Annotated in this window: 53 protein-coding genes (1 of these 53 only partly in view); 27 read left to right on the top strand and 26 right to left on the bottom strand. The window is 65.5% G+C overall.

From position 1 onward, the window contains the following. Positions 1–304 carry the start of a sugar phosphate isomerase/epimerase family protein gene (locus CH289_RS26155; protein ID WP_094728877.1) on the bottom strand. Its footprint begins 593 nt before the window's first position, so the window shows 304 of its 897 coding nt (coding positions 1–304); it begins with the start codon at positions 302–304; its stop codon lies off the left edge, out of view. Beyond that, on the bottom strand, positions 301–1,308 hold the full coding sequence (locus CH289_RS26150; protein ID WP_094728875.1) for a Gfo/Idh/MocA family protein: 1,008 nt from the start codon (positions 1,306–1,308) through the stop codon (positions 301–303). The genes CH289_RS26155 and CH289_RS26150 overlap by 4 nt, the downstream gene beginning before the upstream one ends. A 104-nt stretch (positions 1,309–1,412) precedes the next feature. Here CH289_RS26150 and CH289_RS26145 point away from each other — a divergent pair, with 104 nt between their 5' ends. Continuing rightward, on the top strand, positions 1,413–2,435 hold the full coding sequence (locus CH289_RS26145; protein WP_033190630.1) for a LacI family DNA-binding transcriptional regulator: 1,023 nt from the start codon (positions 1,413–1,415) through the stop codon (positions 2,433–2,435). 18 nt (positions 2,436–2,453) lie between these two features. Here CH289_RS26145 and CH289_RS26140 read toward each other — a convergent pair whose 3' ends face one another. After that, positions 2,454–3,482, bottom strand: a complete 1,029-nt coding sequence (locus tag CH289_RS26140; protein WP_020112186.1) for a Gfo/Idh/MocA family protein — start codon at positions 3,480–3,482, stop codon at positions 2,454–2,456. Between the two features lie 60 nt (positions 3,483–3,542). Here CH289_RS26140 and CH289_RS26135 point away from each other — a divergent pair, with 60 nt between their 5' ends. From CH289_RS26135 to CH289_RS26120, 4 genes are all read left to right on the top strand, one after another. Beyond that, positions 3,543–4,520 carry a Gfo/Idh/MocA family oxidoreductase gene (locus CH289_RS26135; RefSeq protein ID WP_094728873.1) on the top strand — a complete coding sequence of 326 codons (978 nt, stop codon included), beginning with the start codon at positions 3,543–3,545 and terminating at the stop codon, positions 4,518–4,520. Between the two features lie 14 nt (positions 4,521–4,534). After that, positions 4,535–5,362: an aldo/keto reductase gene (locus CH289_RS26130; protein WP_094728871.1), complete on the top strand. Its 828-nt coding sequence runs from the start codon at positions 4,535–4,537 to the stop codon at positions 5,360–5,362. Between the two features lie 32 nt (positions 5,363–5,394). Next, positions 5,395–6,774 carry an MFS transporter gene (locus tag CH289_RS26125; RefSeq protein ID WP_094728869.1) on the top strand — a complete coding sequence of 460 codons (1,380 nt, stop codon included), beginning with the start codon at positions 5,395–5,397 and terminating at the stop codon, positions 6,772–6,774. Positions 6,775–6,884: 110 nt separating this feature from the next. Then, positions 6,885–7,196: a hypothetical protein gene (locus CH289_RS26120; RefSeq protein WP_020112183.1), complete on the top strand. Its 312-nt coding sequence runs from the start codon at positions 6,885–6,887 to the stop codon at positions 7,194–7,196. A gap of 133 nt (positions 7,197–7,329) precedes the next feature. On the opposite strand, the gene CH289_RS26115 is transcribed toward CH289_RS26120, so the two are convergent. Genes CH289_RS26115 through sdhC form a run of 4 tightly spaced genes read right to left on the bottom strand, consistent with a single transcriptional unit; the run spans position 7,330 to position 10,744 of the window. Further along, positions 7,330–8,109 (bottom strand): succinate dehydrogenase iron-sulfur subunit, encoded by a 780-nt coding sequence (locus tag CH289_RS26115; RefSeq protein WP_019666216.1) that lies wholly within the window; start codon positions 8,107–8,109, stop codon positions 7,330–7,332. 1 nt (position 8,110) lies between these two features. Then, positions 8,111–9,862, bottom strand: coding sequence for a succinate dehydrogenase flavoprotein subunit (gene sdhA / locus CH289_RS26110; protein ID WP_019666215.1), 1,752 nt, complete (start codon positions 9,860–9,862; stop codon positions 8,111–8,113). Between the two features lie 16 nt (positions 9,863–9,878). Beyond that, positions 9,879–10,334 carry a succinate dehydrogenase hydrophobic membrane anchor subunit gene (locus CH289_RS26105; protein ID WP_019666214.1) on the bottom strand — a complete coding sequence of 152 codons (456 nt, stop codon included), beginning with the start codon at positions 10,332–10,334 and terminating at the stop codon, positions 9,879–9,881. Beyond that, positions 10,334–10,744 (bottom strand): succinate dehydrogenase, cytochrome b556 subunit, encoded by a 411-nt coding sequence (gene sdhC, locus CH289_RS26100; RefSeq protein ID WP_094620628.1) that lies wholly within the window; start codon positions 10,742–10,744, stop codon positions 10,334–10,336. The genes CH289_RS26105 and sdhC overlap by 1 nt, the downstream gene beginning before the upstream one ends. A gap of 268 nt (positions 10,745–11,012) precedes the next feature. Here sdhC and CH289_RS26095 point away from each other — a divergent pair, with 268 nt between their 5' ends. The 3 genes from CH289_RS26095 to CH289_RS26085 all read left to right on the top strand — a co-directional run bounded on the left by CH289_RS26095 (position 11,013) and on the right by CH289_RS26085 (position 13,893). Beyond that, on the top strand, positions 11,013–11,426 hold the full coding sequence (locus CH289_RS26095; RefSeq protein ID WP_026347967.1) for a cytidine deaminase: 414 nt from the start codon (positions 11,013–11,015) through the stop codon (positions 11,424–11,426). Further along, entirely contained in the window at positions 11,419–12,699 is a 1,281-nt protein-coding gene (locus CH289_RS26090) for a thymidine phosphorylase (RefSeq protein WP_020112181.1), read from the top strand. The genes CH289_RS26095 and CH289_RS26090 overlap by 8 nt, the downstream gene beginning before the upstream one ends. Positions 12,700–12,768: 69 nt before the next feature. Continuing rightward, positions 12,769–13,893, top strand: a complete 1,125-nt coding sequence (locus CH289_RS26085) for an adenosine deaminase (RefSeq protein WP_033190492.1) — start codon at positions 12,769–12,771, stop codon at positions 13,891–13,893. Positions 13,894–13,913: 20 nt separating this feature from the next. Here the strand turns inward: CH289_RS26085 and CH289_RS26080 are convergent, their stop codons facing one another. From CH289_RS26080 to CH289_RS26060, 5 genes are read right to left on the bottom strand one after another with little or no spacing between them, the layout of a single operon-like run. Continuing rightward, the gene (locus CH289_RS26080) at positions 13,914–15,176 is read right to left on the bottom strand and encodes a hypothetical protein (RefSeq protein WP_020112179.1); all 1,263 of its coding nucleotides are present in this window, start codon (positions 15,174–15,176) and stop codon (positions 13,914–13,916) included. 15 nt (positions 15,177–15,191) lie between these two features. After that, positions 15,192–15,494, bottom strand: a complete 303-nt coding sequence (locus CH289_RS26075) for a YbaB/EbfC family nucleoid-associated protein (RefSeq protein ID WP_230594146.1) — start codon at positions 15,492–15,494, stop codon at positions 15,192–15,194. Further along, positions 15,491–15,832 carry a hypothetical protein gene (locus CH289_RS26070; RefSeq protein ID WP_020112177.1) on the bottom strand — a complete coding sequence of 114 codons (342 nt, stop codon included), beginning with the start codon at positions 15,830–15,832 and terminating at the stop codon, positions 15,491–15,493. Before CH289_RS26070 ends, CH289_RS26075 begins: the two co-directional genes overlap by 4 nt. Beyond that, positions 15,829–16,995 (bottom strand): C40 family peptidase, encoded by a 1,167-nt coding sequence (locus CH289_RS26065; protein WP_094728866.1) that lies wholly within the window; start codon positions 16,993–16,995, stop codon positions 15,829–15,831. The genes CH289_RS26070 and CH289_RS26065 overlap by 4 nt, the downstream gene beginning before the upstream one ends. After that, positions 16,992–17,291 (bottom strand): type VII secretion target, encoded by a 300-nt coding sequence (locus CH289_RS26060; RefSeq protein ID WP_026347965.1) that lies wholly within the window; start codon positions 17,289–17,291, stop codon positions 16,992–16,994. Before CH289_RS26060 ends, CH289_RS26065 begins: the two co-directional genes overlap by 4 nt. Before the next feature lie 106 nt (positions 17,292–17,397). Here CH289_RS26060 and upp point away from each other — a divergent pair, with 106 nt between their 5' ends. After that, the gene (upp, locus tag CH289_RS26055) at positions 17,398–18,021 is read left to right on the top strand and encodes a uracil phosphoribosyltransferase (RefSeq protein WP_026347964.1); all 624 of its coding nucleotides are present in this window, start codon (positions 17,398–17,400) and stop codon (positions 18,019–18,021) included. Between the two features lie 59 nt (positions 18,022–18,080). Next, positions 18,081–18,944 (top strand): DUF2797 domain-containing protein, encoded by an 864-nt coding sequence (locus CH289_RS26045; RefSeq protein WP_256977559.1) that lies wholly within the window; start codon positions 18,081–18,083, stop codon positions 18,942–18,944. 1 nt (position 18,945) lies between these two features. On the opposite strand, the gene CH289_RS26040 is transcribed toward CH289_RS26045, so the two are convergent. After that, positions 18,946–20,547, bottom strand: coding sequence for a phospho-sugar mutase (locus CH289_RS26040; protein ID WP_094728862.1), 1,602 nt, complete (start codon positions 20,545–20,547; stop codon positions 18,946–18,948). Then, entirely contained in the window at positions 20,544–21,377 is an 834-nt protein-coding gene (locus CH289_RS26035; RefSeq protein WP_033190495.1) for a purine-nucleoside phosphorylase, read from the bottom strand. Before CH289_RS26035 ends, CH289_RS26040 begins: the two co-directional genes overlap by 4 nt. A 74-nt stretch (positions 21,378–21,451) precedes the next feature. Between CH289_RS26035 and CH289_RS26030 the strand changes: the two genes are divergently transcribed. From CH289_RS26030 to CH289_RS26020, 3 genes are read left to right on the top strand one after another with little or no spacing between them, the layout of a single operon-like run. Then, the gene (locus CH289_RS26030; RefSeq protein WP_094728860.1) at positions 21,452–22,159 is read left to right on the top strand and encodes an enoyl-CoA hydratase/isomerase family protein; all 708 of its coding nucleotides are present in this window, start codon (positions 21,452–21,454) and stop codon (positions 22,157–22,159) included. Positions 22,160–22,174: 15 nt separating this feature from the next. Next, a complete protein-coding gene (locus CH289_RS26025) occupies positions 22,175–23,344 on the top strand; it encodes a M20 family metallopeptidase (protein ID WP_094728858.1) in 1,170 nt (389 codons plus the stop codon). Beyond that, the gene (locus CH289_RS26020) at positions 23,341–24,519 is read left to right on the top strand and encodes a M20 family metallopeptidase (protein ID WP_037142804.1); all 1,179 of its coding nucleotides are present in this window, start codon (positions 23,341–23,343) and stop codon (positions 24,517–24,519) included. Before CH289_RS26025 ends, CH289_RS26020 begins: the two co-directional genes overlap by 4 nt. Before the next feature lie 6 nt (positions 24,520–24,525). Here the strand turns inward: CH289_RS26020 and CH289_RS26015 are convergent, their stop codons facing one another. Then, positions 24,526–24,987 (bottom strand): gamma-glutamylcyclotransferase, encoded by a 462-nt coding sequence (locus CH289_RS26015; RefSeq protein ID WP_026347963.1) that lies wholly within the window; start codon positions 24,985–24,987, stop codon positions 24,526–24,528. A 170-nt stretch (positions 24,988–25,157) separates the two neighbouring features. Between CH289_RS26015 and CH289_RS26010 the strand changes: the two genes are divergently transcribed. Together CH289_RS26010 and CH289_RS26005 are read left to right on the top strand one after the other, a co-directional pair. Then, positions 25,158–26,564, top strand: a complete 1,407-nt coding sequence (locus CH289_RS26010) for an NAD(P)H-quinone dehydrogenase (RefSeq protein ID WP_020112169.1) — start codon at positions 25,158–25,160, stop codon at positions 26,562–26,564. 139 nt (positions 26,565–26,703) lie between these two features. After that, positions 26,704–27,885, top strand: a complete 1,182-nt coding sequence (locus tag CH289_RS26005; protein ID WP_094728856.1) for an aminotransferase-like domain-containing protein — start codon at positions 26,704–26,706, stop codon at positions 27,883–27,885. On the opposite strand, the gene glpK is transcribed toward CH289_RS26005, so the two are convergent. After that, positions 27,870–29,375: a glycerol kinase GlpK gene (gene glpK, locus CH289_RS26000; RefSeq protein WP_020112167.1), complete on the bottom strand. Its 1,506-nt coding sequence runs from the start codon at positions 29,373–29,375 to the stop codon at positions 27,870–27,872. The genes CH289_RS26005 and glpK overlap by 16 nt on opposite strands. 110 nt (positions 29,376–29,485) lie before the next feature. Between glpK and glpD the strand changes: the two genes are divergently transcribed. Then, positions 29,486–31,222, top strand: coding sequence for a glycerol-3-phosphate dehydrogenase (glpD, locus tag CH289_RS25995; protein WP_027498881.1), 1,737 nt, complete (start codon positions 29,486–29,488; stop codon positions 31,220–31,222). Positions 31,223–31,356: 134 nt separating this feature from the next. Here the strand turns inward: glpD and CH289_RS25990 are convergent, their stop codons facing one another. Beyond that, the gene (locus tag CH289_RS25990) at positions 31,357–32,139 is read right to left on the bottom strand and encodes a DNA-formamidopyrimidine glycosylase family protein (RefSeq protein ID WP_037142798.1); all 783 of its coding nucleotides are present in this window, start codon (positions 32,137–32,139) and stop codon (positions 31,357–31,359) included. Position 32,140: 1 nt separating this feature from the next. Next, positions 32,141–36,682 (bottom strand): ATP-dependent helicase, encoded by a 4,542-nt coding sequence (locus CH289_RS25985; RefSeq protein WP_094728854.1) that lies wholly within the window; start codon positions 36,680–36,682, stop codon positions 32,141–32,143. 74 nt (positions 36,683–36,756) lie between these two features. Between CH289_RS25985 and CH289_RS25980 the strand changes: the two genes are divergently transcribed. From CH289_RS25980 to CH289_RS25970, 3 genes are all read left to right on the top strand, one after another. Next, positions 36,757–37,008 (top strand): hypothetical protein, encoded by a 252-nt coding sequence (locus tag CH289_RS25980; RefSeq protein WP_019666186.1) that lies wholly within the window; start codon positions 36,757–36,759, stop codon positions 37,006–37,008. A gap of 220 nt (positions 37,009–37,228) precedes the next feature. Beyond that, positions 37,229–37,744, top strand: coding sequence for a hypothetical protein (locus CH289_RS25975; RefSeq protein ID WP_371828941.1), 516 nt, complete (start codon positions 37,229–37,231; stop codon positions 37,742–37,744). 63 nt (positions 37,745–37,807) lie between these two features. Beyond that, positions 37,808–39,403 (top strand): flotillin family protein, encoded by a 1,596-nt coding sequence (locus tag CH289_RS25970; RefSeq protein ID WP_037181553.1) that lies wholly within the window; start codon positions 37,808–37,810, stop codon positions 39,401–39,403. Between the two features lie 75 nt (positions 39,404–39,478). Here the strand turns inward: CH289_RS25970 and CH289_RS25965 are convergent, their stop codons facing one another. Next, positions 39,479–40,114 carry a hypothetical protein gene (locus CH289_RS25965; protein ID WP_094728852.1) on the bottom strand — a complete coding sequence of 212 codons (636 nt, stop codon included), beginning with the start codon at positions 40,112–40,114 and terminating at the stop codon, positions 39,479–39,481. A gap of 160 nt (positions 40,115–40,274) precedes the next feature. Here CH289_RS25965 and CH289_RS25960 point away from each other — a divergent pair, with 160 nt between their 5' ends. Then, positions 40,275–40,772 carry a DnaJ family domain-containing protein gene (locus CH289_RS25960; RefSeq protein ID WP_020112159.1) on the top strand — a complete coding sequence of 166 codons (498 nt, stop codon included), beginning with the start codon at positions 40,275–40,277 and terminating at the stop codon, positions 40,770–40,772. On the opposite strand, the gene CH289_RS25955 is transcribed toward CH289_RS25960, so the two are convergent. Together CH289_RS25955 and CH289_RS25950 are read right to left on the bottom strand one after the other, a co-directional pair. Further along, entirely contained in the window at positions 40,708–42,249 is a 1,542-nt protein-coding gene (locus CH289_RS25955; protein WP_020112158.1) for an NAD-dependent epimerase/dehydratase family protein, read from the bottom strand. The two genes, CH289_RS25960 and CH289_RS25955, sit on opposite strands and share 65 nt — an antisense overlap. Next, the gene (locus CH289_RS25950) at positions 42,246–43,475 is read right to left on the bottom strand and encodes an aminotransferase class I/II-fold pyridoxal phosphate-dependent enzyme (protein ID WP_179276877.1); all 1,230 of its coding nucleotides are present in this window, start codon (positions 43,473–43,475) and stop codon (positions 42,246–42,248) included. The genes CH289_RS25955 and CH289_RS25950 overlap by 4 nt, the downstream gene beginning before the upstream one ends. Positions 43,476–43,765: 290 nt before the next feature. On the opposite strand from CH289_RS25950, the gene CH289_RS25945 reads away from it, so the two are divergent. After that, the gene (locus tag CH289_RS25945) at positions 43,766–44,899 is read left to right on the top strand and encodes an acyl-CoA dehydrogenase family protein (RefSeq protein WP_037142780.1); all 1,134 of its coding nucleotides are present in this window, start codon (positions 43,766–43,768) and stop codon (positions 44,897–44,899) included. Between the two features lie 36 nt (positions 44,900–44,935). On the opposite strand, the gene CH289_RS25940 is transcribed toward CH289_RS25945, so the two are convergent. Next, positions 44,936–45,535: a hypothetical protein gene (locus CH289_RS25940; protein WP_019666178.1), complete on the bottom strand. Its 600-nt coding sequence runs from the start codon at positions 45,533–45,535 to the stop codon at positions 44,936–44,938. A gap of 111 nt (positions 45,536–45,646) precedes the next feature. Here CH289_RS25940 and CH289_RS25935 point away from each other — a divergent pair, with 111 nt between their 5' ends. Both CH289_RS25935 and CH289_RS25930 read left to right on the top strand, forming a co-directional pair. Then, the gene (locus tag CH289_RS25935; RefSeq protein WP_019666177.1) at positions 45,647–46,849 is read left to right on the top strand and encodes an NAD(P)H-binding protein; all 1,203 of its coding nucleotides are present in this window, start codon (positions 45,647–45,649) and stop codon (positions 46,847–46,849) included. Further along, a complete protein-coding gene (locus CH289_RS25930) occupies positions 46,849–47,559 on the top strand; it encodes a CPBP family intramembrane glutamic endopeptidase (RefSeq protein ID WP_019666176.1) in 711 nt (236 codons plus the stop codon). The genes CH289_RS25935 and CH289_RS25930 overlap by 1 nt, the downstream gene beginning before the upstream one ends. Here the strand turns inward: CH289_RS25930 and CH289_RS25925 are convergent. Beyond that, entirely contained in the window at positions 47,539–48,594 is a 1,056-nt protein-coding gene (locus CH289_RS25925) for an acyl-CoA dehydrogenase family protein (RefSeq protein WP_020112156.1), read from the bottom strand. The two genes, CH289_RS25930 and CH289_RS25925, sit on opposite strands and share 21 nt — an antisense overlap. A gap of 76 nt (positions 48,595–48,670) precedes the next feature. Between CH289_RS25925 and CH289_RS25920 the strand changes: the two genes are divergently transcribed. Both CH289_RS25920 and CH289_RS25915 read left to right on the top strand, forming a co-directional pair. Next, entirely contained in the window at positions 48,671–49,108 is a 438-nt protein-coding gene (locus CH289_RS25920) for an Lrp/AsnC family transcriptional regulator (RefSeq protein WP_019666174.1), read from the top strand. Beyond that, positions 49,105–50,193 (top strand): lysylphosphatidylglycerol synthase transmembrane domain-containing protein, encoded by a 1,089-nt coding sequence (locus CH289_RS25915; RefSeq protein ID WP_019666173.1) that lies wholly within the window; start codon positions 49,105–49,107, stop codon positions 50,191–50,193. Before CH289_RS25920 ends, CH289_RS25915 begins: the two co-directional genes overlap by 4 nt. On the opposite strand, the gene CH289_RS25910 is transcribed toward CH289_RS25915, so the two are convergent. After that, on the bottom strand, positions 50,142–52,847 hold the full coding sequence (locus tag CH289_RS25910; RefSeq protein ID WP_026347960.1) for a molybdopterin-dependent oxidoreductase: 2,706 nt from the start codon (positions 52,845–52,847) through the stop codon (positions 50,142–50,144). The two genes, CH289_RS25915 and CH289_RS25910, sit on opposite strands and share 52 nt — an antisense overlap. After that, complete coding sequence (locus CH289_RS25905) at positions 52,841–53,656, bottom strand: FAD binding domain-containing protein (protein WP_094728848.1); 816 nt, start codon at positions 53,654–53,656, stop codon at positions 52,841–52,843. Before CH289_RS25905 ends, CH289_RS25910 begins: the two co-directional genes overlap by 7 nt. A 208-nt stretch (positions 53,657–53,864) precedes the next feature. On the opposite strand from CH289_RS25905, the gene CH289_RS25900 reads away from it, so the two are divergent. Continuing rightward, positions 53,865–55,415: a PucR family transcriptional regulator gene (locus tag CH289_RS25900; protein ID WP_249277029.1), complete on the top strand. Its 1,551-nt coding sequence runs from the start codon at positions 53,865–53,867 to the stop codon at positions 55,413–55,415. 10 nt (positions 55,416–55,425) lie between these two features. After that, positions 55,426–56,055 carry a DUF2461 domain-containing protein gene (locus tag CH289_RS25895; protein ID WP_019666168.1) on the top strand — a complete coding sequence of 210 codons (630 nt, stop codon included), beginning with the start codon at positions 55,426–55,428 and terminating at the stop codon, positions 56,053–56,055. A gap of 10 nt (positions 56,056–56,065) precedes the next feature. Here the strand turns inward: CH289_RS25895 and pucL are convergent, their stop codons facing one another. After that, positions 56,066–56,986: a factor-independent urate hydroxylase gene (pucL, locus tag CH289_RS25890; RefSeq protein WP_094728846.1), complete on the bottom strand. Its 921-nt coding sequence runs from the start codon at positions 56,984–56,986 to the stop codon at positions 56,066–56,068.

Here is a 56,986-nt window from a genome sequence, read left to right as displayed (position 1 = left end):
AGGCGACGAACGCGTCGAGCAGGGGGGCGATGCCGGGCACCGGGTCGTGGTGGGCGTGATGCAGCAGCACGGGTGCGAAACCGCCGACGGATTTCAGGTCGTACTTGTCCAGGGTTGCGGCCAGCTCGTCGGGATCGGCGGGCAGGAACCCTTCGGGTCCGACCTCGGTGGCGGTCAATCCGGCGTCGCGCATCTCGGTCAGGACGCGCTGGGAGTCGATCTGGTATCCCCAGCCGGGAACTTCGCAGACGCCCCAGGAGATGGGCGCGCCGGCGATTCGGATGTCGGTGTGTGTCGTTGTCACAGTCGTACCTCGTCGATTCGCACCGGTCGGTGCTGTTGCAGGGACAGGGTGGCCGCCTCGGCGATGTAGGCCACTTCGAGCGCATCGCGTGCGGTGCAGGGGGATTCGATGCGTCCGGAGATCACGTCGACGAACGCGCCGAGCTCGGCCTGGTATGCCGAGGTGAAGCGGTCCATGAAGAACGAGTGAGGCGTCCCACCTGGGAACGTCGCACCGGATTCGAGGTTGCGCACCGGAACCTGCTGGTCCCAGCCGGCGACGACGGCGTCGTTCGATCCGTGCACCTCTAGGCGGCAGTCGTATCCGCGCGCGTTGTAGCGGGTGTTCGAGACGACGCCGATCGTTCCGTTCTCGAACGTGAGCGTCGTCGTAGCGGTATCGACGTCGCCGTACTCGGTGAACTTCGGGTCGCCCTGGTTGGACCCGGCCGCGTACACCTCGGTGACCTCTTGGCCGACGATCCACCGGACGATGTCGAAGTCGTGGACGCTGCAGTCACGGAAGATGCCCCCCGAGACCGCGACATAGTCGAGCGGCGGGGGCGCAGGATCGAGAGTGGTCGAGCGGACGGTGTGCAGCCATCCGAGATCGCCCGACGCAACAGCGTTCTTGGCCGCGGCGAACGCCGGTGCGAACCGGCGGTTGTAGCCGATCTGCACCTGGACGCCCGACGACTCGATGCCCTGGACGACGGCAAGGCTCTCGCCGGGGGTGGCGGCGATCGGCTTCTCGCAGAACACGGGGATGCCGGCGTCGACGCACGCGAGTACGAGCGAAGCATGTGCCGGAGTTGCCGCAGCGACGACAACTCCGTCGACTCCGGACTTCAACAATGCCTCAGCGCTGTCGACCGAGGTGGCGCCGAACTTCGAGGCGACTGCCTCCGTGACGGCGGGGCGCTCGTCGGTGACGACGAGTCCGTCGACCCCGGCGAGCGTGCTCAGTGTGTCGGTGTGAAATGCGCCGATCCGGCCAAGGCCGATGACGCCGACGGTTACGCCCATCTGTGGTGGTCTTTCTGCAGGAGAAATGTAGACCTCGAGTGTGACTCAGATCGAGGCGTAGGATCAACCGTCGGAACGCATCAAAAACGCCTCAGAGGATGGTCGTGACGCATCGCTACAAGGTCAGTGAGATCGCCCAGCAAGCCGGGCTCAGTCGCGCCACCGTCGACCGCGTACTTCACGAGCGGCCGGGGGTGCGCAGTGCTACCAGAGCGGAAGTGCAGCAAGCGATTTCCGACCTGGACAAACAGCGGTCACAGCTTCGTCTGAACGGCAGGAAGTTTCTGTTCGACGTCGTCATGCAGACACCCGCGCGCTTCTCGGCGGAATTCAGGGCGGCGCTGGAGGCGGAACTGCCGATGCTCTCGCCCGCCGTGGTTCGGTGCCGGTTCCACTTCCGGGAGACCGAATCGGTGACCGAGATGGTGGACACGCTGGGCCGGTTCACCGCGCGCGGATCGCACGGTGTCATCGTCAAGGCGCCGGACGACCCCGAGGTGGTGGAGGCGGTCGACCGGCTCGTGGCACTCGGTATTCCCGTCGTGACGTACGTGACCGACGTGCCGAGCAGCGCGCGGCTCGGCTACGTCGGCATCGACAATCGGGCGGCGGGATCCACCGCGGCCTACCTGGTCGACTCCTGGCTGGGCGACGCGCAGTCCTCGGTACTGATCTTGTTGACCAGCAACATCTTCAGGAACGAGGGGGAGAGGGAGATCGGGTTCCGCAGCACGTTGCGGGCGTTGGACTCCGGCAGACGCGTCGTCGAGATATCCGACAGTGAGGGGCTCGACTCGACGGTGGAGGAACGGGTCTCGGACGCGCTCGCGGAGTACCCGGACATCGAGGCCGTGTACTCCATCGGCGGCGGCAACACCGGCGCGGTCCGGGCGTTCGAACGGGCGGGCAGGAGGTGCCGGGTGTTCGTCGCACACGACCTCGACGGCGACAACCGGCCGCTGCTGCGCTCCGGAGCCTTGTCGGCCGTGCTGCACCACGACCTGCGCGCCGACGCCAGGACGGCCTGCCGCCTGCTGATGCAGGCCGCAGGTGCCGTCGACGGCGTCGCGGCCGAGCCGTCTCCGATCCAGATCGTGACGAGGTTCAACACCCCGGCTGTGCGCTGAGGGCTCCGGCGCGCGTCGTTACCGGGCGAACGGGCCGTCGGTGATGCCCAGCTGTCCGCGAATCGAGTCGATGATCGCCAACGTCTGCACGGCGTCCTCGATCGTGTGCACCGACGATTCGAGGCGTCCTTCGCCGATCGCGCGGGCAGCATCGACGGCTGCGTAGTGGAGACCGTCCACCTGCACGCCCTTGTCCTCGCGGTACTCGAGGGTCTCGCCGTCGCGGAGGGTCACGGTGAAGGATCCCGGCATGAAGAACGGGCCCTCGACCGTCAGCGTTCCGTCGCGGCCACAGATCGTCGCCGACGTCGGGGTGTTGCTCAGGATCGTGGTGTTCATGACCGAATGGTTGCCGCCGGTGTGGGTCAGCACGGCGGAGACCTGGCCGTTCAGTTCGTCGTTCGCGGGCTGGCCGACGGCGGTGATGGACTCGGGCGCACCCAGGATCGTGTGGATGAACGATGCGTCGTAGGTGCCGAGGTCCAGCAACGGGCCGCCTGCCAGTGCCGGGTCGTAGATGCGGTGGTCGGTGGTGAAGTACTCGCCGTGGTCCACCAGGACCGTCCGGATCGGGCCGAGCACGCCGCTGTCGACGATCTGCCGGAGTACGTCGAACTTCGGCAGGAACTTCGTCCACATGGCTTCGCCTACGAACACGCCTGCTTCGGCGGCGGCTGCACCGATCTCGGCGGCGCGAGTTGCATCGACGGCAAGTGGCTTCTCGACGAGCACGTGCTTGCCTGCGGCTATCGACGCCAGCGCGTTCGTGTGGTGTTCGGTGTGCGGCGTCGCGATGTAGACGACGTCGATGTCCGGATCGGCGAGCAGAGCGTCGTAGCTTCCGTAGGACTTCGGCAGGGAGTGGCGCCCGGCGAATTCCGCTGCGCGATCTTCGCTTCGGGAGGCCACGGCCACGACCTGCTGAGTCGAGTTCTTCGCCAGCGATTCGGCGAAGCGGTCCGCGATCCAGCCCGGACCGAGAATGCCCCAACGCAGTACCGGTGCCTCGTTCGGATTCGGCACGGTGGAGACGGGTAGCGAAGTCATCGGCAAACCTGTTCTGTCGAAGGGTAGTTTGTTAGGACATCAGGATGTAATACTCAGCACATGACTGTACGCGTTGGAATCATCGGAGTCGGCGTCATGGGTGCCGATCACGCTCGCAAGATCAACGGATCGATCTCGGGTGCGGAGGTGTCGGCAGTCGCCGATTTCGACACCGACCGGGCCAAGACCGTCGCCGCAGAGCTGAAGGCCGCAGACGTGGCGGCCGACGGCTTCGAGCTCATCGCCAGCGACTCGGTCGACGCGATCGTCGTGGCGTCGCACGACTCCACCCACGCCGAGCTCGTGCACGCCGCGCTCGCAGCGGGCAAGCAGGTCCTGTGCGAGAAGCCCCTCGCGCCGACGGCCGACCTGTGCCGCGAGATCATCGCCGCACAGGGCGACCGCAACCTCATCACCGTCGGGTTCATGCGCCGATTCGACCCCGCGTACAACGAACTCAAGCGCGCAGCGGCACCCGAGCGGATCGGCGACACCCTCGTTGCGCACTGCATCAGCCGCAACGTGGTGGCCGGTCCCGGCGACTCCGCCGCGACCATCACCAACTCCGCGATCCACGAGCTCGACATCATGCCGTGGCTGCTCGGCTCACCCATCACCGAGGTCAGCTGGCATGCGGGACGCACCAGCAAGTACTCGGGAGTTCGTCAGGACCCCCAGATCATGCTGCTGCGCACCGAATCCGACGTTCTCATGACCGTCGAACTGTTCGTGAACGCACGGTACGGTTACGACACGCGATGCGAGATCGTCGGGGAAGAAGGGATCGCGCAGTTCGCCATCCCGGCACATGTCATCGTCGACAGCGAACTCAAGCGCTCCATCGAATACCCCCTCGACTGGGTTCCCCGCTACGCCGAGGCCTACCGACTCGAACTCCAGGAATGGGTCGATTCGATCGAGGAAGGCCGCGCCTCCACCCTCGCCGACGCCGACGCGGGCCTGCGCGCCGGTCTCGTCGCCGACGCACTCGTGGTATCGATGAACGAGGGCGGCCGAACGGTCACCGTCGAATACTGATCGAAAGAGGTTCCATGACATCGACATTCCCGCTCGCCGACGGAACCGTCCTCCCCGCAGTGGGTCTGGGGACGGTTGTCGCCGACGGGGAAGACATGGCGGCGACGGTCACGTCGGCGCTCGAATCCGGTTACCGTCTGATCGACACCGCGCTGCGGTACGGCAGCGAGGAAGGCGTCGGACAGGCTGTCCGGGAGTCCGGCGTTCCTCGTGACGAGATTCTCGTGACGACGAAGATTCCCGGTCGCTACCACGGCTACGACGAGGCCAAGGAATCCGTCCGGCTCTCGCTGGAGAACCTGGGCCTGGAACGAATCGACCTGCTGCTCATCCACTGGCCCCTGCCGAAGGTGGACAAGTACGTGGACACGTGGCGTGCGATGATCGACCTCCAGCGTGACGGTGTCGCGACGTCGATCGGTGTTTCCAACTTCACCGAAGCGCATCTCGACCGGCTGGTGCAGGAGACCGGAGTTGCTCCGGTGGTCAACCAGATCGAGCTCCATCCGTACTTCCCCCAAGCAGGGTTGCGCGCGTACCACGCCGAGCACGGAATCGTCACCGAGAGCTGGAGTCCACTCGGTCGAGGCTCGGAGCTGTTGAAGGCCGACCCGGTTGCGGATGCAGCCGCCGCACACGACGTTTCGCCGGGCCAGGTGGTCCTGCGGTGGCACAATCAGCTCGGTTCGGTGTCGCTACCGAAGTCGTCCAACCCTGATCGTCAGCGCCAGAACCTCGACATCTTCGGTTTCACCCTGACCGACGACGAGGTGGCGGCGATCTCGTCACTGGAGCGTGGGCGTATCTGGGGCCAGGATCCCGACACCCACGAGGAGTTCTGACCGGCGCAGGCGCGTCGGTATTTCCTCGCGGGCTGGCGCTGCTCGTCGCCGGCGCGCTGTTCATGGAGATTCTGGACGCGACGGTCATCGCGACCGCTGTGCCCGCGATGGCCGAATCGTTCGGAGTGGATCCGGTCGACATCGGTATCGCCATCTCGTCGTACATCCTCACGCTCGCCGTTCTGATCCCGGCGAGCGGGTGGATGGCCGACCGCTTCGGTGTTCGACGTGTGTTCCTGGCTGCGATCGTGGTGTTCACCGCGGCGTCGATCGGGTGTGCGCTGAGCCCGACCCTTCCGGCTCTGGTCGTGGTGCGGGTACTGCAAGGCGTCGGCGGCGCCATGATGGTGCCGGTCGGCAGGCTGGCAGTGCTGCGCGCCACGACGAAAACCGAACTCGTGCGAGCGATCGCGTACCTCACCTGGCCTGCACTGACCGCGCCGGTCATCTCCCCCGCGGTCGGCGGCGCAATCGTCACCTATGCGTCCTGGCGGTGGATCTTCCTGATCAACGTGCCGCTCGGCATCATCGGATTCGTGGTGGGACTGCGGCTCGTGCGCGGCGTCGACGGCAGCCGGGCGCGTCGGCCACTCGACTGGCGCGGGTTGGTGGCTACTGCCGTCGGTGTCGCGGTGTTGATCGTGTCCCTAGACGGTGTTCGCACCGAGGGAACGAACTGGCTCACGGTGGGAACCGGCGTGGTCTTCGCGGCGCTGGTTCTGGCTGTCGCCGCTGTTCACCTGACCCGGACCGAGCATCCGCTGCTGGACCTGACGGTGCTGAAGATCGAATCGTTCCGCAACACCGCGACCTACGGATCGTTCTACCGCATGCTGATCACGGCTGTCCCGTTCCTGCTGCCGTTGATGTTCCAGCTTCGCTTCGGCTGGTCGCCGTTCGTCTCCGGACTGATGGTCATCGCTCTGTTCGCGGGCAACATCCTCGTCAAGCCGACGACGACGCCGCTCATGCGACGATTCGGAATCAGGACCGTCATCATCGCCGACGGAGCGTTGTCGGTGCTGTGCTTCGGAGCGATAGCACTCGTCGACGTGGACACGTCGCCGGTGATCATCGCTGCCGTCCTGGTGATCAGTGGGGCGTTGCGGTCCGTCGGATTCACCGCGTACAACACCCTGGCCTTCGCGGACATCGACAGCGACCGACTCACCCACGCCAACACGTTCCACGCGTCGGCTCAAGAGCTGTTCTCCGGATTGGGCGTCGCGCTGGGAGCAATCGCCCTGACCGTGTCCACCGGCGTCGTCGGCGGGTTGGGGTGGCAGTCGGGGCAGGCGTTCGCACTGTCCTTCGCCTCACTGGGGGTCCTCATGACCGTCGTGGTGGTCGGCGGCCTACTCCTCCCGTTCGACGCCGGTGCCGCGGTGACGAAGCCCAAGACCTCGGCCTGATCCACCCTGGTGGACGATGAGAATTTCCTCATCTCGGCTTCCTCTTCCTCTCACGTTCGACGGACATGCTTGCCATGTCACCGAAAGTCGGACATCGAAGGGAACACACCATGAGGAAAGTAGTCACACTCGCCGTCGCCGGATCCGCGGCGACACTTCTCGCACTCGGCGGAATCGGCGCCGTCGCACTCGCCGACGACAGCCCAGCGCCCGCACAGCTACCGACATCGACTCCGACCGCACCCGACTCCGCGCCGGCATCGCCGAACCCAACCGATCCAGGCGTACCACCGCAGCCGTTCGACGACGACTGGCACGACGACGACTGGGACGACCGGCACGATGATGACTGGGACGACCGGCACGACGATGACTGGGACGACCGGCACGACGATGACTGGGACGACCGGCACGACGACTGATTCCCCCTCGACGCAGCGGGGCCTGTCCGACCCACCACATACGCGAAAGGGCCGTGCATACGATCAGATCGTATGCACGGCCCTTTCACGCGATCAGCGGTGCGGCTACCCGCGACGCCGTGGCGACAGCGGTCTAGCGAGCGAACAACAGTGCGCGCTTGACTTCCTGGATCGCCTTGGTGACCTGGATGCCACGAGGGCATGCGTCGGTGCAGTTGAAGGTGGTGCGGCAGCGCCACACGCCTTCGACGTCGTTGAGGATGTCCAGACGCTCGGAGGCGCCTTCGTCGCGGCTGTCGAAGATGAACCGGTGTGCGTTGACGATGGCGGCCGGACCGAAGTAGCTGCCGTCGCTCCAGAAGACGGGGCACGACGTGGTGCAGCATGCACAGAGGATGCACTTGGTCGTGTCGTCGAACCGGGCGCGGTCGGCCTGGCTCTGGATGCGCTCACGCGTCGGCTCGTTGCCGCTGGCCATGAGGAACGGCTTGACGGCGCGGAAGGCATCGAAGAAGGGCTCCATGTCGACGATGAGGTCCTTCTCGACCGGCAGACCCCTGATGGGCTCGATCGTGATGGTCAACGACTTGGACGAGTCCTTCGGCAGCATGTCACGCATCAGCACCTTGCAGGCGAGACGGTTGACGCCGTTGATGCGCATGGCGTCGGAGCCGCAGACACCGTGTGCACAGGAGCGACGGAACGTCAGGGTGCCGTCGAGGTAGCCCTTCACGTACAGCAGCAGGTTGAGCAGGCGGTCCGTCGGCAGCGTCGGCACCTGGAAGCTGTCCCAGTGCTGTCCTTCGCCGTTCTCCGGGTTGAAGCGGGCGATCTTCAGGGTGACCATCACTGCACCGTTGGGCACGGGCGGCTCGGCGACCTGATCTGGCTTGTCGAGAGTGGGGGCGCTCATATCAGTACTTCCGCTCCATCGGCTCGTAACGGGTCTGGATTACCGGCTTGTAGTCCAGACGGATGTCGGTGAGCAGGCCAGTGCCTTCTTTGTAGGCCATGGTGTGCTTCATGTACTCGTCGTCGTTGCGGTTGGGGTAGTCCTCGCGTGCGTGTCCGCCGCGCGATTCCTTCCGGTTGAGTGCTCCGACGACCGTGACCTCTGCCATCTCGAGCAGGAAGCCGAGTTCGACGGCCTCGAGGAGATCGCTGTTGTAGCGAGTTCCCTTGTCCTGCACGGTGATGTGGTTGTACCGCTCCTTGAGGGCGCGGACGTCCTTCAGCGCGGTCTCGAGACGCTCCTCGGTACGGAACACCGAGGCGTTGTTGTCCATGGACTGCTGCAGCTCGGTGCGGATGTCCGCGACGCGCTCGTGGCCGTGGTCGGACAGAACGAGCTCGAGCCACTCCTCGACCATCTTCGCCGGCTCCTCCGGAAGCGGGGTGAAGTCCACGGAGTTGGCGTACTTGGCCGCTGCGATGCCCGAGCGACGTCCGAAGACGTTGATGTCGAGCAGCGAGTTCGTGCCGAGACGGTTTGCGCCGTGCACCGACACGCATGCGCACTCACCTGCCGCATAGAGGCCGGGGACGATGTCGTCGTTGTTGCGCAGCACCTCACCGTTGATCTTGGTGGGGATACCGCCCATGACGTAGTGGCACGTCGGGTAGACGGGCACGGGCTCCTTAACGGGGTCCACGCCGAGGTAGGTGCGCGAGAACTCCATGATGTCCGGGAGTTTCTCGTCGAGAACTTCCTCGGGGATGTGCGTGACGTCGATGTAGACGTAGTCCTTGTTGGGACCGCCACCGCGTCCTTCGAGTACCTCGAGGACCATCGAGCGCGCGACGATGTCGCGAGGTGCGAGGTCCTTGATGGTGGGGGCGTAGCGCTCCATGAAGCGCTCGCCGGACTCGTTGCGGAGGATGCCGCCCTCGCCTCGCACGGCCTCGGAGATGAGGATGCCGAGACCTGCGAGACCTGTCGGGTGGAACTGGTGGAACTCCATGTCCTCCAAGGGAAGTCCCTTGCGGAAGACGATGCCCATACCGTCGCCGGTGAGCGTGTGGGCATTGGAGGTGGTCTTGTACATCCGGCCCGAGCCGCCCGTCGCGAAGACGATCGACTTGGCGTGGAAGATGTGCAGTTCGCCCGTCGCCAACTCGTAGGCGATGATGCCGGTCGCAACCGGACCGTTGTCCGTCTCGGTCAAGCAGAGATCGAGCGCATAGAACTCGTTGTAGAACTCCACGTCGTGCTTGACGCAGTTCTGGTAGAGCGTCTGGAGGATCATGTGGCCGGTGCGGTCGGCGGCGTAACACGCACGTCGAACGGGGGCCTTGCCGTGGTCACGGGTGTGGCCACCGAAACGACGCTGGTCGATCTTGCCCTCGGGTGTCCGGTTGAACGGCAGACCCATCTTCTCGAGGTCCAGAACGGCGTCGATCGCTTCCTTGGCCATGATCTCGACGGCGTCCTGGTCGGCGAGGTAGTCGCCACCCTTGACGGTGTCGAAGGTGTGCCACTCCCAGTTGTCTTCCTCGACGTTGGCGAGCGCGGCACACATGCCACCCTGCGCGGCACCGGTGTGCGAGCGCGTCGGGTAGAGCTTGGTCAGTACCGCCGTGCGGGCCCGGGGGCCGGCTTCGATGGCTGCTCGCATGCCTGCGCCGCCGGCGCCGACGATGAGCACGTCATAACGATGTTCCTGCATGAATGCTTCAGTTCCCTTAGCTCGCCGAAATGTTCGGATCGAAGGTGAAGATGACGTAGGTGCCCAAGCCCATGATCAGGATCATCGACAGCACGAGCAGCGTCGTCAGCCAGAATCGGGTCGAGTCCTTACGCGAGTAGTCCGCGATGATGGTGCGCAGGCCGTTGCCTCCGTGCAGCTGAGCCAGCCACAGCATCGTCAGGTCCCAGAACTGCCAGAAGGGGCTCGACCAGCGTCCGGCGACGAACGCGAAGTTGATGCGGTGCACTCCCTCGTCGAGCATCAACATGATGAACATGTGGCCCAGAACGAGGACGACGAGCGCGAGTCCGGAGAAGCGCATGAACAGCCATGCGTACAGCTCGAAGTTGCCGCGGGACTTCCGGCGCGGCGAGCGCGGGTTGTCCAGGCTTGCCGGTCGGTCGTAGGTCTTGCCGAGGGACTTGGCCTCGGATCCGTGTGTCGTTGCCATCAGTGCCCGCTCGCTGTGAACATGTTGTAGAAGATTCGGCCCGCTCCCGGAATCATGACCACGATCCACACCGCGGCGATGACCCACAGCATCAGCTTCTGGTACTTCGGTCCCTTGGACCAGAAGTCGACCAGCATGACGCGGATGCCGTTGAGTGCGTGGTACAGCACTGCAGCGACGAGACCGATCTCCATGAGGCCGACGAGCGGCGTCTTGTAGGTGTCGATGATCGCGTCGTACGTCTCGGGGTTGACCCGGACCATTGCGGTGTCCAGAACGTGGACGAACAGGAAGAAGAACACCAACACACCGGTGATCCGGTGCAGAACCCAGGACCACATTCCGGGATCACCGCGGTACAGAGACCGCTTACGCTCCTTGGCCGGAGCGACTTCCGTCGTGCTACTCATCGAGTGCAAAGCCTCCAACGTCATTGGTGGACGCGTCGAGCCTGGTAGCCGGGGCTTGAATGCCTGGCTCGATTTGTCTTACTCCGGCTCCGAACGGTTATCGAATGCCGCCGTCTTCGAACTCTAAACCCATTGGAAACTTGGAACTAATTCGACTCGAGATTCGTACTGACCTGCATTTCGTTGTTAGGTTTGCCTTCCCAATTCTTCGGGATCGGTTCAGTCGTCTGTGGTGCACGGCGGACTCGCCCGTGATTTGATTGTGAACATGCCTGAAATCGACTGGAAAACGTTGCGAGACAAAGCTCATGAGGTTATGAGGCAAGCCTATGCGCCGTACTCCGACTATCCGGTCGGTGCCGCGGCTTTAGTGGACGATGGGCGAATTGTCACCGGATGCAATGTGGAAAATGTCTCATATGGTTTGGGGCTCTGCGCAGAGTGTGGGCTCGTGTCCAACCTTCATTCGACCGGAGGCGGACGTTTGGTCGCCTTCGCATGTTGCGACAGCCGCGGGCAGAAGTTGATGCCCTGCGGCCGATGCAGGCAGTTGTTGTTCGAGTTCGGCGGGGCCGGGTTGCTCGTCGACACCGCATCCGGACCGACCCCGCTGGGGGACCTGCTGCCGTCTGCCTTCGGTCCGGACGACCTCGAATCGGGCAGAGTGGGGAACCATGTCTGACGCAACTTCCGTCATCTCCGCCAAACGCGACGGCCACGAGCTCACCGCCGACCAGATCGATTGGGTGATCGACGCCTTCACTCGGGGCGTCGTCGCCGACGAGCAGATGGCCGCCCTCGCGATGGCCATCTTCTGGCGAGGCATGACGCGCTCCGAACTGAGCCGATGGACGTCGGCGATGATCGCGTCTGGATCGACGATGGACTTCAGCGGTCTGCCCCGGCCCACCGTCGACAAGCACTCGACGGGGGGAGTGGGTGACAAGATCACGTTGCCCCTCGCCCCGCTGGTGGCCGCCTGCGGCGCTGCGGTTCCCCAGCTGTCCGGTCGGGGGCTGGGCCACACCGGGGGCACGCTCGACAAGTTGGAGTCCATTTCTGGGTGGCGCGCGGACCTGACCGGCGACGACATCCACCGGATCCTCGCCGATCCCGCGGTCGGTGCCGTCGTCTGCGCCGCCAACGCGGACCTCGCGCCCGCCGACAAGAGGCTCTACGCCCTGCGTGACGTCACCGGAACCGTCGAGTCGATCCCGTTGATCGCCAGTTCCATCATGAGCAAGAAGATCGCCGAAGGAACCGGCGCACTCGTCCTGGACGTCAAGGTGGGCGCGGGCGCGTTCATGAAGAACCTCGCCGACGCTCGGACATTGGCGGAAGCCATGGTCGATCTCGGAAGCGACGCAGGTGTGCGCACCATCGCTCTTCTGACAGCGATGGATTCACCGCTCGGACTGACCGCAGGCAACGCGCTCGAAGTCGAGGAATCGCTGGAAGTTCTCGCCGGCGGAGGGCCCGCGGACATCGTCGAACTGACGGTCACGCTTGCCCGAACGATGCTGTCCGCAGCCGGAATCGAAGGTGTCGACCCCGCGGACAAGCTGGCCGACGGTACTGCCATGGACCGGTGGAAGGCGATGATCTCCGCGCAGGGCGGAGATCCGTCGGCTCCGCTTCCGGTCGCGGCGGAGTCGCACGACATCACCGCCGAGTCCGACGGTGTGATCACGGGCCTCGATGCGATGGGTGTGGGCGTCGCCGCCTGGAGGCTCGGCGCGGGGCGGGAGCGGCAGGGCGAGCCGGTGCAGGCGGGCGCCGGGGTACGTCTGCACGCGAAGCCTGGGGACCGCGTCACCGCCGGGCAGAAGATCGCCACCCTCTACACCGACACCCCCGAGAAGTTCGAGTACGCGACGGCGGCGATGGCCGACGCCTGGTCTTTCGGAGACACGTTCGAGGCGTCGCCTATCGTCCTGGAACGAGTGGGCGGGTAGCGCGCAGCCGTGGGTGCGGCGCGGGGCCGATGACACGCGAACGTTCGACGATCGCGCTACCGTCGGACCATGAGTACCGCGACCAGATCGACAGAGTCCACCGGCGGGTCGTCGCCGCTCGACCTCCCCACCATCAAGACCGCTCCGAAAGCACTGCTGCACGACCATCTCGACGGCGGTCTGCGGCCGCAGACCGTCCTGGAGCTCGCCGAGGAATGCGGATACGACGGCGTGCCCGCGACGGACGGACAGGCTCTCGGGGAGTGGTTTCGCACTGCCGCCGACAGTGGTTCGCTCGAGCGGTACCTCGAAACCTTCGCGCACACCGTTGCGGTGATGCAGACACCGGAGGGGTTGTCGAGGGTTGCGCGTGAGTGCGCCGAGGATCTCGCCGACGACGGGGTCATCTACGCAGAGGTCCGCTTCGCACCCGAGCAACATCTGGATCGAGGGCTCTCGCTCGACCAGGTCGTCGAGCACGTTCTCGAAGGATTCCGGGCCGGCGAGTCGGCGGCACGGGTGAACGGCAAGAGGATTCGGGTCGGTTGTCTGCTGACGGCCATGCGCCACGCGGCGCGGTCTCGGGAGATCGCCGAGCTGGCGGTGCGCTTCCGTGATCGCGGTGTCGTCGGGTTCGACATCGCCGGTGCGGAAGCAGGCTTCCCTCCGAGTCGTCACCTCGACGCATTCGAGTACATGCGAGCAGCCAACGCGCACTTCACCATCCACGCCGGTGAGGCCTTCGGGCTGCCGTCGATCCAGGAGGCCGTCGCGTTCTGCGGGACGGACCGACTCGGGCACGGAGTGCGAATCATCGACGACATCGACGTCTCCTCCGACGGTGTCCCGAACCTCGGCCTGCTCGCCGCATACGTGCGGGACAAGCGGATGCCCCTGGAACTGTGCCCCAGCTCCAACGTTCAGACAGGTGCAGTCGACAGCCTCGAGAAGCATCCGTTCGATCTGTTGGCCCGGCTGCGTTTCCGCGTCACCGTCAACACCGACAACCGGCTCATGAGCGACACCACCATGTCACGCGAGATGCACAAGCTGGTGAGCACATTCGGATACGGCTGGACGGACCTCGAGCGGTTCACCATCAATGCCATGAAGTCCGCGTTCATCCCGTTCGACGAACGACTCGAGCTGATCGACGACGTCGTCAAACCGGGTTACGCGGTACTCGTCGGCTGAACCGGCGAGCCGGCCACAGGTCACTCCTTGCGTAGGCGGGCCTCGAATTCGCGTTCGAGCGCCCGCCACGCCTCGGCTTCGACGGCGAACGGCGGACTCGGCGCCAGCCTGTTCGGATCCGGCTCGAGGGTGTACGACACGTACCACCCCAGAGGCGTGGAACTGGCGAGCGCTTCCTCCACCGAATCGTCGTCGGCGAAGTCCGCTGCATCGGTGAACAATTCGACGGCCAGATCCAGCTGGTCGGTATCCACCGAATCCGGACCCTCGGCGAGGTCGTCGGCCAGGCCGGGGAGGACGTAGACGTTGTCGTCGGTCACCTCGATCTGCAGTGAGCCGTCGATCGCGGCCGTCTGAACGTCGGCGAACGTGCTGACCTTGGCGAGATCGTGATCGTGATCGTCGGCGAGGTAGCGGGCCAGCGAACGCTCGGACCCGAACACGGTGATGGACCCGGTGCGCCCGAGGAAGATCGGCTCGTCGTCGATGTAGCACCGCAGGGTGTAGTAGGTGTCCTCGGACGTGATGATGCGTACCGGGTCGATACCGACACCCGCCCAGAAATCGTCCTCGGCGGCGTGCACGGCAATGGGATCCGGATCCTCCTCGGTGTCGCTCTCGCCGTCCTCGGTGTCCTCGTCGGGGTCGTCCTCGCTGAGATCGTCGGCGTCGACGATGTTCTCCGCGGCGGCCAGTAGTTCCGCCTCCGCGACGTCCACGGCCTTGGCGTCGACGTCGGGTGTGGTGACCACCGAGTCGATGGCGTCGATGATGTCGTCCCAGCTCTTGGCGATGGACGCACCGATGCGGTCCCACAGCTTCTGGCCGTCCTTGCCGACGTAGGCGTCGACGCCGAGACCCACCGAACCCAGGTGGGGGTTGCCGGCGAAGAACGAAGCGACAGAGTTGATCTCACAGACGTCGCCGATGGTCTGAACCATCTCGAAGATGGCAGTGAGCTCGGCCAGGACGTCGGAGTCGGGTTCCTCGGCGACGAGCTCTGGCACACCGACCAGATCGAACCGGTGTAGATCGTCGGGCTCGAGCTCGTTCGCCGCAAGCGAGGACACGACCGTCCACGACGGATGGTCGACGAGGTCGTTGTCGTTGTCGTTCCGGATGAATGCGGCGAGGTGAGCAACGGCTTCGAAGCCGTAGAGGTCTTCCTCGTGCCCGAGGAACGCCTCCCACTCGTCGTCGCCCTCTCGCCACTCCGGAGCCCACAGGGTGACGAAGTCGCCGCGGGTGAGACCAAGTTCGATCGGGATGATGTCGCCAGCCATGGCCGGAAGCCTATCTCAGGTCTCTGAGAGGGAACTTTGCATCCTGTCCAAGATCGCCGCGCGACGTTCGAGAGCTTCCCGCGCCGCGTCGGAGGACAGTTCGACGATTGCTCGTCCGAGGTCCCGGGCCGACGTTCCCGTGAGGTCGGGTGCCAGCTCCAGCGCGGTCAACGCACCGCTGCCGTCGACGGTGACCGACACGTGCCCGTCCTCGGTGCGACGTGTGACCTGCAGCGATGCCAGTGCCTCCGACGCGTCGTGCATGGTGTCCAGAGCACGGTCCGCGTGTGCCACGAGCATGTCGATCGGATCGGTCACAGTGGTGTCATCCACGACGACGGTGGCTGCTCGGTGTCCATCAGTTCGTTCTCCGCGTCCGCGACGTCGGATGCGGACGGCAGGCCGAGCATGTCCAGGACATCCCTGCTCATCCCCGATTGTTCGAGAAGTGTTCTCCGTTCGGCACGCGCCCGTTCGGTTGCGCGCCTGCAGAGATCGAGCACCGTGGCAGCCAATTCTGCACCGCCGTAGCGGAGTTCGGCCGAATCGATGTGAATGGACACAGGCAAGCCCGACTCTGATGCACGTACCCGTACCGAGTCGTCTCGAGTAGCCGCCTGCGCGATCATCGGCTCGCTCGTCGTCTCGTCCGTCATTCGGTGGGCCTGTAGAAGCCCTTGAAGCCCATGCCGGAGTTGGTCGTCCTGATCTCGCCGACCTGTACCGGGTCACCTGCTTCCACGAGTTGGCCGTTCCCGATGACCATCGCGACATGGCCGTCCCACACAGCCAGATCGCCCGGCATCAGCTCGTCCTGCCCGACCTGGGTGCCGACGTTCTGTTCCTGAGCCAGCCGCGGAATCTCGACTCCCTGCTCTCCGTACGCCCACTGGGTGAGCCCGCTGCAGTCGAGGCCCTGCCCGGGGGACGTGCCTCCCCAGACGTACGGAGTGCCCTGCTGAGTCAGAGCGCTTCTGACTGCACCCGCGGCTTGCTCGTTGGGAGCAGTCGCGACGCTGCCGTCGGGCAGAGCGACCTGAACGCCGCGGCCGGGCGCGCCGGTGTCGGCTGTCGTGCGGTCCGGAGTTCCGGTGTACATCGACATGCCCGACGGGGGAGGCGATGCGGCCGGACCCGAGGACGGTGAGAGGAGCGAGGACGGTGCGTCGGGCATCGAGGGTGCCGACGCGGACACCGTGCGAAGGAAGTTCTGACCGAACTGGCTTCCCGGATCGGATCCAGGCGCCGCGGCCGTCACGGTCCTGTCCGGGTCCGGGGCAGGGGAGGCGGCGGTGGGAGCAGCCCCGGCGGGCTCGGGAACCGGCGGTGGCGCCGCGTACGCGCCGATCTCCGCTGCGTGGCCGGCGAGCTCGGCTCGCACACGTGCGACGACGGCGAGCGCCCGCTGCAGATGATCGATTGCCGCACCGATCAGCATTGTCGACCCGGCCGGAGTGAACAGCACGGGTGCGGCAGTGGTGGCCACCGTGACGAAGGACTGCAGGATGCCGTGGAACTCGACAAGGCCGGCTTGTACCTTGTCGCATGCGCGGTCCACGACGGCCGCGATCTCGTCACCGTGCTCGGACAACCCGATCGCGCTCGTCTGCACCTGTCCGGCGAGGTCCAGCGCCGCCGTCGCGGCCGGACCACTCCACGTAGCAGCCAGTTCTCCGATGGCGGATCGCCCGATGCTCTGCACGGAGTCGAGTGCCCGAGACGACGATCTCAGTACATCCGCCGGACCACCTGCGGGAATGATTCCCGACCCGAATCCGCCCAGCAGATCCGTGATCGGTTTCGCCAGCACATCGATCACGCCAGGCTCGCAGCCGTCGACGCATCGGTGGTGTCGTACCCGGCGGCCGACGCGGACGCAGCAACCCCGATGCTCGCGACGGTGCCGGCCAGCCGGGACACCGCAGCGGTGTGGGCAGTGTGCACCGCGGTGAACGCGGCGAGAAATTCCGTCCCGATTGCGCCGAACACCGGCGCGAGCACGGCCGGGCCCGTCGCGGCCGTGGCGGCGGCCGCGACGGCGACCTCGGCCGCCATGGACCCCGCCGTCGACGAGAACGCGTGTATCCCCGCTGCCACTGCCGAAATCTCCGTCACCGGTTCCCCCAGGTTGCTCGAGCCGCTCGATCCGCGCAGGGAAATCCCTACATTTATCTTCGACGCAACCGAGGGCCGATCGGTTCCCACAATTATCCTTGGATCCATGGAAACTCACGTGGTCGAACATCCACTGGCCGCAGCACTGCTCACGAGGATGCGCGACGAGCGCAGCGACAACGCAACCTTCCGCTCCGCCCTTCGCCAACTCACCCACATGTTGGTCTACGAAGCCACCCGCGACGCGGCGATCGAGACGTTCGACGTCAAGACTCCGGTCGCCGTCACCAGTGGCACTCGGCTGAGCAAGCCGCCACTGCTGGTTCCCGTCCTTCGCGCAGGACTCGGAATGGTCGAGAAAGCGAGCGGTCTCATCCCGCAGTCCCGCGTCGGCTTCGTCGGGATGGCGCGTGACGAGCAGACGCACCAGCCGGTGCCGTACATGGAATCGCTGCCCGACGACCTGTCGACGACGCCCGTGTACGTGCTCGATCCCATGCTGGCGACCGGCGGGTCCATGGTTCACACGATCGAATTGCTCGTCGAGCGGGGTGCAGCGGATGTGACGTGCATCTGCGTCGTTGCCGCACCGGAGGGCGTGGCGGCGTTGGAGGCGTCGGGACTGCCGGTGCGACTGGTCGCCGCGAGCATCGACGACGGTCTGAACGAGGATGCCTTCATCGTTCCCGGGCTCGGCGACGCCGGTGACCGTCAGTTCGGTCCACGCTGAGCGTCTCGCTGGTCCTCGGGGTCACCTGGCCCGCGCAGGAGGGTGACCCTCGGTTGCGTGTGCTGGACGTCGAGTCGCGTGAGGTGAGAACGGTCGATCTGCGCGGCGGGCATCTCGGGTTCCACGCGCTCGGTGCCCAGCGCTGGTGCACCGGGCGTGTGGCGTTCGGGGCGGCGCCCGGATATGTACCGTGCCCCGATCAACGTCCCGTGGACAGCGGTAGTCAGTGCGAGGAGTGCGAGTCGAAGGATCCGTTCCGGTTCGTGCACACCGTCCACCGCGGAGGATTCGTGTCGAAGGATCTCGAACCTCATGTGATGCAACCGCATTGGTTGTACATCGCGACGTTCGCGGGCGGAGTGCACAAGGTCGGTACCGCAGCGGATACCAGGAAATGGGGCAGGCTCGCCGAGCAGGGAGCGGTCTGCGCCGAGTACGTGGCGCGGGCCGACGACGGCAAGATCGTACGGGTGCTCGAAGATCGCGTCACCGAGCGACTCCAGGTACGCCAAGCCGTCCGGTCGTCGGCGAAGGCCGCGGCCCTGGCCCTCCCCGTCGACACTGCACGGTTGGGTGCTGCGACGGCGTCACTGGCGACGACGGTGCGCGAGGACCTCGCTCCGGTGTCCGACGACCCCGGGTATCGCGTCGTCACCGAATCCTGGGAGGTGGCAGGGTTCCGCGACCTTGCCTCCGGCAACCGGCTCGCCTACCCCGGCGACCTCACGAGCGGCCCGCACGGATTCACCGTGAATGCCTGCATCGGTCAAACGGCCATCGTGGACATCACCACGTCGACCACGGGACGAGACGCCGCCGACGAGACGTTGTACGTGGTGGATCTGCACGCGCTGAAAGGGCGCCGAATCAGGTTCGGGGACTACACGTCCGACCTTCCCGCCGTCCAGACCGCACTGTTCTAGGTCACAGGTCCTGCGCGAAGGCCCTCAGTTCGTCGAGCGTCGCCTGCGCCCGGACTCGTGCATCCGCCAGTCCCTCGCGGGAGTCCACGGGTTCGACGACCTCGAGGTACGCCTTCACCTTGGGCTCCGTCCCGGACGGCCTGACGATGATGCGTACGCCTTGTCCGGCGAGCTCCACCGCGTCGGTGCGCAGCGCGCCTGCATTCTGCAGATAATCCGTGACGGTGAGTGGGCGAGGGCCCAAGTCGGTCGGTGGAGCGTGCCTCAGATCCGCCATCATCCGGGTGATCCGATCGGTGTCCTCGACTCGCTTGGACACCTGTGCGCCCGCGTGCACTCCGAACTCGACGGCGAGATCGTCGAGAGCGTCCAGGAGCGTGCGTCCGTTCTGCTTCAGCGTCGCAACGAGATCTGCCAGCATCACGGCAGCGGAGATTCCGTCCTTGTCGTTGACCGACTGTGGGTCGACGCAGTGCCCGATCGCTTCCTCGTAGGCGTACACCAGGCCGTCACCCGCACGGACGAGCCACTTGAATCCGGTGAGGGTTCGTGCGTAGCGCGCACCCCGGGCCGGTGCAAGTTTCGACAGCAACTGCGAGGAGACGATGGTGTTGGCCACCAACGAGTTCGGAGGTGCGTTGCTCAGGATGTGCTCCGCGAGCAGTGCACCGGTCTCGTCACCGCTGAGCATGCGCCACCCGTCGAGGCCCGGGACACCGATCGCGCAGCGATCCGCGTCCGGATCCAACGCGATCGCCAGATCTGCCTCGATCTCGTGGGCCAGCGCGAGCACGGCGTCGGCGGCGCCAGGCTCCTCCGGGTTGGGGAAGTCCACCGTCGGAAACTCGGGGTCTGGGTCGAATTGGCTTGTCACGAATGAGATGTCGCGGAATCCGGCGCTGCGTAACGCTGCGACCGCGACCTCGCCGCCGACGCCGTGCATCGGCGTCAGTGCGATGCGGATGCCGCGTTCGGTCGAACGTGCCAGGGGCGCAATCGTGTCGAGGTAGCGTGCGGTGACGTCGGAGCCACCGGAGAAGACGATGGTTCGTGGGACGTCGGCGGCGGGACCGACTGCGGCGATCTCCGCCTCGATCTCTTTGTCTGCGGGCGGAACCAACTGCGCGCCTCCACCGAGGTACACCTTGTATCCGTTGTCCGCGGCGGGATTGTGCGACGCCGTGATCTGGACGCCCAACTCGGCGTTCAGGGCTCGCACGGCGAACGCGAGGACGGGTGTCGGCAGTGGTCGGGGGAGCAGGACGACGTCGAAGCCCTGTGCTGCGAAAACCTCGGCGGCTGCCGTTGCGAAGGCATCGGAACCGTGTCGCGCATCGCGGCCGACGACGACCGTGCTTCCGTCGAGCTTCTGCTTGTGCAGCCACGCTGCGATTCCGGCGGACGTGCGGGTGACGACCGCGACGTTCATGCCGTTGGGGCCTGCACGCACTGCGCCTCGCAGTCCTGCAGTGCCGAAACTCAGTGGTGCCGAGAATCGTTCCGCGAGTTCGCTTTCCGGGAGCTCGGCCAGCTCTTCTCGGGTGGCAGGGTCGGGATCGGCGGCGATCCACGCCGCGACCTGCGCCTGAAGGTCGGAGGTCACAGTGCGCCGACCAGGCGGTGCAGCAGCTCGCCCATCCGCTCCGCCGACGCCTTCCCGGCTTCCAGTACTTCCTTGTGATCGAGGTGCTCGCCGGTCATTCCGGCTGCAAGGTTGGTCACGAGGGACACGCCGAGGACACGGGCGCCCAGCGCACGTGCGGCGATGGTCTCGTGCACCGTCGACATACCGACCAGGTCCGCACCGAGCGCTCGCAGCATCCTGATCTCGGCAGGAGTCTCGTAGTGCGGCCCTGGCAGGCCCGCGTAGACACCCTCCTCCAAGGTCGGATCGATGTCCTGGGCCAGGGCACGCAGCTCGGGCGAGTAGGCATCGACGAGGTCGACGAACTCTGCCCCGATCAGTGGGGATCGCGCCGTCAGATTCAGGTGATCGGAGATCAGCACGGGCTGTCCGACGCTCATGCCCTCGCGGATTCCGCCCGCGGCGTTGGTGAGAACCACCGTGCCGACACCCGTCGCGATGGCCGTGCGAATCGGGTGGACTACACGGCGGAGCTCGTGGCCCTCGTACGCATGGGTGCGTCCCTGCAGCAGCAGGGTGTCGGTGTCTCCGACCTTCACGGATGTGATGGTGCCCGAGTGCCCGGACGCCGACGGCGGGGCGAACCCGGGGAGGTCGCTCATCGACACCGTGGCGGTCGGTGCGCCGAATCGGTCGGCTGCGGCCTGCCACCCGGAGCCGAGCACGATCGCGACCGAGTGCGAGGCGACACCGGTCGCGTCGGCGATGGCCTGCGCAGCGCCGGCGGCGGCACCGGCCGGGTCGACCGTCGGGTCTGCAGTGCTGGAGTTCGAGTCAGAAGTTCCCACGGTTGACCACCCTAGGAGATGGGTGTCCCGTGGTTCTTGGACCATCGCATGTTACCGATGGGTAGGATTGCCGCATGCCATATCTCGAGCGCAACGGTGACGTCCACATTCTCTTCCTCGGCGACCAGGACGGTCCCGAGAACAACGAGAACCGCTTCCATCCCGACTGGATCGACCGTGTGCACGCACTGCTCGACGAGGTGGAGGCCGCGGAAGGCCTGGCGGCGCTGGTGACGACGGCGACCGGCAAGTTCTTCACCAACGGACTCGACACCGACTGGCTGTTCGCCAACCTCGACAAGATCACGTCCTACCTCGACCGCGTCCACACGCTCTACACACGGCTGTTGACCTTTCCGATGACGACGATCGCCGCGGTGCAGGGCCATGCGTTCGGCGCAGGTGCCATGTTGGCCACCGCGCACGATTTTCGGATCGTGCGGGCCGACCGAGGGTTCTACTGCCTTCCGGAGGTGAACCTGAACATGCCGTTCACGGTGGGCATGTCCGCCCTCGTCAACGGCCGGTTGCCGAAGCAGACCGCGGTCGAGGCCATGACGACAGGACGCCGCTACGGAGGTGCGGACGCGGTCGCGGCGGGGATCGCCGACGCCGCCGTCGACGAGGATCAGGTGCTGGTCGCTGCTGTCGAGCGGGCCGCCGCGTCGACGAGCACGCGGGGGAAGAACCTGGCGGGGATCAAGGCAGGGATCCACGCCGACGTCCTCGCAGCGTTGAACATTCCGACCGGTGAGAGCAACTTCAGCTTCGGAAACCAGTAGTGACAGACTGGTGCGGTGATCGATGAGACCGACAGCGGTGTCCACCGCGCCGCACCAGAGCTGCTCGCGCTGTCGCACTCGATTCATTCCGAGCCCGAGCTCGCGTTCGAGGAGCATCGAAGTGTCGCCAAACTGACCGATCTACTCGCCGCCCACGATTTCGAGATCGAACGCGGTGTGGCCGATCTTCCCACCGCATTCACGGCGACGTTCGGTAGCGGAGATTTGGTCATCGGCATCTGCGCGGAGTACGACGCACTCCCGGAGATCGGCCATGCGTGCGGACACAACATCATCGCCGCAGCCGCCGCGGGTGCAGCGGTGGCTCTTGCCCCGCTCGCCGACAGCCTCGGCATCACCGTGCGTCTTCTCGGCACTCCCGCCGAGGAGAGCGGCGGCGGCAAGGTGCTGATGCTCGAACGCGGGGTCTTCGACGGTGTCGGTGCGGCGCTGATGGTGCATCCCGGCCCGTTCGACATCGTCGGGGCGACATCGTTGGCGTTGTCGGACGTCGCGGTGACGTACACCGGGCGCGCGGCACACGCGTCGGCTGCCCCGGAGTGGGGAATCAACGCCGGTGACGCCGTCACCGTCGCGCAGGTCGCCGTCGGTCATCTGCGCCAACACCTGTCGCCGGGACAGCAACTGCACGGGATCGTCGGCGACGGTGGGCTGGCGCCCAACATCGTTCCCGGCCATGCCGAGCTTCTGTACTACCTGCGGGCGACGTCGTCGGAATCGCTTGCGGCTCTGACGCGCAAAGCGTTCGGCTGCTTCGAAGCGGGGGCTGTCGCCACAGGCTGTACTCACGAGATCCGCACCGTGTCACCGACGTACGAGGAACTGACCCCCGACCCGTGGCTGGTCGCGCAGTTCCGGCGCGAGGCCGAAGCGATCGGTCGTTCACCATTGGCACCCGAACTGGAAGGATTCCGCCCACTGGGCAGCACCGACATGGGAAATGTGACGAACGTTCTGCCGGGGATCCACCCGGTCATAGGCTTGGATTCGGCAGGTGCGGTGACGCATCAACCGGAGTTCGCGGCAGCCTGCATCACCGAGTCGGCGGATACCGCGGTGCTCGACGGAGCGCGGTTGCTCGCGCGAACAGCAGTGCGCGCGGCACAGGACCCGGCTGTGCGCGATCGCCTGCTCGACGGCGCGGAAGCGCGGGCGAGCAGATGACGATCGCGTCGACCGACGATCGGTTCGCCCTCGTCGACAAATGGATCCTCGACCACACCGACGAGCTGTCGGAGTGGCGTCGTCACATTCACGCCAACCCCGAGCTCGCTCGCCAGGAGTTCGCCACCACTGCGTTCGTCGTCCAGAAACTCGAAGCCGCCGGCCTGAGCCCGAAATTGTTGCCGGGCGGAACGGGACTGACGTGCGACATCGGACCCAGCGGCCCTCGCGTCGCGCTGCGCGCGGACATGGATGCGTTGCCGCTGCAGGAATTCACGGGCGCGTCGTACAGCTCGACGGTCCCCGGTGTGTCCCACGCCTGCGGACACGACGCCCACACGACGGTACTTCTCGGCACGGCGCTGGCGTTGGCGTCGCTGCCGGACCTGCCGTTCGGGATCAGGCTCATTTTCCAGCCCGCCGAGGAAGTCATGCCCGGTGGTGCCCTCGACGTGGTCGCCGCCGGCGGTCTCGACGGTGTGTCCAAGATCTTCGCACTGCACTGCGACCCGAGGCTCGAGGTCGGCAAGGTGGGAGTGCGCGTCGGCGCCATCACGTCCGCGGCCGACACCGTCGAACTACGCCTGGACTCCCCGGGCGGTCATACGTCCCGCCCGCATCTGACGGCGGATCTGGTGCACGCACTCGGAACCGTGATCACCGGCTTGCCCGGCATGCTCAGCAGGCGGATCGACCCGCGGACCAGCACGGTGATGGTGTGGGGCGCAGTTGTCGCGGGTCAGGCACCGAACGCGATCCCGCAGACAGGCATGCTCACCGGAACCGTCCGTACCGGCGATCACGAGACCTGGGCACTTCTCGAGCCACTGGTGACGGAAATCGTCGCGGGCTTGCTCGCCCCGACGGGCGTCCGATTCGAACTGAACTACCGGCGCGGGGTTCCGCCCGTGGTCAACGGACCCGAGGTGACGCGAACGTTCGAGAACGCCATCCGCAGGCTCGGGCCGACGGCGCTCGCGGACACGCCTCAATCCGGCGGAGGCGAGGATTTCTCCTGGTATCTGGAAGATATTCCGGGTGCCATGGCCAGGCTGGGAGTGTGGTCCGGCTCCGGACCCCAGCTCGACATTCACCAGCCGACGTTCGACCTGGACGAGCGCGCTCTCGGGGTGGGCGTCAAGGTACTGACCGGTATCGCCCTCGACCCCCACTGACGTGAGCTAGGGGGTGCCGGGGCCGACGTTCCGGCTGTTGCGCGTGCGGAGGTCTCGGACGTACTCGGCGGGCGCCCCGGCGATCTCCGCTGCCTCGGCCATGACCCCGAGGTAGCGCGCGGACGGCAGGCCTCCCTCGTAGGCGTCCAGCACATAGAGCCACGCGAGCACCGGCCCGTCCGCGGTGTCGACACGCAAGCGAACCTTGCGGTGGATGCCGAGCTCCGAGCCTTCCCACCGGTCCAGGCTCTGCTCGTCCTCGTCCGACACGTCGTAGAGCACGACGAAGACCTTCTCGTCTGCATCGGGTGCAACGGTGGCCAGCGCACCTTCCCAGCCGATATCGCCGCCACCGAACGTCAGGCGCCACCCATGCAACCATCCTGTTCCGGACAGCGGGGAGTGAGGGCAACGCTGCAACATCTGCTCCGGATGCATGTTCGATCCGTAGGCGGCATAGATTGGCACGTCGGCCAGCCTAAACCGTCGGCGTGCGGTCGGTCGCGGGCCGACCCCGGATCGTGGCATTCGTGCTGGTCGAGGCGAAGTGAAGTAATCCTTACCACTGCATGACGCGCGTCACTGGAATAGCCTCGATGTCAGCAACGAGGCTCCCCCAATCTTCAGAAAGAGGATCAATGACGACGCGGATCGTGATCATCGGTGGCGGACCCGCTGGGTACGAGGCAGCACTGGTGGCGGCGCAGCACGGGGGAACGGTGACGCTCGTCGACGCCGACGGGATCGGTGGTGCGTGTGTTCTGTGGGACTGTGTGCCGTCGAAGACCTTCATAGCGTCGACCGGCATCAGAACGGAGATGCGGCGCGCGAGCGATCTCGGCATCGCCCTCGACCCGTCGCAGGCGGCGATCGCTCTGCCGCAGATCCACGAGCGTGTGAAGTCGCTCGCGCAGGCGCAGTCCGCGGACATCGCCGCCCGTGTGCGATCGGTGGGCGTCGAGCTCATCTCGGGTCGAGGTGAGCTGATCGACTCGAAGGTGGGAATGGCCGCGCATCAGATTCGCGCGACGCTCGCCGACGGGTCCGAGCGGATCCTCGACGCCGACGTCGTACTCATCTCGACGGGGGCGAGCCCGCGCATCCTGAAGGGCGCCGAGCCCGACGGTGAGCGCATTCTCAATTGGCGTCAGCTCTACGATCTCGATGCACTTCCCGAGCACCTCATCGTCGTCGGCTCCGGTGTGACCGGTGCCGAGTTCGTCTCGGCGTACACGGAGATGGGCGTGAAGGTCACCGCCGTGTCCAGCCGTGATCGTGTGTTGCCGCACGAGGACGAGGATGCAGCGCTGGTGCTCGAGGACGCGTTCAACGAGAGGGGCGTCACCCTCGTCAAGCATGCCCGCGCGGATTCGGTGGAGCGCACCGACAACGGTGTCATCGTGAAACTGGCCGACGGACGCACGGTCGAGGGATCCCACGCTCTGATGACGGTCGGTTCGGTTCCCAACACCTCCGGGCTGGGGCTGGAGAACGTGGGGATCGAGCTCGACAAGGGTGGTTACCTGCGCGTCGACCGCGTCTCTCGTACGTCCGTGGCCGGTATCTACGCCGCAGGCGACTGCACCGGATTGCTGCCTCTGGCCTCGGTCGCGGCGATGCAGGGCCGCATCGCGATGTACCACGCTCTCGGTGAGGGCGTCACGCCGATCAAGCTGAAAACCGTTGCCTCGGCGGTGTTCACGCGTCCCGAGATCGCGTCGGTGGGCGTCAGTCAGTCCTCGATCGACAAGGGTGAGGTGCCGGCCCGGACCGTCATGCTTCCCCTGGCAACCAATCCGCGGGCCAAGATGTCCGGCCTCAAGCGTGGTTTCGTCAAGATCTTCTGCCGCCCCGCGACGGGTGTGGTCATCGGCGGCGTCGTCGTCGCCCCGACGGCATCGGAACTGATCCTGCCGATCGCGATGGCCGTGCAGAACAACCTGTCCGTGGGCGATCTCGCTGCGACGTTCTCGGTGTACCCGTCGCTGACCGGATCGATCACCGAAGCTGCTCGTCAGCTCATGCGGCACGACGACCTGGACTAGCTGCTGTCTCGAAATGTGAGATCCGCATTTCATATTTTGATTTGTCATGACATAGTGGAGGAGCCGACCACCATCCGGCTCCTCCACACCCCAGTCGATCCTCGGGTTCTTTCAGACGCATCCGACACGGGGAGATCTCATGACTTCTACCCTTCCGACCCTGGCACGCCGACTCGACACCGTGCACAGTTCCGCCATTCGTGATCTTCTCGCGCTCACCGCGCGAGGTGACGTGATCAGCATGGCGGGCGGGCTACCGGCCACGGAATTGATTCCGCTGCAACGGATTCGCGACGCCGCGCACTACGTTTTGGCCGAGACTGCGTCGGTCCAGTACGGCGAGACCTCCGGCGTTCGCGGGCTCCGAGACATCGTTGCCGCCCGCGAATCGGCCGCGATCGGACGCAGAATCGACGCGTCCGAGGTCGTCGTGACGCACGGTTCGCAGCAGGCTCTGACGCTGGTCGCGCAAGCAGTGGTCGACCCGGGGGCAGTCGTCGTCGTGGACGAACCCGCCTACACCGGTGCCCTGCAGGTCTTCTCGATTGCCGGCGCCGACGTCCGTGCGGTTCCGATCGACAACGAGGGCATGGACGTCACAGCGTTGGAACGGCTGCTGGCAGAAGGGCTTCGGCCGGCCCTCGTCCATACCGTCAGCAACTTCCACAACCCGCGGGGAGTGACGATGTCGGCCGATCGCCGACGCGCACTCGCCGAACTGGCCGAACGGTACGGCTTCTGGATTCTCGAGGACGACCCGTACGGGGAGATCTGGTTCGACGCACAGCCTCCGGCACCGATCGCGTCGCACTCGGACCGCGTCATCAGACTGTCGAGCGCGTCGAAAATTCTGGCGCCCGCGCTGCGGGTGGGGTGGTTGGTCGCGCCGAAACCCCTGTGCGACGCCGTCGAGCTGCTCAAGCAGGGCGCGGACCTGTGCGGATCGTCGATGACGCAGCAGATTGCGGCACGGCTCCTCAGCGACTCACCGTGGTTGACCGCGCACCTGGACACGTTGAGGGCCGAGTACGGCAGCCGCGCAGCCGCGTTGCATCGTGCTCTCACCACCACGTTCGGTGACGCCATGTCGGTGTCGCCTGCGGACGGCGGCATGTTCGTGTGGGCGACGCTGAACGACGGTACCGACGCGACGGCTCTGCTTCCGCGAGCGCTCGATCACGGCGTCGCGTTCGTCCCGGGTAGAGCCTTCGCGGACGACAGGGTGTACGAAGGCGCCATGCGGTTGTGCTTCGCCAGCGCCGAACCCGACGTTCTACACGAGGCCGTGCGCAGGTTGGCGTCGGCTCACGCGCTGTCGTAGGTGCGCTCGACCGCTCGATTCCACCGGGCGTACATCTCGTCACGAACGGTGGGGTCGAGGTCGGGCTCCCACGTCTTGTCGTCCGACCAGTTGGCGCGGATGTCGTCCTCGCCACTCCAGTAGTCGACGGCGAGCCCGGCAGCGTATGCCGCACCCAGTGCGGTGGTTTCGTTGACGACGGGGCGCACGACGGGAACGCCGAGTATGTCCGACTGGAACTGCATCAGCAGTTCGTTGACGACCATCCCGCCGTCGACCTTGAGCGTGGTCAGTTCCACGTCGGAATCGGCGCGCATCGCGTCGATCACTTCCCTGGTCTGAAACGCTGTGGCTTCCAATGCTGCTCGTGCGATGTGGCCCTTGTTGGCGAATCTGGTCAGTCCCGAGATCACGCCGCGGGCGTCGGGGCGCCAGCGCGGCGCGAACAGCCCGGAGAACGCAGGCACGAAGTAGACGCCGCCGTTGTCGTCGACGGTGCCCGCCAGGTCTTCGATGTCCTTCGCGTTCTTGATGATTCCGAGGTTGTCACGTAGCCACTGGACGAGCGAGCCGGTGACGGCCACGGAACCCTCCAACGCGTAGACGGTGTCCTTGTCTCCCAGCTTGTAACAGACGGTGGTGAGAAGTCCGTGCTCGCTGCGCACGGGCGTGGTTCCGGTGTTGAGCAGTAGGAAATTTCCGGTTCCGTAGGTGTTCTTCGCTTCACCGGGCTCGAGGCACGCCTGGCCGAACGTGGCGGCTTGCTGGTCGCCGAGGATGCCGGCGATCGGTACTCCGGCAAGCACTCCTTTCGGGCGTACCTCGCCGTAGATCTCCGACGAGGTGCGGATCTCCGGGAGCATCGAGACGGGAATGTCGAAGTCTGCGCAGATGTCCTCGCGCCACTGCAACGTCTCGAGGTCCATCAGCAACGTGCGTGAGGCGTTGGTGACGTCGGTGACGTGGATTCCGCCGTCGGTGCCTCCGGTCAGGTTCCACAGGACCCAGGAATCCATCGTGCCGAAGCACAACTCACCGGCCTCGGCGCGCTCACGGACGCCGTCGACGTTGTCCAGGATCCACCGAACCTTCGGCCCGGCGAAGTACGTGGAGAGGGGGAGTCCGGTGATGTGTTGATATCGGTCCGTTCCCTCGTCACCGGCCAACCGGGTGCACAGCTCGTCGGTTCGAGTGTCCTGCCACACGATCGCGTTGTACACCGGCTTTCCCGTCGCGCGGTCCCACACCAGAGTCGTCTCACGCTGATTGGTGATGCCGACCGCGGCGATGTTCTCTGCTTTGACGTCGGCGTTGCCGAGCGCCGCGCCGACCACCTCGCGTACGTTGACCCAGATCTCCTCGGCGTCGTGTTCGACCCAGCCCGCCCGGGGGAAGATCTGCTCGTGCTCCTTCTGTGCCGACCCCACGGGCTTCCCGTCGTGGCCGAAGATGATGCACCGGCTCGAGGTCGTTCCTTGGTCGATCGAAGCGATGAAGGTGTCGGAGGTCACGTCTCTCCTTACGTAGGTGCGATGCACAGGGCGGGTACTCGCCTCGAACGGTAGCCTTGATTCGGCGCCGACAGACGGACAAACGAACCATCCACGTGGGGAGCGAGCTCTTGAGCAACCGATCGAACACCACCTTCCTTGGTCCGCAGGCACGTGAAGACGCGTGGCAGGCTCTCGGTTCGGAACAGTTCGACGTGGTCGTGGTCGGCGGTGGAGTCGTCGGCGCGGGCGCTGCACTCGACGCCGCGACGCGCGGCCTGAAGGTAGCGCTCGTCGAGGCACGCGACTTCGCGTCGGGCACGTCGAGTCGATCGTCGAAGATGTTCCACGGTGGCCTTCGCTACCTCGAGCAGCTCGAGTTCGGCCTGGTGCGCGAGGCGCTGCACGAGCGTGAGCTGTCGCTGTCGACGCTCGCGCCGCATTTGGTGAAGCCGCTGAAATTTCTCTTTCCGTTGACACATCGCGTGTGGGAACGCCCGTACATCGCGGCCGGAATCTTCCTCTACGACACCATGGGCGGCGCCAAATCCGTTCCGGCGCAGAAGCATCTGACTCGTTCCGGTGCGTTGCGGATGGCTCCCGGCATGAAGCGCAAGTCCTTGATCGGTGGGATTCGCTACTACGACACCGTCGTCGACGACGCACGCCACACCATGAGCGTCGCGCGCACCGCAGCTCACTACGGCGCCGTCGTGCGTACGTCCACCCAGGTCGTCGGCTTCCTGCGTGAAGCCGACCGAGTGTCCGGTGTGCGCGTGCGCGATTCGGAGAACGGTGCGACGACGGAGGTGCGTGGCCACGTCGTCATCAACGCCACCGGTGTGTGGACCGACGAGATCCAGGCGTTGTCCTCGCAGCGAGGACGCTTCCGCGTGCGCGCGTCGAAAGGCGTGCACATCGTGGTTCCGCGCGACCGCATCGTCAGCGAGGCCGCGATCATTCTGCGCACGGAGAAGTCCGTGCTGTTCATCATTCCGTGGGGTGCACACTGGATCATCGGGACGACGGACACGGACTGGAAGCTGGATCTGGCGCACCCGGCAGCAACCAAAGCGGACATCGACTACATCCTCGGTGAAGTCAACTCGGTGTTGGTCACTCCGTTGACGCACGAGGACATCGACGGTGTCTACGCCGGACTTCGTCCGCTGCTGGCAGGGGAGAGCGACGAGACCTCGAAACTGTCCCGTGAGCATGCGGTCGCGCGCGTCGCGCCCGGACTCGTCGCGATCGCGGGCGGAAAGTACACGACGTATCGCGTCATGGCGGAGGATGCCGTCGACCTCGCCGCCGACGACATTCCGGCGCGGGTCGCGTCGTCGATCACCGAGAAGGTGCCGCTGGTCGGCGCCGACGGATACTTCGCGCTCGTCAACCAGACCCATCACCTCGCGGAGATGTACGGACTCCACCCGTACCGGGTGACGCATCTGCTGGACCGCTACGGCTCTTTGATCGACGAGGTGCTCGAACTGGCCAAGGACAAGCCGGAACTGCTGCAGCCGATCACCGACGCGCCCAGTTACCTCCAGGTCGAGGCCGTGTACGCTGCGGCAGCCGAGGGGGCACTTCACCTCGAGGACATCCTGTCTCGGCGAACGCGCATATCCATCGAGTACTCGCACCGCGGCGTCAACTGCGCCGGTCAGGTCGCGGCACTCGTCGCACCCATCCTCGGTTGGGACGACGCAACCGTGGACCGTGAGGTGGAGACCTACACCGCTCGCGTCGAAGCCGAGGTCAAGTCTCAGATGCAGCCCGACGACGAATCGGCCGACGCCCTGCGCGTCGTAGCTCCCGAGGCGCGCCAGGAAATCCTGGAGCCGGTACAGCCACTGACGAAGTGACGCTCACCGTCGCTCCGGGGTCCGAACGAGGCTCCGGGGCGCACGGGATGCCACGGCACCGGACACCGCCATCACGGTCAGGGTGAGAATTGCCAGGAAGATCATGACTCGATGGTGAGAGTCGAACCTGTGGATCAGCTGGGACGAGGCTGGCAATACGGGCACGAATAGATCTGGCGTTCCTCGAGCGGATTGTCTCCCAACAACCCGAATTCGACGGTGGTGCTGCATCGTCTGCAGGGCTTGTTCTCTCGTCCGTACACCCAGAAGTGGCGCCCCGCTCGGCGGTCACCGGTGGTGACTCGCTGGTTGCGGTCTTTGTTCGCCATGATGGTGCGGAAGGAGAGGTCGACGAATTTGGCTATGCTCCCTGCGTCCTTCACCGGTGTGCGCGGATCGACGCCGCGAAGGAAACAGATCTCGTTGCGGTAGACGTTGCCGAGCCCGGCAAGGTTGCGTTGATCGAGGAGAGCGAGACCGATGGGGCGTTCGGGATCCGATTCCAGATTTCGTACGGCCAGTGCCGCGTCCCAGTCCGGCCCCAGGAGATCCGGGCCGAGGTACCCGACGGCGTCGTTCGCGTCCTCGACGATGTCGAGCACACCCAGCTCGAAGCCGACGGCCTGCGACGTGTCCGTGGTCAGGATGATCCGAGCTTGAAACGCCGGACGACGCCACCGCTGGCCCGATTCGTAGACCTGCCAGGTTCCTTCCATCTTGAGGTGACTGTGGATCCAATGATCGTCTACCCCGATCAGCAGGTGCTTACCTCGCGACTGCACCGAGTGCACGGTCTGGCCGGTGAAATCGACTGTGGCGTAACGCGGAACACGGATGTCGCAGCCGGTGAGTTCCTTGCCTTCCAGTGCGGTGCGCAGTCTGTTGGCCGAGCGGTACACGGTGTCGCCTTCGGGCACGTCAGTTCCTCAACCGTAGGCCGCGAGGGGTGGCGGAGAATCCTGCGTCCGTCAGCATTCGGGAGAAGCCGGTGCCGTGAATTTCTTGCCCGTCGACGCGTTCGACGAGCAATTTGTCGACCCCGCCGCGCTTGACGACCTCGGCGAGCGCACCGGCGGCAGCAGCCGTCACCGCATCGTCGTCGGAGAAGGTGAGAACGGTTTTGCCGCCGCGCTCCACGTACAACGCGAGCTCGCCCTCGTGCAGAACGACCAGCGCGCCTGCCTTGCGACCCGGTCGATGTCCCGGTCCATCTTCGCCCGTGTCGCGTTTGGGCCACGTCAGCGCCGCGCCGTACGGGTTGGCAGGATCGCAGGCGGCGAGCACCAGCGCGCCTGTCTTCTCTCGCTCCTCGTAACTGCGCAGTCGGTCCACCACCTCGGATGTGGAGAACTGAGCACCACCGAGGGTGTCCACGAAGTAACCGCGCCTGCTACGTCCGGAGTCCTCGAAGGTGGTCAGCACCTTGTACATCGTCGCGAATCCCCCGGGCACACCTTCGTTCATGACCGCACCTCGCGTGACGACGCCGTATCGCTCGAGCAGTACGTCCGCGGTGGCGTGCGCGCGAATGGTCGCATCGGGTTCGATCTCGGGGACGCGTGACCACCTGCCGCCCGCAGTGGGCGGACCGGTGCGGGTCGGTAACGACGGCCGCTCGAACCGTCGGTACGACCGCAGCCGTGGGGTCCTCCGCGGGGAGCGATGGCTGGGGGCTGCTCGCGTCGTCGAGTTCAGCAGTGCCCGCAGCGGCGCGAACGTGTCGTTGCCGATTCGGCCCGCCCACACCAACTCCCACAGCGCTGCATGCAGACTGTCGTCGTCCGTGCTTCCGACGGTGTCGGAGAGTTGCCGGAAGAAGTAAGCGCCACCGGCAGCGACGGCGTCGAGTATCGAGATCTGTAGTTCGGAGAGATCCGATTCCGCAGGAGGAGCCAAGGTCAGGGGAGCGGTGTCCGCCATGTGCAGGCATACCCATCCGTCCTTGGACGTGATGGACCCGTGGCCGGACCACAGAACCTCACCGGTCGAGGTCAACTCGTCGAGCATTGCGGGCGAGTAGTCCCGTACACGGGAGGACAGCACCAGCGACTCCCACGCGGAGGCTGGAATGGGCACTCCGGCAAGCTGCTCGACGACCGCCGCGACTCCGTCGATTCCGGAGAGCTGCCTGCTCTGCACGTGCTGCCACGCAGGGAGGAAACGGCCGAGGGTGGCGGTGGCGACGGGCTCCACTTCCTGGCGCGCCGCGGCGAGGGACCGCCGCCGCAGGCGGCGCAGGACTTCGGCGTCGCACCACTCCGATCCTGCTCGGTCTGGACGGAATTCACCTTCGATGATCCGTTTGTCGGCGGCGAGCCCCGCCAGAGATGCTCGCGCGACAGCGATTCCGAGGCCGAACCTCTCGGCGAGGTCGTCCACCGAGAACGGTCCGTGGGTGCGCGCGTACCGGCTGACCAGGTCGGTCAGGGGGTCGTCGACCGGTTCGATGAACGCGGCGGGCGTCCCGATGGGAAGGGGCACACCGAGTGCGTCGCGCAGCCTGCTGGCGTCCTCGATGGCCACCCACCAGGACGTGCCGGCGAACGTGACCTCCATGGCGCGCTTCGCGGAGACCAACTCTGCCAACCACATCGGCGATTCCTCGCCGTTCGTTCGGGCAGCCACCTCGTCGGTGGTCAGCGGCCCGAGCATCCTGAGGAGGTCTGCGACACCCTCGATGTCCTTGGCACGACGGTCCTCGGCGAGGCGTTGCAGCTCCAGTTCCGTCGTCTCGATGACGGCCTGATCGAGGAGCTCGCGCAGCTCCACACGTCCGAGCAGTTCCGCGAGCAGCGTCGAGTCGAGGGACAGGGCTTGGGCACGGCGTTCCGCGAGGGGGCTGTCGCCCTCGTACATGAACGCCCCGACATAGTTGAACAGCAACGAATTCGCGAACGGAGACGGGGTCGGGGTCTCGATCTCGACGATGCGAATCTGACGCCGTCCGATCTGCGCGAGAATGTCCTCGAGCGCGGGCAGATCGTAGACATCTTGCAGGCACTCACGGACCGTCTCGAGCAGAATGGGGAACGTCGGGTACTTCCGCGCCACATCGAGCAGTTGCGCCGAACGTTGCCGTTGCTGCCACAGCGGTGCGCGCTTGCCGGGATTGCGACGCGGCAGCAACAGTGCACGAGCGGCGCATTCGCGAAAGCGTGATGCGAAGAGCGCCGATCCACCGACCTGTTCGGTGACGACGTCGGCGATCTCGTCTTTCTCGAACACGAACAGATCCGCGCCGGGCGGCGTGTCCTCGGTGTCGGGGAGCCGGACGATGATGCCGTCGTCGGACGCAGTGGGTGCCGCGTCGATTCCGTATCTCTCGATCAGCCGTGCTCCGATCGCCAGTGCCCACGGTGCGTGCACTTGCTGCCCGTAGGTCGAGTGCAGCACCAGACGCCAGTCTCCGAGCTCGTCCCGGAACCGCTCCACGATCATTGTTCGGTCGGTGGGCAACTGCCCGGTCGCTTCCTTCTGATCGTCCAGCAATGCAACGAGATTGGTCACGGCGTTGGGGTCGAGGCCGTCACCGGCGAGACGCTGTTCGAGATTTTCTCGCTCGGACGTACTACGCAGGAACTCGCCCAGGGCGCGGCCCAGCTCGGCGGGACGCCCGAGTCCGTCGCCGTGCCAGAACGGCAGTCGTCCGGGTTGACCGTATGCAGGGCTGACGAGGACCCGGTCGTGAGTGATCTCTTCTATCCGCCAACTGGTCGCACCGAGCGCGAAGACGTCCCCGACACGGGATTCGTACACCATCTCCTCGTCGAGTTCGCCGACACGCGACGCCTTCTCGCCCACCATGTACACCGTGAACAAGCCGCGGTCCGGGATGGAGCCACCGGAGGTGACGGCGAGGCGTTGCGCGCCGGGCCTGCCCGTCAGCGTGTTCGCGTCACGGTCCCACACGAGGCGAGGGCGAAGCTCGGCGAACTCGTCCGACGGGTACCGACCGGACAACAGGTCGAGGGTCGACTCGTACGCAGACCGGGGCAGAGTGGCGAAGCTCCCGGTCCGACGCACCGCGTCGTACCAGTCGTGTGCATCGATGGGCTCGAGCGCGCACGCCGCCACCGTCTGCTGCGCCAGAATGTCCAGCGGATTCGCGGGAACGAACAGTGCCTCGATCTTGCCCGTCGTCATCCGCTCGACGATCACCGCACAATGAATCAAGTCGGTTCGGTGCTTGGGGAACAGCACTCCCTTGGAGATTTCACCCACCTGGTGACCCGCACGCCCCACGCGCTGCAGACCGCTCGCGACCGAGGGCGGTGCTTCGACCTGGATGACCAGATCCACCGCGCCCATGTCGATTCCGAGCTCGAGGCTGCTGGTCGCCACGACGCACCGCAGGCGTCCGGTCTTCAGATCGTCCTCGATGAGGGCGCGCTGATCTTTGCTCACGCTGCCGTGATGCGCACGTGCCAGCAGCGGTTCGGCACCGTGGCCCACGTCGCTGGAGCTACCGACGAGAGACGCGGGGCCGTGGGCGCTGTCGACCCCGTCGCCGAGACGGTCGGCATAGATCTCGTTGAGGCGAGCGGTGAGACGCTCGGCCAGGCGTCGGGAATTGGCGAACACGATGCACGACTTGTGGTCGAGAACCAAGTCCACGACCTTCTCCTCGACGTGCGGCCAGATCGATCCGTGCTGCGGCGCAGCCGAGGCATCACCTTCCGCTGTCTCCACGACACCTAGTTCCGTCATGTCCTCGACCGGGACCTGAACCGTGAGATCGAACGTCTTCGGTGACGGGGGAGCAACGATCTCGATGGGGGCGGCGCCGGTGAGGAACCGTCCGACCTCCTCGTGGGGCCGCACCGTCGCCGACAGCCCGATCCGCTGCGCGGGTGTGCCGAGCAGCAGATCCAGACGCTCCAGGGACAACGCGAGGTGCGAGCCACGCTTGCTGCCGGCGACTGCATGGACCTCGTCGACGATGACCGTCTCGACCGAGTCGAGAGATTCTCTGGCCGCGGAGGTGAGCATCAGGAACAGAGACTCGGGGGTCGTGATCAATATGTCCGGCGGAGTCTTCAGCATGGCCCGACGATCTGCCTGACTGGTGTCACCGGAGCGGACTCCGACCGAGATGTCCGGTGGCTCGAGGCCCAGCCGTTTGGCCGTCTGTGTCACCCCGACGAGCGGCGCGCGGAGGTTTCTCTCCACGTCGACGGCCAATGCCTTGAGCGGCGAGATGTACAGAACCGTCGTCTTGCGCTCCGCAGGCACGTCACGGACCGTGAGCTGATCGATGGACCACAGGAACGCGGACAGGGTCTTACCCGAGCCGGTCGGAGCGACGACAAGAGTGTGCCGACCACTGGAAATAGCCTCCCAGGCACCCGCCTGCGCGGCCGTGGGGGCGTCGAACGCGCCGGTGAACCACTCCTGTGTGGCGGGAGAGAACTTGGCCAGCGCCGGGTCGACCTGGTGCGCGTTGGTTCTCTTGCCGGCCATCCCACCATGATGCCCCGTGGTACCGACAAACAATCACAGGTGTAGGACCGTCCTCTCATGGGTACGGGGTACCGATGACCGACGACCAAGAGATCATGCAGAAGATTTCCGCAAAGCTCGACGCTCGTCTCGGTGAGAAGACGAACGGCTTGCAGAACGAAGTACCGCCGGGTTCCAGCATTCAGCGCGACGACGAGGACGGTGAGCGGGGCCCACTCGGCCGGGATTACCACTTGGCCAGCAAGTACGCGCAGGCCTTCGCCATCGGTGAGCCCCAGCTGGTGGACCGCGACGAGTTCGATCGTCTCGTCGCCGAGTACGGCTGACCACTCACCGAGGCCACGTCGGCCGCTGCCCGTTCTTCTCACAACACCGCCGTGTGTTCACAACCGTCATGACGATTGTGAACACACGGCGGTGTTGTATCCATGTGGGGCCACCCGCCGCCGTCAGATCACGATACGAGACCGATTCCCCCGTTACGGCCGGATTCCCTTTACTATTCGTTGGACCGACTCGGGGAGTGGAGTTCTTCAATTGTTGACCGTGTTCATCGTGTGTTTCGTCGTGGGCGTCGTCGGGCTGGCGGGAACGTTCACCGTCGGCGAGGTCTCGGATCTCGGTGACAGTCACGGCGACGGTGTGCCGTTCCTGTCGCTGACGACGATCGCGACGGCGCTGTTCGGTTTCGGCGCGGCCGGATGGATCTCGGCGCTCACCGAACTGCCCGACCCGATTGCAGCGCTCGTCGGCATCGCGGTGGCGGCGGGTCTCGTGATCGTGACGCGAGGGCTATTGATTCCGTACATGCTTCGGCAGCAGGACAATTCGCACATCGGGCGAGCATCGTACATCGGGCTGCTCGGCACCGTCACGCTGGACGTCACGGCGGACGGATGGGGCGAGGTGTCGTTCGCGGACGGTGAAGGCAATCGCGTCGGCGCACGGGCTGTCAGTTCGGGCAAGGTCGCACTCCCGCGAGGCGTCACCGTCTACATCGCCGATGTGGACGACACCTACCTCCACGTCGTTGCCGTCGACGACGTCGTGGGCGGTCGATGATCGGAAAGACCTGCACGGTGGGGGCTTTCGACTACAAGCAGAGTTCGTGAGGGGTACTGATACATGCTGACAACAATCGTGATCGCGGCGATCGTCGCGCTGATCGTCTTCGTCGTGCTGCCGACGGTGTACGTCAAGAACTACATCAAGGTTCCGCCCAACGAGGTCGCGGTGTTCACCGGTCGAGGCAAGCCCAAGGTGGTGCGCGGTGGTGCCCGATTCAAGGTGCCGGGCATCGAACGAGTGGACATCATGTCCCTCGAACCGTTCAACATCAGCATCAACCTGCAGAACGCACTGTCCAACGACGGTGTCCCGGTCAACGTCGAAGCAGTGGGCCTGGTGCGTATCGGCTCGGCCGACGAAGCGGTTCAGACTGCGGTGCAACGCTTCCTGACGTCCGACCTGACGGAACTGCAGCGTCAGATCAACGACATCCTCGCCGGTAGCCTACGAGGGATCACCGCGACGATGACCGTCGAGGACCTGAACTCCAACCGCGACACGTTGGCGCGCAGCGTCATCGACGAGGCAGGGAACGACCTCGCGCGCATCGGCATGGAAGTCGACGTCATCAAGATCGCCGGGATCTCCGACAAGAACGGCTATCTCGAATCTCTCGGACAACGTCGAATCGCCGAGGTCAAGCGTGACGCAGCGGTCGGAACCGCGGATGCCGAGCGCGACGCTCAGATTCGTTCGGCCAAGGCACGCCAGGAAGGTTCGGTGGCGCAGGCCGAGGCGGACACGGCCATCGCGACCGCGAATCAGCGTCGTGACGTCGAGTTGGCACGCCTCCGTGCGCAGACCGAAGCGGAGAACGCCGAGGCGGACCAGGCGGGACCACTTGCCCAGGCCACCGCGGCGAAAGCCGTCGGCATTGCGCGGGAGCAAGCCGAAGCCGCCCGGGTCGAGGCGCGCACCGAAGTGGAACGTCGTCGCTCGCAGCAATCGGAAGCAGCACTGCAGGCGGACGTCATCGCCCCCGCCGAAGCCGAACGCCAGGCCGCGATCGCGCGGGCCGAAGGTGAGCGGCGAGCCGCAATTCTCCGCGCGGAAGCGCAGGCCGAATCGGCGCGTCAGTCAGGAGCGGCACAAGCGGACTCGCGCAAACTCGTCGCAGATGCCGTGCGTTCGGAGCAGCAAGCCGACGCCGACGGTCTGCGGGCGAAACTGGAAGCAGAGGCGGAAGGTCGCAAGGTCGCAGCGGATGCGCTGCGCGCCGAGCAGCAAGCAGAGGCCGACGGTCTGCGGGCCAAGCTGGAAGCGGAAGCGGCTGGCAAGCGTCAGATCGCCGAGGCGCTCAATTCCTACACGCCGCAGGCTGCTCGGTTGCTCACGCTCCCCGACGTGCTGGCTGCTCTCGTCGAGGCGACGGCGGCAGCGGCGAAGCCGGTGGGCGACATCGACCGCATCTCGATCATCGGCGGCGCCGACGGCGCGAAGGGATCCATCGGTTCACTGCTCGGCATCAGCCCGCAGGTCATCGCGGGCGTCATCGAGACGTTGGAAAGCTCGGGCGTCAACGTCACCGGTCTGCTCAACAACCTCGACGGCAAGAACAAACTGGCAGGTAGCGACAACCTGGCAAGCAGTGACAACCAGGACGAGGACGCGGCCACCTCGAACGGAGTGGCGCACCCCGAGTCGATCAGCTGACACACGACGAAGGGCCCCACGGACTTCAAGTCCTGTGGGGCCCTTCGGTTGTCGAATCGGTGTATCGGTCGCGGCTCAGGGCCTGCCGGTGAAGTAGTCGAACGCGGCCGACTGCAGAGGGTAACCTCCGGTGTTGATCAGGCCGATCACTCCACCTGCGGCGGCACCGATGAGGACACCGGGGATGCACCCGACGAACACCCCGACGACGCAACCGATGACCAGACCGATTCCGGCACCGATGGCGGCACTGACTCCGGCGCCGAACGATGCCTTGTTCAGCTCGTCGAGGAAGCGCCCCTGCGAGTTCACGTCGGTGACAGGCAGGACCGAGCGCGCCACCGGGGTGGCGAACGCTGGATCGGTCTCGGGCGTGAGGGTCAGTTCACGGTCGTCGACGCCGATGAGAGGCGCGATGGAGAACTCCTGGTCGCCGACGCGGTAGGCGAGGGGGATCGTCGCGACGGACGTGCCGGCGGCGTCGAGGACCTCGACGGTCTCCGAGGTCGCGTCGAGTCGGAAGGATCCGGTGTCGAGGATCGTCGTCACGGCTTTGCCGTCCTCGGTGGTGGTGGTGCTGTAGGCGATGCCCTGGTCGGTGCCCGTCACCAGTGGTGCAGGCTCTGCGTGGGCAGTGCCCGTGGCGACAGCCAGCGCCGAGACGGCGATGACAGCTGTCACCGTTGTTCGTGCAACTCGAGCGAACTTCATGAGACTCCCCGTGGTCCGAAGTGAACGATCCCCCTGAGGTCGACGACGGCGCCGGCCTGGATCGACGTGAGTACCCTAGCGGAATACGGGCGTTTCCGGCAGTGAGGATGTCCAGCGGTGGAACGGCGGTGCAGCAGTGGTGGAACGGAAGAAGCCAGGGGTGACGTTCGAGTCCTTCGTGGACCGGCAGATTCGCGAGGCGCAGGAGCGGGGCGAGTTCGAGAATCTCGAGGGGGCGGGTAAGCCGTTGCCCAGTTCGGCTCACGACGATCTGTGGTGGGTGAAAGGGTTCTTGAAGCGGGAGAACCTGTCGACGGACGCGTTGCTGCCCGAGTCTCTGCAGTTACGCAAGGAGATCGAGAAACTTCCGGTCACGTTGATCGAGCTGCGTCAGGAGTCGTCGGTTCGAGAAGCGTTGCAGGACCTCAATGCGCGTGTCGTGGCGTGGATCCGGATGCCGTCGCCGCCTCTGGTGCCGATCGGCCCGGTCGACGTCGAGGACTGGGTGGCGCAGTGGAAGCAGAACCGCGCAGCCGCGGACGCCGATGCACGCGAGGCACTGTCGTCGCGGAAGGCGAGCGGAGCCGCCGGATCTACCGCGCCGACGAGTGGGCGCGTGAGCTGGTGGGTTCGGCTGCTCCACCGACGAGATCGATGACCTCGGCGACGGATGTCGCGGTGGTCGTCCTGGTCTTGGTACGCCCCCGGAGTGTGTGCGCGCGGACACGACGGGGAAGTAGTCCATCGGCCGGATTGACGGGGTGGTGCCGCCGGAGTCCGCGCAATGTCTGCTTCGGCGGGGGCGCGTGATCGCCGATGTCGACGACGGTGACGGCCGATCCGAAGGTCAGTCGCGCGTAGTCGGCTGCATCGGCGACGGCGTCGTCGAATTCCGCAGCAGTGACGCGTCCTCGCGGCCCCGTGCTGAGCCCGTGACCCGGTAGGTCGAGCAGGATGGTCGTGACGCCGGCGTGCGCCAGTTCCTGGCCTACGGGTGTGAGGTAGCGGGCATGCAGTCCAGGGCGCACGGGCACGACAACCGTCGGACCCTGGGCCGAGCTTCGGTGCAGTTCGACGTGAAGCCGACCCGAGGGTGTCGTGATCGACACGTGCTCACCGCCCACGGTTCCGACGAACCTCGACGCCGGTTCCAGTGCGGCCTCGCAGGCGTCGTGGCTTGTCAGCGCATGCTCGGCGCCGAGAATCGGCTTGCCCTGCAGCAGAACCATGACGGCGGCGCACTCGTGCGAGGTGAGAGTGGGTGTCCAGCCGGTCTTCTCGCTCAACGCAGTGGAGTCGACGACGGGCTCGCCCGCAGTGACCCACTGGCCGGAGAACGGGGTGAGTCCGAGTCGGAACGCAAGATTCGCGGCCGCCACGGCGGGTTTCTCGGGTACGTCGAACAGGATCTGGCCCTGCATACGTGCGAGTTCGCGGACCGGCGTCCAGTCGCGGGGACCGACGTTGTAGGGGCCGATCAGGTCCTGCTTGGCGGCGCGGTGGAAGGCGTCGGCGAGGTCGTTCTGGTGCAGGAACTGGTAGCTGGCCCGGTCCGCCTGTGGGAACGCACCGACCCGGCCGGTGAATTGATCGATGCCGTCGTTGGCGAAGTCCGGACCGATGATGTATGTCGGTCGCAACATGGATACCGCCATCTCGCCGGGGTGGCGGCGGAGCCACCACTCCGCGTAGTGCTCCACCTCCGCCTTGTCGTGAAAGTAGTACCTGTCGGGATCGCCGGCGGGGTAGTGACTTTCGTCGAGGGGCTCGTCGTGAATGTCCGCACCGTACGCATTGATACTCGAGGCGATCACGAGCCTGCCCACCCCTGCGGCGTACGCGGAATCGAGAACGTTCCGTGAGCCGCGTTGGTTGATGTCGTGTGTCTCGGTCTTGTCGCGTAATTCTTCGACGACGAAGGCCAGATGGATGACGACGTCGCTGCCTCGAAGAATCTCTTCGAGTCCGGGTGACCTTATGTCGGCACGTACCGATTCGAGTTTGGGATGCTGCATGCGGAGCGGACGCCGAGCGATCCCGACGACGGAGTCGACGTCGTCGTCGGCGAGCAGGGCAGGCAGGATCGCCGCGGCGAAATCGCTCGTTGCGCCCGTGACGGCAATGCGAAGGGTCACGAGGGCAACTCCGCGACCGTCTCCGCGATGGTGGCGATGGCGGTTCGGATCTGTTCGTCGGTGTGGGAGGCCATCACGCAGAGTCGGAGCAGCGCACCGTTGCGGGGAACGGCAGGATGCAGGGCCGCCGAGGTGAATACTCCCTTGTCGAACAGTTGGCGCCAGAGATTCATGGCGGACAGGTCGTCCCCGATGTGCAGCGAGACGATCGGTGACGCGGTGTCTCCTCCCGGTATCGGGGACCTGGCGCCGACGTCGAGTCCTTCGGCAGCGAGTCCACTGCGCAAGGCTTCGGCGTGTTCCAACACTCGACGCGCTCGCTGACGTCCTTCCTCGCTCCTGATCAGCTTGATCGACGCGAGGGACGCGCCGACTGCGGCGGGCACACCCGATGTCGTGAACAGGAATGCTCTCGCGTGTATACGAAGACTGTCGAGGAGATCGTGGGATCCTGCGATGAAGCCCCCGGTGGAGCTGGGGCTCTTGGACAGAGATGCCATTCTGATATCGGTGTCGCCTGCGGTGCCGAACAATTCCGCAGCGCCGGTGAGACTTTCGCCGTAGATACCGAGGCTGTGGGCCTCGTCGACCATCAACGCGGCACCGTACTTCGTGCACAGAGCGGTCACCTGGTCCAGAGGCGCCACGTCACCTTCCATCGAGTACAGGCCGTCGACGATGACCAGGACGGCGCCGTCGCCGACGACGGGTCCCTGCAGTTGGAGTTCGAGGTCGGCCATGTCGTTGTGAGCGAACTTGCGGATGGTTGCTCCGGACAATTGGCTTCCGTCGCGGATGGACGCATGTGCGGCGGAGTCGACCACGATCACGTCGCCCTTGCCCACGACGGCGGCGATGGTCCCGAGGTTCGTCTGGTAACCGGTGGTGAACACCATCGCGTCCTCGGTGCCGTGCCATTCCTTGATCTCGTTCTCGAGCTCGAGGTGTATGTCCATGGTGCCGTTGAGCAGTCGGCTGCCGGTGATGGCCGAGCCGAAGGTGTCGAGTGCGTCCTGCGCGCCCTGCGTGATGTCCGGATGGTCGGCGAGCCCCAGGTAGTTGTTGGAGCCCAGCATGATCTTGTCCTTGCCTTCCACCTGGACGATGGGCGCGGTGGCGGACTCCATGACGCGGAAGTACGGGCTCACGTCGGATTCGCGCACGGCGCGGAGGAGGTCGACTCGGTCGTCGCCGTCGAGTCGTTTGATCAATCGGTTGACGGTCATCGCTGCAGGTTCTCCTGACACAGGGTGGGTTTGGAGTCGGTCGTCGAACGATGGTCGCGAATTCGAGAAGTGATTCGGCTCCATGGGATGGGCAGGATTGGTTCGAATCAAACAAATTTTTATTACTCCAGGTGGGAGGCCATAACAAACTCATCGCCCAGTTTCGAAAAGGGGGGAAGTTTACCTACTCTTGGATGTTTTGCCTGGTAGAACGGTGGGTAGTGAGCACGAGGTTGCGAATTCGATTCACCTTTGTCTGCCATGCGAATTTCAAATTGTTAGGGAGAGTCATGACTGCATTGATGGTTCGAGAACGTGAAATTCTGGAACAATACATTCCGGGTTTACTGGATTATCTGGACCGCACGCCACTGAAAGACCTCGAAAGCAGGGACGGCGAAGCAATCGCCAAATTCAAGGAGTTCGGCGGCACCTCGCTCATCGTTCCCACGGAGCTGGGCGGCAGCGGCGCCTCCGCGCTCGACGCCGTGCGCGCACAGCGGGCGATCGGATCGAGATCTCCGTCGCTCGGAGCGGCGACGACCATGCACCATCTGTCGATCGCGTCGCTCAACGAGTTCGCCACGGGAGCCAGCGAAGAAGATCGTGCGCTGATGAAATCGCTCATCGAGCAGAAGGCCGTGATCGCGTCGGGGTTCTCGGAAGGCACCCCGGGGGGCAGCGTCTTCATTCCCACGATGAAGGCGAAGCGGGTGGGCGACGTGTACGTGATCAACGGAAGCAAGAAGCCCTGCAGCCTGTCCGGTTCGATGGATCTGTTGACGGCCAGCGTCGAGGTCGAAGGTGTCGGCGCGAAGGACGGCGAACGCGCAGTTGCCTTGATCCCCGCGTCGCTCGACGGAGTGTCCGTCACGAAGTTCTGGGAGACACCGTTCCTCGAAGGCTCGCAGAGCGACGAGGTCGTTCTCCGCGATGTCGAGGTACCGGCGGATCTGGTGCTGCTCAACAGCGACGACGACCCGGACGGTGTCCACGAGATGACCGGGTACCTGTGGTTCGGGATGTTGATCAGCGCCAACTACCTCGGGGCGGCGACGATGCTGTTGGAGAAGATGCTTGCGCAGGACAAGGGTGACTACGAGGGTTACACCCGAGCCGCGGCGGAGATCGAGAACAGCATCGCGGCGATCGAGAGCGTGGCACGTGCCGTCGACGACGGTGAGCGAGGCCAGGACATCTCCGCGCGACTGCTGTTCTGCCGCATAGCTATTCGGGATGCGCTGGTTCGGGCGAGTTCGACGGCGATGGAATCCCTCGGCGGAATCGGATTCATCACCTCGCCCGACATCGGGTACCTCGCAGCTGCGTTGCAGGCATACGCGTTTCACCCGCCGTCCAGGCGCTCCATCTCCGAGACCCTCGCGAAGTACCACGGTGGTGACGAGTTCGCGTTCGTCAAGTAGTCCCGGAGTGATCGAGTCGAGGAGGGCCGCGGACGCTCAGTCGCGGCCTTCCTCTTCGTCGAGTCGATCCTGGCCTCGGTTGCGGAAGAACTTGAACCCGGGTATCCCGATCACTGCGCGACGGACATCCTTTGTCACGCCGAGCAATTCGTGGATCTCCGGTGCGACGGAATCGAGGGTGGCCAGGATGGGTATGACGGCTTCCATGTGCTCGACGAGCCCGGGGAGTTGGTCGACCATGGCGATGGCCGCATCGACTTCGTTCTCGTCGAGGTGGTCGACGAACTTCTTCGCGAACGGCGCGGAGCGCTGCGCTATCGGGTCGAACAGTTCGACCAGCTGCAGTGCCGTCACCGACGCCTTGGACGCAGAGTCGACCACACCTTCCGCCGAACGGGTGGTCGTCGCGGCCTCGGCGACGACAAGCTCGGCAGCGTCGACGACGGCGTCGATTCGGGCCATCAGTGCCGTCACCTCGTCGAGAAGCGCCTCGATCCGGCCGGGAAGCCCCAGTGCGAAGACGGCAGTGTCCCGGGTCCACCGCACCCCGTACCGCACCACGTCGAGTCCGATCCTCGCAGCGACGAGGCCGCCGGCAGGATCGGGAAGCCGCACGCCTGCGAGCACCAACGCCATGTGTCAAACAATGCCACACCACCTCTGTCCACCAACGCACACCGCGCCCGGCAGTGCGGCGCCGAGCACACCTTCGGCACAACTCTCGCGAGCCGGTTAGCCTTGGCGAGCATGAGAGTTCTCGTGACGGGGGCAAGTGGTTACATCGGTTCGCGTCTGGTCGCCGCGTTGCTCGACGACGGCGACACCGTCGTGGCCGCGTCACGTCGGCCGGACAGCCTCGATCGCTTCGACTGGCGACACGAGGTGGAGACGGTGGCGCTCGATGCAGGCGACACGAGCTCGCTGGCCGACGCGTTCGAGGCTGCCGGAGACATCGATACCGCGTACTACCTGGTGCACGCGATCGGCCAGGAGGACTACCGAGCCCAGGACCTGCGCTCGGCGGGGCAGTTCGCCGAAGCGGCGGCAGCGGCCGGTGTCAGGAGAATCGTCTATCTCGGTGGTTTCGCTCCGGAAGGTGAAGCGCTGTCCGAGCATCTCGGCAGCCGCGCCGACGTCGGCGAAGCACTCGACGTCGACGGCGTGGAGGTGGTGTGGCTCAAGGCCGCCATCGTCCTCGGCGCAGGCTCGACGTCCTACGAAATGCTCCGCTATCTCGCCGACCGACTGCTGGTGCTGCCGCTACCGAGCTGGCTGAACCGGCCCGTGCAGCCCATCGCCGTCGACGACGTTCTGTTCTACCTGCTGGCCTCCAGGCAGGAGGTGCCCGCGGGTGCGTACGACATCGGGGGGCCCGACGTCGTGCCCTACCGAGACTTACTGTTCGCGTACGTCGACGCCGCCGGCCTGACGCGGATCGGGGTGTCCGCTCCCGGCGTCCCCACCGGCCTCGCAGGTCGCGTGATCGGCAAGATCATCCCCGTCCCCGACGCTCTGGCCGAGGACCTCGTTCATTCCCTTCACAACACGATGACGGCGACCGAAAGTCGAATCGTCGATCTCGTCGGAGAGAAGGAGGGCGGGCGGACCACGATCGACGAAGCGATGCGCCGCAGCGTTCTCGGCACCGTCGGTGAGCCGCCGGGAGTTCGTGCATCCAAGGATCCGCTCCGGCTCGCGCACACCGACGCGGTCTGGAGTGGCGGCGACGCAATCGGCATCCGCCGCTACGGCGTCGCAGCATCCTCCGACGAGACGTGGAGCTTGCTCGAAGCCCTCGGTGCACGCAAGATGCTCTACTCGTGGCCGGTGGCAGCGGTGGTGCGCACCAACCTCGACGTGGTCGGTGGTGTTTCGGAACGCGCGAGATCGGTGATACGACGCGTGCGCGGGGGATCGAACGACGAACACGGCGGGGACGAGGAGGCTTGATGGCGACGTGGCAGACCACGGTGGTCGACGTGATGAAGTCCGCGCTCGTGGACAAGGTCGACCGTGATCACCGGCAGTCCGATCGCGCTTTCCTTCGCCGACGCATCGTCGTCGGCATCACACTCGTCGTCGGAGCAGTTCTTCTCGGTGTGTCGCTGTCGGTGAGCCCGGGGGACAACGCCTTCTACCCGCTGACGATCGCGCTGGCGGCTACGTGGATCATCGGCGGATTCGTCTCCGGCCCGTTGCACCTCGGGCGAATCACGTTCAACGGCTCGATGCGTCGGCCGATCATCACACCGATTCTCATTGGTCTCGCTGCCGGCGGTGTGTTCGTCGTCGGCGGTCTCGTCGTTCGCCAGATTCCGCCCCTCGCGGACTTCGTCGCCAACGTGTTGGCGCACGCCACGATGGGGTCGATGGGCCTGATCGTGTTCATCACGCTCCTGAACGGTGTGGCCGAGGAGATCTTCTTTCGTGGCGCACTCTTCGCCGCCATCGGACGCCGCAAGCCGGTTCTGATCTCGACGCTCGTCTACACGGTCGTCACCCTCGCCAGCGGCAACCCGATGCTCGCGTTCGCCGCCATCACCCTGGGGTTCGTCCTGGCGCTCCAGCGCCGCTCCTCCGGCGGCATCCTGGCGCCGATGCTGACTCACGTCGCCTGGTCGACAGTGATGGTGTTCGCTCTACCGCCACTCTTCGTCTGACGGCCACCGTCCGCTCCTGCCTGCGGGGTCGCCTTGCAAGGTCCGGAGTAGTTCGGCTTTGATCTGGGGCCGTCCCGCGCCGACGAGGGTGAACGTAGCCTCCCGCACCAGCCGCTCCGGCGTGCCGTGCCCGACGATTGCTCCCGAACCGGTGGCGGTCACCAGCGCAGCCGCCGCCCGCATCGCCAGTTCCGACGCTTCCGCCCGCGCCGCGAACATGTCGTACGTGCCGGCGAGGGCGTCGTCGAATGCAGCGCGACGCTGGGAATGAGAGCGGCGAAACGATGAGGTATCGGTTCCGATATCGTCCATCTGAGTGATGGCGCGACGTGCGACACCCATCGCCATGCACCCGTTCAGATACGACCCGTAGATCTGTCCGGACTGGAACTCCTCGTCCGTCACGACGGACACGACCTGAGAATCGTCCACCTCGACGCCGTCGAACAGCAGCCGGACCGTGTTGCTCGCGTCGACGGCGATCAGCGTCAGGCGTTCGACCTCGATACCGGCCGCATTCGTGGCCGGGATGACGAGGTGCACGATGGAATCGTCGAACTCGTCGCGCGCGGATACCTGAAGGATGTCGACTATGCCCCATCCCGTGACGAACGGCGCGTGCCCGTCCAACACGTAGCCGGTGTCGGTTCGGCGCGCATACAGCTTGGGCGGCCGCGGTATCGCGCCTGCGAAGGCAACACCCGCCTTGACGGATCCATCGATCACGCCGTCGAGATACCGTGTGCGCAACGACGTGTTGCTCGAGTGGGAGAGCGACATGACGACGCCGTTGTGCTGCATCCAGGTGAAGGTGGTTGCCAGGCAACCGGCGCAGAGGGTTTCGACGACGAGCGGCAACTCGTCCGACCCCAGCGGTTCACCGCGGTCGGATGCGAGCCCGTAGAAGCCCTCCGCCGCCAAGATTTCGAAATGGCTGGAGGGGATCTCACCGTCGGCGTCGACGGAGTCGGCGGCAGGGAACAGTACCGAATCGGCAAGTTCACGAGCACGCTCCGGCCAGGACGACACGGACACATCCTAGCCCGCACCCGGTGCGGATTTCCGGTAGTCCAGTCCGCCGAAACCGGGCGTTCTGGGCTACATTGCGCAGGTGAGCGAAAATCTCGACCGGATCGACCGGTTGATCATCGACGAACTCGTCGCAGACGGCCGCGCGACCCTCGCGACTCTGGCCGACAAGGCAAGCCTGTCGGTGTCGGCGGTGCAATCGCGTGTACGCCGTCTGGAATCGAGACGAGTCATTCGCGGCTACACCGCACAGGTCGACTCGGAAGCGTTGGGCCGGCCGCTGTCTGCGTTCGTTGCGATCACCCCGATCGATCCGGCGCAGCCCGACGATGCGCCTGCCCGCCTTCGGCACATCACCGCGATCGAGTCGTGTCACTCGGTCGCCGGTGAGGAAAGCTACGTCCTGTTGGTGCGAACCTCGTCGCCGCGTGCACTCGAACAACTGCTCCAAGACATTCGAGCTACCGCGAACGTTCGTACCCGCAGCACCATCATTCTGCAGACGTTCTACGACCGATGACGCGTTCTGGAGTGCGCAAGGTTGTCTCCGCCGTCCTGTCGTACGGGGTGGTCGGACTGGTGATGTGGCTCCTCTACCGGACCGTCGGTAACTCCGGTTCAGTGTCCGACGCCATCGGGTCCATCTCCCTCACCCACGTTCTCGTCGTCTCCGGTCTCGGCCTCGTCTACCTCGCATCGATGTTCAAGCCCATGACCTACACTCTCCCGGGGCTCGACCTGCCGCGTGCCGGGGTAGCACGAACCGCGTCGTCGGCGCTCGCCAACACTGTGCCCGAAGGCGGCACCGTCGCAACCGGATTGACGTTCGCGATGTATCGATCGTGGGGGTTCACGCTCGCCGCGAGCACGACCTCCATTCTCGCCGTGGGGTTGTGGACCAATCTTTCGCGCTACGGAGTCATGGCGATCGCGCTCGTCGTACTCGTCGTGTTCGGCTCGGTGTCCGGGTCGGTGGTGTGGATTGCCGTCGGCGCGTGCGTGGTCGTGACGGCCATCTGCGCATCGATCGGATGCATCCTGAGCAGCGATCGGTTCGCTCGCGCCCTCGGTCGGCTGCTCACACGGATGCGCGGTGCCGTGGCCGAGCGCATCACCAGAATCCAACCTCGGGACATGGAAGAGCAGATCGCCATCTTCCGTGCCGATCTGCTCGCCGAAGTCCGGACGTCCTGGAGGTCACTGACCGCCACGATGGTGTTGACGCAGGTACTCGGCGCGACAGTGCTCGGTGTGTCGGTTCGGATGGCCGGTCTGGGTCACGACGACATCGGGTGGGACAGAATCTTCGTGGCGTTCGGAGCGATGTCGCTCGCAGCGTTCGTTGCCCCGACGCCGGGTGGCCTCGGGGTCGCCGAGGCCGCGTTGATCGCCGTGCTCGGGGTCGGGTTGTCCACCGGTCAGCAGGCGGAACTCGTTGCGGCTGTTCTGGTGTTCCGATTCGCGACGTGGTTCCTGCCCATTCCCATCGGCCTCGTGTCCTACCTCTACTGGCGTCTGACGAAGAACTGGAAGGTCTTCCAGTCGCCCCGTTCTCAGCCGTCGAGTGAGCGCCACACCCGATCCGAGGAGAGCGGAAGGGCATGAAGCCGTGATCCGATGGCATCCTTGATCGCATTCGCCAGCGCCGGGGCGACCGGGTTGTACGGTGATTCGCTCATCGACTTGGCGCCGAACGGGCCGAGCTGGTCGTAGGTGTCGGCGAAGTACACCTCGGTCGGAGGTATGTCGGCGAACTGCGGGACGTGGTAGCTGCGAATGGAATCGGTGACGACCGTCCCCGCGCCGTCGGTCTGGATCTCCTCGTACAACGCCGAACCGATGCCCTGAGCCACGCCGCCTTCGACCTGGCCACGGCACTGTTGAGGATTCATGACGGTGCCTGCGTCGGCGCTCTGGATCGACTGCAGGATTCGGACGGTGCCGGTGCTCTCCTCGACTGCGACGCGGAAGGCGTGAACGTTGAACGCCAACGATCGGGGGACCCCGCCACTGTCACCCGACGCGGTCAGTGTTCCGCCCGCGTCGGCGAGGACGTCGGGCAGGGACATGAAGCGATCCTCGCAGTGCACACCCTCCGGCCCGAGGATGCATGCCTCCGGCGCGACGCCGAACGCCGACGCGGCAACACCGCGAATGCGCTCGGAGAGGAGCAGGACCGCTGCCAGGAGCGCTTTGCCCGCCACGACGGTCCCGGCCGAACCGAAGGCACCCGTGTCGTATGTCGCGGAATCGGTGTCGGACTGCCGGACAACGATCCGGTCGGGGGACGTGGCGAGTTCCGTCGCGGCGATCTGCGTGTGCACCGTCGTCGTCCCGTTGCCGAACTCTGCTGTGCCGATGCCGATCTCGTAGGTTCCGTCGCGGCCGAGCGATACGGTGACCTCCGCGAAGTGCCCACGCGGCGGGATGGTTGCGATCATCGCGATCGCCATTCCCTCGCCGACCTTCCATCCCGGTGGAGCACCGACACCGTTGCCCTCCCTCAACGCGCGCTCTGCCAGGTCGAGACACTGGTCGAGGCCGTAGCTGCCGAACATCAGATCGTCTCCCTCGACGTGCGCGGCCACGAGGGGATCACCCGGCACCACGACATTGCGGCGTCGGAACTCGAAGGGATCGATGTCCAGGTCGCGTGCCAGATCGTCGATCGCGGACTCGACCGCGAAGATCACCTGTCCCAGCCCGTACCCGCGGAACGCGCCGGACGGAATGTTGTTGGTGTAGACGGACTTCGCGTCGACCCGCTTGTTGGCGCATCGGTAGACGGCGACCGATTCTCCGCACCCGTGGAACATGACGCCGGGGGAGTGGTTTCCATACGCCCCTGCGTCGGTCACCACATCCACCGCCAGCGCGGTCAGGACGCCGTCGGCGGTGCCCGCCACCGTGACGTCGACCTGGAACGGGTGACGGCACGGTGAGACGGTGAACTCGTCGCCACGGGTGAACTCGAACTGGACGGGCGAGCCCGTTCTCAACACTGCGAGCGCAACGATGTCCTCGGTCAGCAACTCCTGCTTCCCTCCGAACCCACCGCCGACGCGGGCGGTGAACACCCGGACGCGGTCGGGGCGAAGACCGAAGATCTCGCAGATCTCGTTGCGCACCAAAAACGGAACCTGAGTGCTCGTCCGCAGCGTCAGGCGTCCGGAGTCGTCCATCCATCCGATCGTGCCGTGCGTCTCGAGATGCACGTGCTGGATTCGCTGTGTGGTGAATCGGCCGGTGACGACGGCATCGGCATCGGCGACGGCCGCGTCCACATCGCCGGTGCCACCGTGCAATTCGGCAACGAGATTGCGCGACGGGTCCGCGATCCGCGACTCCTGGCCCTTGTCCGCATGTACGAGCGGCGCCCCGGGAAGCGACGCCGCTGCGGGATCGAACACCGCAGGCAGTACCTCGTACTCCACCACGAGCGCTCGGCATCCCGCTTCGGCATCGGCCAGGGTCTCTCCGACGACCACCGCGACGCGTTGCCCCTTGAAGCGCATCACCGTGTCGATCACGCGAGTGTCGTCCGGGTCGTCCGTCCGTTGTTCGTGGCGGGCGGTGGAGAACAGCCGGTCCGGGCTGTCCGCGGAGGTGAGGACCAGTCTGACTCCGGGTAGTGCCTCGGCGACCGACGTGTCGATCGACACCACTCTCGCGTGTGGATGCGGACTGCCCAGAACACTGGCGTGCAGGAGCCCGGCCGGCGTGATGTCCAGTGTGTAGTCCTCGGTTCCCGTGACGATTCGCGTTGCCGCAGGAGCAGACAGCGACCGACCCGACGACGGACCGTCGGTGACCTTCTCGGTGTTCACCACGCCGTGCACCGCGTCGGCGATACTGCGATACCCGGTGCAGCGGCACAGGTTGCCCTTCAGCTTCTGCGCAAGATCGTCGCGGGGCAGATCCGTTTCATCGTCGAGCGTCGACGCAGTGACCACCATCCCCGCAGTGCAGAAACCGCACTGGAAGCCTCCCGCCTCCACGAATCGTCGCTGGACAGGATGCAGGTCCTCGGGCGTGCCCAGCCCCGCGACCGTGGTCACTTGCCGATCGGCGGCACGAAACGCCGGAAAAATGCAGGAATGCACCGGCTCTCCGTCGACGAGAACCGAACAGGCGCCGCAGTCCCCGGCGTCGCACCCCTTCTTGACCTCGAAATGCGCATGATCACGCAGCAGAGTGCGCAGGCATTGCCCTGGGCGGGGGGAACATTCGGTGGGTGTGCCGTTGATGCCGACTAGCACGTCAGTTCCTCCAGAATCTCCGCGGCCGAGCCGATGGTGATGTGTCGGCGCCAATCCGGCGCTCCGTGGGGGTCGTCGTACCAGGCAGTGTCGGGAATACTCCCGGCGAGCGCTCCTCTCAGCTCGTCCTGGCTCGGCAGCCCAGGAAAGCGGAGTACGTACGGGCGCCTCGTCGCGGCCGTCACGCTGACGACGAACTGTTCGTCGGTATCGCGACGCCCGACGACCACCGCCGCGGAACGTCCGAGCGGAGAGAGAGCAATCTTCCGGAACGCGGTTGTCGCGGAGAGTGCCTCGGAGGTGAAGCGAACGCTGCGCAGCACGTCGCCCACCCGCAGGGCGTTCTCGTGCGGCCCGGTCACCAAGTCGACCACCGGGACGGTGTACTCGGAACCGTCGTCGGCCCAGACCGTCGTGACGCCGTCCAGAGCCGTCGCAAGTGAGATCATCGCACCCGCGGGTAGAGAGAGACAGATGTTGCCGCCGACGGTGGCGACCTTCCAGATCTTGAACGACGCGAGCAATGCTGTCGCACACTGCTCGAACAACACCGTCGCCGGCCAGTCCCGTTCGAAGGTCGCCGTCGCCAGTGTCTCGATCGTGCAGGTCGCCGCGACGGTCAATCCGGCGTCGTCCACCACTAGCGGCGGCCAACCAAGACCGGTGATGTCGACCAGACGCGTCAGATGGTCCTGTTTCTCCGACATCAACCAGGTTCCACCGGCGATGACCGCACTGTCGTCGCGGCCGGGAGGAACATCGGACCGCATGCGCGGAATCACCACGTCGGCAATCGTTCCCAGGTCCATCCGTCACCGCCTTCGTGTGCCGCAGGAGCGGAGCCTGCGGAGTGACCATTGTGCTCCGCAGGAGCGGAGCCTGCGGAGTGACAATGTGCGAACTCTAGTGAACATCTGTTACGGCGGCGGCGTACTGATGCGATACGACCGAAACGCGACCGAAACACTCCGCGGTTATTGTCCGTTCCTACAAAGCCGGGGAACATCGGAGGTGAACATGCAGGTCAAAGACCTGCTCGCGGTTCCGGAATTTGGCATCCGCATGCTGACCACGGATACGGAGGCGTACGAGCGAACCGTCAAGTGGACGTTCACGACCGATCTACCGGATCCGTCTCGCTACATCGCGGGCGGCGAGTTGGTCATCACCGGACTCGTGTGGCGCCGAGCGCCCGAGGATTCGGACGCGTTCGTTCGGGCAGTGTTCGACTCGGGCGCTGTGGCATTGGCAGCCGGTGAGGGGTTGCTCGGTCACGTTCCGGTCGATCTCGTCGACGCGTGCGAGCGGCACGGACTGCCCCTGCTCGCCGTACCGGCGTCGGTGTCGTTCGGCGATCTGACGGAGTTTCTCGTCGACCGGGTGTCGGGCGACAGGATCGCCGCGTTGAACACCTCGCTCATGCGACAACGACAGCTCCTGACGGCTGTCGCCGACGGCCGTGCCCTCGACGAGCTGGCCGTCCACACCACACGCGAGACCGGGATGCAGTGCTCGATCTTCACCGCGACCGGGCGTCGACTCGTCGTCGAAGCGACCCCCTTCTCCGACGAGGACGTCGATGCGCTGACCCGCTGCGCCCTGTCCGCCGACAGCCTGCCCGCGACGGTCACCCTCGCAGGAGGCCGCGTCCACAGCATCTTCGGTGTCGGTGCGGCGCTGTCCACCAGAGCGATGCGCTGGTTCCTTGCCGTCTCCGGTGACTACCGGACCTTCGGTCCGGCGATCTCCGACGCCTTCGGTCAGCTCGCGTCGATCGCTGCTCTCGACCGCGCTCGCAGGGAGGAAGGCCGCCTCGTGCGACGCGAAATCGCCGACCAGGCCGTGCGATTGCTGGAAGAGGACTGGTCGACATCGGAGACGCTCGTACGGCTTCGCCAAGCCGGCGTCGATCCCGAACAACCACTCGTCGTGATCAGTGCGGTCTTCGTCGGTCGAGGTGACATGCACGAACTGCTCAGGACCGTTCTGTCGGACACTCTGACGTCCTTCGGCGGTGGATGCGTCGGTGGCGGAAGCCGCGGCGACATCGTGGGGATCGTGACAACCAAAGCCGTCGACATCGTGCCCGTTCTCCGGACGAGATTGCGCAGGCTGGCCGCCGGGATCGGGAGGAGCAGGCTCGTCGTCGGCGTCAGCTCCGAGGTGACGGGCTCGGCACTGGAAGGTGCGGTTCAATCCGCTCGTCACGCGTCCGACGTGGCGAGGGCGAGCGAGAAACAGGTCGCTGTCGTCGCCGCGGGCGATCTGGACTCGGCGGTCTCGCTGGTGTCGATTCTTCCCGACCGTGTCCGACGCGACTATGCCGAGCGTGTCCTCGGTCCGGTGCTTCGGTACGACGGCGACTCCGGACTACTCGACACCCTGCGTGAGTTCCTGGCCCAGGGCGGTTCGTGGAACAGGACAGCCGACGTGCTTCACGTCCATCTCAACACGGTCCGCTACCGGATCAAACGCGTCGAAGAACTGCTCGGCCGCGATATGGCGTCCACTGCGGACCGCGTCGACGTCTACCTGGCTCTGCAATCGGTGGCGCAACCGCACACCTAGAATCGGGCTCATGGCTTTCACGGGGATCCCTTTCGCCGCTCTCGACTTCTACGAGGACCTGGAAGCGGACAACAGCAAAGTGTGGTGGAACGCCCACAAGGACGTCTACCAACACTCGGTGAAGGAACCGATGACGGCGCTTCTCGCCGAACTCGAGTCCGAGTTCGGTCCCGCGAAGATGTTCCGGCCGTACCGCGACGTCCGATTCTCGAAGGACAAGACCCCCTACAAAGCGCACCAGGGTGCGTTCGTCGCGCGGGGCTCGGCCCTGGGGTACTACGTTCAGATCGACCCGGCCGGACTTTTCGTCGCGGGCGGCTTTTATCACGCGGACGCCGACGGAATCGCCCGGTTCCGGGACGCCGTCGACACCGAGGTGCGCGGGACCGAGCTCGAGAACATCGTTGCGGCGATGCAGAAAGCAGGCTTCGAGATCGGCGGCGACCAGCTCAAGACCAAACCGCGAGGTTACGACGCCGACCACCCGCGGATCGAACTGCTCCGCCACAAGACCCTGACCGTCAGCAGGCATTTCGGTTCGCCTGCCTGGCTCGAAACACCGAAAGCCGCTGCGCGGGTCCGTGAATCGTGGCGGAAGATGGCCCCTCTCGTCGAGTGGGCCGAGCAGGTTCTGCAGTAGGTACCGGTGCTCAGCCGACCACCGAGTAGGTGCGCCATGCACTGCCGGCGTCCGGGGCATCCTCGCGCTCGACCGTCGCCTGGATCAAACCATAGGGTCGATCGTCGGCGTTGAATACCTCGTTGTCGTTGGGGACACCGAAACGTGCTGTGTCGTAGAGGAAATGATGCTTGTTGGGTGCCGACATCCGAATCTCTGCGATGAACGGATACTTCTGCAGTACCGCCTCACCCATCGCGTACAACGTCTGCTGCAGTGCAAGTGACTGCAGGTTGGCGAACCGCTCGATCATCGCGGCCTTCACGCCTGCGTGGACTCCGTCCCAGTCCACGTCGGTGCGAGTGTAGCGCCACTGCGCAGTGAGAGACGTCGCCATCACCCGGTCATGGGTCGGTTCGAGCACGGTCAGCTCGTCCTCGAGGAAGCCCGCGAACTCCGAACCGGTGGACTTGAGGATGATCAGTTCCTTGAAACCGCTGACGACCCACGTCTTCTGGTACTCGCCCTTGCCTTCGACGGTCACCGCGGACGTGCGGATCTCCTCGCCCTTGCGCGTCCACGTGTGGTCGTGCTCGGCTCCGTCGACGACAACACGCTGCCAGGCGTACTCCTCGAGCTCGATGCGGGCGCCCTCGACGGGCTCGACATCGTCGACGTAATGCCGGGCAAGGTCGAGCCCGTAGCTCTCGATGTGCAACAGGCCCTTGGACTTGGCGTACGTGTATGCCGTCTGCTTCTGCGTATCCGTCGGTAAAACATTCGATTGATCGCCGACGAGGTGGGCGGGTGAGAAGTCGCCGCGCAGCGCGCTCGAGACGTTGATGTCGTGGATCTCGTGTCGCGGAGAATCACGGTAGATCCGGACGACTCGGTTCTCGGCTTTGCCGTACTGGTTTGCCCCGAGGATGATCTTGCCGTTCAGGTCGGTCAT

Origin of the sequence: Rhodococcus sp. RS1C4 (assembly GCF_002258225.1) — a bacterium.
GTDB lineage: Bacteria > Actinomycetota > Actinomycetes > Mycobacteriales > Mycobacteriaceae > Rhodococcoides > Rhodococcoides fascians_E.
Note: the sequence above shows the minus strand (reverse complement) of the source record. Positions and strands in the feature narration are given on the sequence as shown.

Bases quoted from the DNA above. Each gene is read 5' to 3' on its own strand.
- CH289_RS26115 (WP_019666216.1), bottom strand. From the start codon at position 8,109: ATGAGCGCCCCCACTCTCGACAAGCCAGATCAGGTCGCCGAGCCGCCC.
- CH289_RS26020 (WP_037142804.1), top strand. From the start codon at position 23,341: ATGACGATCGCGTCGACCGACGATCGGTTCGCCCTCGTCGACAAATGG.
- CH289_RS26140 (WP_020112186.1), bottom strand. From the start codon at position 3,482: ATGACTTCGCTACCCGTCTCCACCGTGCCGAATCCGAACGAGGCACCG.
- CH289_RS25965 (WP_094728852.1), bottom strand. From the start codon at position 40,114: ATGAAGTTCGCTCGAGTTGCACGAACAACGGTGACAGCTGTCATCGCC.
- CH289_RS26150 (WP_094728875.1), bottom strand. From the start codon at position 1,308: ATGGGCGTAACCGTCGGCGTCATCGGCCTTGGCCGGATCGGCGCATTT.
- sdhC (WP_094620628.1), bottom strand. From the start codon at position 10,744: ATGAGTAGCACGACGGAAGTCGCTCCGGCCAAGGAGCGTAAGCGGTCT.
- CH289_RS25915 (WP_019666173.1), top strand. From the start codon at position 49,105: ATGACGCGTTCTGGAGTGCGCAAGGTTGTCTCCGCCGTCCTGTCGTAC.
- CH289_RS25895 (WP_019666168.1), top strand. From the start codon at position 55,426: ATGGCTTTCACGGGGATCCCTTTCGCCGCTCTCGACTTCTACGAGGAC.
- CH289_RS25900 (WP_249277029.1), top strand. From the start codon at position 53,865: ATGCAGGTCAAAGACCTGCTCGCGGTTCCGGAATTTGGCATCCGCATG.
- CH289_RS25985 (WP_094728854.1), bottom strand. From the start codon at position 36,682: ATGGCCGGCAAGAGAACCAACGCGCACCAGGTCGACCCGGCGCTGGCC.
- CH289_RS26070 (WP_020112177.1), bottom strand. From the start codon at position 15,832: ATGACGGACGAGACGACGAGCGAGCCGATGATCGCGCAGGCGGCTACT.
- CH289_RS26080 (WP_020112179.1), bottom strand. From the start codon at position 15,176: ATGGCTGGCGACATCATCCCGATCGAACTTGGTCTCACCCGCGGCGAC.
- upp (WP_026347964.1), top strand. From the start codon at position 17,398: ATGGAAACTCACGTGGTCGAACATCCACTGGCCGCAGCACTGCTCACG.
- CH289_RS25905 (WP_094728848.1), bottom strand. From the start codon at position 53,656: ATGGACCTGGGAACGATTGCCGACGTGGTGATTCCGCGCATGCGGTCC.
- CH289_RS25950 (WP_179276877.1), bottom strand. From the start codon at position 43,475: ATGACCGTCAACCGATTGATCAAACGACTCGACGGCGACGACCGAGTC.
- CH289_RS26120 (WP_020112183.1), top strand. From the start codon at position 6,885: ATGAGGAAAGTAGTCACACTCGCCGTCGCCGGATCCGCGGCGACACTT.
- CH289_RS25940 (WP_019666178.1), bottom strand. From the start codon at position 45,535: ATGGCGTTGGTGCTCGCAGGCGTGCGGCTTCCCGATCCTGCCGGCGGC.
- CH289_RS26010 (WP_020112169.1), top strand. From the start codon at position 25,158: ATGACGACGCGGATCGTGATCATCGGTGGCGGACCCGCTGGGTACGAG.
- CH289_RS26085 (WP_033190492.1), top strand. From the start codon at position 12,769: ATGAGTACCGCGACCAGATCGACAGAGTCCACCGGCGGGTCGTCGCCG.
- sdhA (WP_019666215.1), bottom strand. From the start codon at position 9,862: ATGCAGGAACATCGTTATGACGTGCTCATCGTCGGCGCCGGCGGCGCA.
- CH289_RS25945 (WP_037142780.1), top strand. From the start codon at position 43,766: ATGACTGCATTGATGGTTCGAGAACGTGAAATTCTGGAACAATACATT.
- CH289_RS25935 (WP_019666177.1), top strand. From the start codon at position 45,647: ATGAGAGTTCTCGTGACGGGGGCAAGTGGTTACATCGGTTCGCGTCTG.
- CH289_RS26130 (WP_094728871.1), top strand. From the start codon at position 4,535: ATGACATCGACATTCCCGCTCGCCGACGGAACCGTCCTCCCCGCAGTG.
- CH289_RS26030 (WP_094728860.1), top strand. From the start codon at position 21,452: ATGCCATATCTCGAGCGCAACGGTGACGTCCACATTCTCTTCCTCGGC.
- CH289_RS26005 (WP_094728856.1), top strand. From the start codon at position 26,704: ATGACTTCTACCCTTCCGACCCTGGCACGCCGACTCGACACCGTGCAC.
- pucL (WP_094728846.1), bottom strand. From the start codon at position 56,986: ATGACCGACCTGAACGGCAAGATCATCCTCGGGGCAAACCAGTACGGC.
- CH289_RS26095 (WP_026347967.1), top strand. From the start codon at position 11,013: ATGCCTGAAATCGACTGGAAAACGTTGCGAGACAAAGCTCATGAGGTT.
- CH289_RS26090 (WP_020112181.1), top strand. From the start codon at position 11,419: ATGTCTGACGCAACTTCCGTCATCTCCGCCAAACGCGACGGCCACGAG.
- CH289_RS25970 (WP_037181553.1), top strand. From the start codon at position 37,808: ATGCTGACAACAATCGTGATCGCGGCGATCGTCGCGCTGATCGTCTTC.
- CH289_RS26105 (WP_019666214.1), bottom strand. From the start codon at position 10,334: ATGGCAACGACACACGGATCCGAGGCCAAGTCCCTCGGCAAGACCTAC.
- CH289_RS25930 (WP_019666176.1), top strand. From the start codon at position 46,849: ATGGCGACGTGGCAGACCACGGTGGTCGACGTGATGAAGTCCGCGCTC.
- CH289_RS25980 (WP_019666186.1), top strand. From the start codon at position 36,757: ATGACCGACGACCAAGAGATCATGCAGAAGATTTCCGCAAAGCTCGAC.
- CH289_RS26135 (WP_094728873.1), top strand. From the start codon at position 3,543: ATGACTGTACGCGTTGGAATCATCGGAGTCGGCGTCATGGGTGCCGAT.